We start from the raw sequence: 57671 nt of genomic DNA on the forward strand, positions 1-57671 counted from the left end.
TGTCATATCAAGATATGACAAATCTTTTTATATCATACTTTTTCTTTTTTGGTCATTTTTGCAAATTTGTTTATAATTATTGCAATAGCCCCATCACCTGTTACATTTGTTGCAGTACCAAAACTATCTTGCGCAAAATGAAGTGCTATCATAAGAGCTTGTTTTTGAGCACCAAATCCAAGCATTGTTTCTAATAATCCTAATGCAGCAACTACTCCTCCTCCTGGTATTCCTGGAGCTGCAACCATAGTTACACCGAGCATAAGTATAAATGGGAACATTGTAGCAAAGGTAGGAGTAGTTCCATTCATTAACATTACACCCATAGAAGCAAGCACTAGAGTAATAGTATCTCCTGCAAGATGAATTGTAGCACCAAGAGGAATTACAAAGTCAATTATATCTTCATCTAAATCATTCTTCTTTGCAGATTGTATAGTTACAGGTATAGTAGCCGCTGATGATTGAGTTCCTAAAGCTGTAAAATACGCTGGTAACATATTCTTTATACTCTTTACAGGGCTTTTTCCAGTATAGAAAAAAGCTATAGAATATTGAACAATAATATATATAATTTGAAGTGTTATTAATAATATAAATACTGATGAAAAAGTTTTTATTGTATTAAATATTTCACCAGTAGCTGTTATTTTAGAAAATATACTTGCTATATATGGTGGAATAAGAGGGATTAATACATAGTTTATTACGCCTTGAATAATAGATTGAAAATCTTGCATAACTTCTAATAATTTTTGTCTTTTAATATAAGCCATCCCAAGACCTAATACAAAAGCTGTTACAAGTGCAGTCATAACTCCCATCATGGGATCTATCGTTATTTCAAAATATGGAGATACATTTACTTCACTAGTTGATGCCAAATCACCACTTGTTATTACATTTGGAAGTATTGCAGAACCTATAAAAAATGCCATTACACCTGCTACAACGGCTGATACATATGCAAATAAAGCTGTTATACCAAGTAATTTCCCTGCTCCTCTACCAAGTTCAGCAATACCTGGAGCTACAAATCCAATTATTACTAAAGGAATAATAAAGTTTAAAAAATTACTAAATATGTTTCCAAAAGTACTAAGAAATCTAACTACAATAAAGTTTCCTAATTGCTTTGAAATAAGACCAATAATAATACCTAAAATGATTCCTATGATTAGTTTAGGCAGCAATCCAATTTTTTTCATCTTTTCACTTCCTTTTCTATATTTTTTGAAAATTCTTATAAACATTATAATTTATTTTCCAGTTATATGCAAGAAATTTTTAAAATAATATTGATTGGGTATACTCTATTGTAACTGAAAATTAATATTTTTTTATTTAAAAGAGGTGAAAATAATGGAAAGAAAATTTATGTTAAAGATAAAATTAATTGCTGTCATATTAATATTTATTCTATCTCCAAATTTTATGTTTGCTGAAAAATTTAATTCATATCCAAATATTAAAAACAATTTAATTACAATGCCTAAATATTTTCATAATAAGTCAATACTTTATAAAAATAATGATTTTAATATGAAATATAAAATTAGTGATGGAAAAATATATCCTATAGGAGTTTTAGGAGTTAATACTGATAATTATAATAAAAATAATTTAAATGAATATAAAATTTATTCTTACGATGACTTTTATTGGCTATCTAGAATAATACATGCTGAATCTAAAGGTGAATCTTATGATGGGAAAGTAGCTGTAGGGAGCGTTGTTATGAATAGAGTAAATTCAAATAAATTTCCTGACACTATTAAAGAAGTAATATTTGAACAAAATAAAAACACATCACAATTCACTCCAGTTTCAACTGGTTCTATTATTAATACTCCATCAGAAGATAGTATGAAAGCAGCTCTAGATGCTTTAGAAGGTAAAAAACCAGTAGGTAATTCATTATTTTTTCTAAATCCAGATACTGCAAATTCAAATTGGATAATTAATAATAGAGAATTCATATTAGAAATTGATAATCATATGTTCTACAAATAATTAAAATACTGCACAAATTCATGTGCAGCATTTTAATCTATGTTGTTTTTCTGTGTAAATCTATATTTTCTTTATTAAAAATTCTAACTGAATCTTTAACTTTTGTTTCAAGTGCTAATTTAGCATAATTATCAACTTCTCGTCTATCTTTAGGACCATGTGTGATAGATGCTGCTCCTCCTATACATCCACCTTTGCAAGCCATACCTTCAATAAATGTTTTATCCGTTTTTTTAAATTTTGCTAATTTTAAAGCTTTATCACATTCTTCTATGCCATCACAGCTAATAGGATTAAATCTAACTTCTAAATTTTCCTCTTCAATGATATGCTCTATAGATTCAGCTAAACCACCTGTACGAGCAAATATTCTTCCATAGAAAGATGCATTATTAAGTAATCCTTTTTCACATTCTTCCAATTTGATATTTGCTGCATCAAGCATTGCGGTAAGTTCTTCAAAAGTTATTACATAGTCTGTACTTCCTACTACATCTGCTCTTTTCATCTCCATCTTTTTAGCAGTACATGGACCAATGAATACTATTTTTGCTTTATCATCTATTTTTTTTATTAGTCTAGATACAGCTATCATTGGAGATACAGTACTCGATACTTTATCTTTTAATTCAGGATAATTTATATCTATATAAGATACAAAAGCTGGGCAACAAGAGCTTGTCATTACTCCATTATTATCTATGGTTTTTAAATATTCATCTGTTTCATGTAATGATACAATATCAGCACCTAAGGCTACTTCTACCACATCATGAAATCCAATTTTTTTGATTCCTGTAATAACTTGTGATATATCTACATAGGTGAATTGACTAGATATGGCAGGTGCTATTATTGCATATACATGTAAATTTTCATCTGTTCTTGACTGTTTCAATAATTCTAATGTTTCTACAATATATGATTTATCCATTATAGCACCAAAAGGACATTGATATACACATGCTCCACATTGTATACACTTTTCATTATCTATAACTGCTTTTTTATTTGAATTTATAGATAATGCATTTGCATTACAAGCTCTTCTGCATGGCCTCATTACATCAGAAATAGCATTATATGGACAAGCAGATTTACATTTCCCACATTCTATACATTTATTTTGGTCTATATATGCTCTATGATTTATAAAATGTATTGCACCTTTTGGACATACACCAGTACATCTATGTGCTAGGCAACCTCTACATGCTTCAGTCACCACAAATCTATCTATTGGACATTCATCACAAGCTTCATCTAATACTTCTATTATATTATCATTTTCTTTATTTCCCCCTAGAGCTAACTTTACCCTCTCAACTGTTATTGCTCTTTCCTTGTGTATACAACACCTTGTTCTTGGTTCAGGACCAGGATCAATAACATTAGGAATTCCATTTATTTTATCATTTAACTCTCCAGAAAGAGTAAGCTTTGATACCTCTCTTAATACTTCATATTTTATTTCTTGAACATAGTTTTCAAACTTTCGCATTTTTTTCACCCCATATTTAAACATGATTTATAATAACTTTTTTGCCTAATTTTTTCATTAACATTATTAATTCATCTACAACTTTTAATTTTATACTCAGATCAATTGGTAAATTAGGATTTTGATGAGCAGGGTTTATTGCTTTTCCTACCCATAAGTTTAAATGCGTGCAATTATTTATTAAATTATTTGCTAACATTGAAGCTCCATCTTTATTATTAAATAACCTATTTTGATTTACATTGGTATTTGGATCTATGAAGTTTCTTATTTTTTCTACAGTTTTACTTAATGTAAGAACACCTTCAGTAGCTAAATCTATTCCTTTTATTTCTGCAATTGGAGGTACATCTATTGACATAGTATCAAGCTTAACATTTAAGTCAGATTTTATTTCTCTAGCAACAATCTTAGATGCAGTTCCTCCGCATACAATTTTTTTACCTTTTGATTGCATGAATTTTATAACGGTATTTGAATCATCATATTTATTTTCAGGAGGCCCTGTAAATAAAGAAATATATTCTGGTTCTTTAACCTTTATAGCAATAGCAGTAGTGTCATCTCCTGGACGATTAGCATATAAATTATCACATACACATATAAGTTCTTTGCTTATGCTTTTAGCAGTTTTTTTAATTTTAGACATACTTTGAATATAATCAGCTACATTCTCCCATTGCCATCCTAAATTTAAAGTTTTACCTACACCAGCATGTATCACTCCATCTGATACAATTGTAAGTAAATCATCTTTTTCTAATTTGAATTTACTTTCTTTAATTACTTTATTATCTATAATAATATCTCTTTTAGAATTATGGATAATTTTTTTATTTTTAACAAAAAAATACGGAGGATTATCATACTCTGCAATATATACAAACCCATCCTCTGTAATTTTAACTATAGTAAAAGTAGAATATGCAAGTTTTCTAACACTACATACTGGTAAAGTATTACTTATTGTTTTAATTGTTTCTATAAGACTTGATCCTTCTTTAAGCATAGTCACAGCTATTTTACTTGTTAATGTTGATAGTATATTTGCCTTTACTCCACTTCCTAACCCATCTGATAAAACTATTATTATATTTTTTTCGTCTTTTACTATCTCTACTTTATCACCACATAATTCTTCATCTTTTTTATTTAAATTATCGTATGCTACATCAATGAAGTAACTCATTAAAGCTCCCCCATTTCTCCATTAGATATATTTTTTAACTTAGTGAGAATAACTTTAGTTTCAGCTGTAGTTTCTCCTAATAAACTAGCTATTTCTTGGGCCACTCTCATTTGTTTTTCTATTACAGATTGAGCTGCATCAATTGTTTGCTCTTTTACCCTGTTTAATTCTTTTTTATTTGATTCTTCGTTTGTTGCATCTACCATTATAGACAAGACAACATTTTGTTTTTCTAAATAAAGTATATTTTGAAGCACGACTTTATTGTATTTATCATAATATACCTTTTGTCTATATATATTTTTTTTATCCATTTTCACCCTATAAAATATTTCATCATCTAATAATTTTGATATTGGCTTGAATTTTATTTCATTACTTTCAACACCAAAAAAATTTTCAGCAGATGGATTGAACTCAATTATATTTAGTTCACTATCCATTAAAATTATTGCATTAGGGCTATTTTCAAATATAATATTTTTTAAACTCTCAGCTTTGCTTCTCATATAAGGAAGGCACATATTTTTTTCTGCCATACCTTCTATTATTGCAATAGCTTTTTTCCTGCAACTGTCATATCCACAAGCACCACAATTCAACTCATCTAATTTTGTATATTTGCCCATTTCATTTAATACTTTTGTTATTTTCTCTTCTGATACTTTTCCTTTAAAATATGATCTATCATACATGTTTTTAATAAAATCTTTTATTTCATAGTCATTTTTTATATTTATTTCTGTATTTTCTTCTATTGATGAATTTTTATCTGAAATATATTTTGATACACGTAGTTTTTTCTTATAAAAGTCATTTTGTTCCTTTGGCATAGCAGCCCCACCTATACAACTCCCTGTACAAACATGTGCTTCAACTACTACATTTTCTAAAGTATTGTTTTGTAATGATTCAAACACTTGCATACATTCTTCAATTCCATCAACTGTTATAAGACTATATTTTTCTTTAAATTCATCTTGTAATAAGTTACCTATTACTCCACCTTTTAATGGATATTTTAAACTATTAATATCTGAAGTGTTATCAAATTCTTTTGGAGTTAAATTATTTAAATATATTTTTTCCTCTTCAAACCATTCTAATATTTCTTCAAAATTTAATACGGCATCTATAACACCTTTATGTTGGAAATTATCTGATTCTATTTTTTTGGCAGTACATGGTCCAATAAAAACTACAAAAGAATCCATACCATATTTTTTCTTTATTAACTTACCATGAGCAAGCATAGGAGATACTACAGGAATAGTATAATCAATAAGATTTGGAAAGTATTTTTCAATTAAATAACATGAGGATGGGCAACTAGTTGTTATTATATTTTTAAGATTATTCTCTTTTATAAAATCTCTATATAATTCAGTCACAACTTGAGCTCCTATTGCTGTTTCTTCAATGTTATTAAAACCTAATAATTCAAGTCCTCTTATAATTTTCAAGGGATTATCTACATTAAAAGCAGCACTAAAAGATGGGGCAATACTTACTACAACTTTTCTATTAGCATTTAATACTCTTTTAACATTTTTAATATCACTTTTTACCTTCCTTGCATCTTGAGGACATATTCTCATACATTGGCCACAACCTATACATCTTTCTTCTATAATTGTAGCCTGTTCATTTTTTATTTGTATAGCTTTAACTGGACAATATCTCAAGCATTTATAACAATTTTTACAATTTGCTTTAGAGAAATTAAGAAAATTCATTTTTATTTCCTCCCTAAAACATTTCTCTCAAAATATTCTTCTATATTTTTATCATCCACTGAAATAACTGGACCATTATCTATCCTAGTAGAAACTGCTTTTGTACATTCACCTAAACAAAAAGCTGCTTTTACAATAATTTCATCTTTTAAATTTTTTTCATCAACTAATTTTTGTAATCCATTAACTATGTTATAAGCTCCCTTTAGATGACATGCACTTCCAATACAAACCTCTATAGTTTTCATATAATCCACCCCTTAAAATATTTTAAAGCTATATAATGCTTCTTTATATTCTATGATTAAAGTATAGTTTATTGTGATTTTTTTGTCAATATGAATTATAAGTATTCTTGTTAAGGTTTTGTAATTTATTTAACAATCATTTCCGCCTTCGGATTTTTAACAAATAAAGTTAATTTATGATATAATAAGGCTATAATTCCAAATATTTTTACAAATTATATTAGAAAGGATTTTTAAAGTGAAGAAAAATATTAAAATATTTTATTTATTACCAATTATATTTTTATTAATAATCTTTACAGTTTTCTCGTTTAATAAAGGCTTATTGAATAATAATAAAAAAACAAATTCAGCTTTATCATCTAATAACTATTCCAACAAAAGAAATCTTAGTGTAATTAATCAAATGGGGCATAAAGCTACACTAAATGATTTTGATAATATCACTTTATATCATAATCAAAAAGATTTTGATACAGAAAAAGAATCTATCATTAATTGGATAAAAAAAGGTGAAGATGAATCCTACAGTATATTAGGAGAAACTAAGAATTATCCACTAGATATTATAATATTTAGTTCTAAAAAAGAGTTTGATAATTCTATAAAACAACATTTAAATTTACCAATAATGGGTTCTGGCATGTATTATGAACAAGCAATATACATAAATTTAGAAGATATTACACCTGCAGTATTTATACATGAATATATTCACTTTAAAACACATTCATTTTGCAACCAAAATGATGTGGACTTTTTAAGTTTACCTACATGGTTTATAGAGGGGATATCAGACTATAGTGTTAGGACACACGGCAGACATTATAATGGTGCATCATTAGATGAAATAATGGATTTTAAAGATATGGATAAGTTTTCAGGTAAAGTTGATAATAAGTTTTATTTGCAGAGTTATTATGCTGTAGAAAAGATAATTGAAATATCAGGTGAAAAAGCTATACAAGATATTCTTATAAAAACAAAAGAGTTAGAATTTTATGATGCCTTTGAAAATGTTGTAGGCATGAGTATTGAACAATTTGAAACTGAACTTAGAAAACAAATAAAAGACTATGAAAATAGTAAAGTTAATAGTAATGATTTGAATGATGAAATTAGTAACCTTGAAAAGTATGTTGAAAAATATCCTAATGATACTAAATCAATTAAAAAGTTAGCATATTTATATTATAGAAATAATGATTTTAAAAAAGCTGAAAATCATTATAAATCTTATTTCGATAAAGTACCTAATGATGAAATAGCAATACATCAATTAGCTTTAGTTTATGAAAAACAATTAAAAATTAATGAAGCTATTACTTTGAGAGAATTACAACAATCCCAAGATAAAAGTTTTGTTAACTTAGATATACTTCTAATAGATTATTTATTTGTAAACCCCCAGAAAGCTGTTGAAACTAGTGAATTATTACTTGAACTTTCACAAAAAGAAAATTACCAGGTTGAATATTACAAGAAAAAAAACAAAGTAATAAATGAGTATTATAAGAATATTGAAAATGAAAAAATACTGAAAGCTTATTATGAATTATTAAATAGTGGAATATTTATAATCAAACACGATGAAGAGCTAATTTCATCATTAATATACAAAAATATAAAAGGACATAAAAGTTCAGATGAACTATATAATAAAATAATAGAAAAAATACATGAAATACAAAATAAATATAAATTTTAAACTATAAATAAATGAAAAGGAAAGAATACTATAGGTTAATATAGTATTCTTTTCTTTTTATCTCTCTATTAATATTATCAGTTAATCTATTATAACAAAAATTTTACTATAATGAACCCTATGCCATTAAATAAAATATATCCGTACCAAATATATTCCACAAAAGATGTGCCTTCAATTACTCTACTTTGATTATCTGTTTTTTTGTCCTCTTTTGTAGCAACTGATTCTCCCATTTTCTTTCCATACATTCTATCTATGTAAGAGCTAGAATTAACTGTTGTTCTACCTACTAATCCCCCATCTCCTAAACTTAATTTTTTTCCATCTTTTAGATAAGGCATAAGCATAAATATAGATAGAATAGCCCATAAAATAAATGTAAACTGTATATCATTCTTACCTATTATTATAAAGTATAATATTTCAGCAATGCCAAATATAATTACTCTTCTATATTTTTTCATAGTAATCCCCCCTTATAGTTTTAAACTCATATTATATAATAATAGTTGAATATTTAGAATATTTTGTTGTGTTATATTATACCATATACTAGCAAATATAACTATAATAATATTAGATTATTACACTACATTAACTCTTAAGTTTATCTTTTATTATAATCTTATCTAGTAACATATCTAGTAACACTTTTCTACTTATCATTAACCTATTATTCTCCTGAATCACAATACTTTATTTCCCCATATTCTCTCATGAAATTCAATTTAACTTCAATAAAATATATCAAGTCATTAAAATATTGATATAAAATAGCTCTATTTTCAAACTCTTTTCTCGTTCTAGGCAGTTGACTATTCTTATAATAATCCTTTAGTTTATCTGCTTGTTTTAAGAGATCCTCCCCTGTATTACATTCATCTAACTCTTTAGCTAGCCTTTCAGTAAAATCACTTAATGGTTTTGCCTTTTCAACAGTTATAAAATCTTCCTTAATATGGTTTTGCATATTTAACAGGATCTGATACTGTTGTCTTCTCATATTAAAGTATTTTATAAAATAACTATTATCTTTTAATATGAAGTCATTATTAAAATTAATAGCATAATCCATACCTTCTGTTAAAGTTTCATCTAGACTTTCCAAACTATTCTCTTGTAATTCTATTGAACATTGATTTAATAATTCTAATTTCATATTATATAGTACAGTCCTTATTAGACTTTCTACTTCAAATTGTTTGTTTCTTATTTCCTTTTCCCTATTAGGCATATGAATGTTCATAGCCCATGCTACTAAAATTCCAATTAGTAATATTCCGATTTCATTGGTCATGATATCCCAACTCAATGTATTAATATCGTAAATATGGGTTACCAAAACTGTACTAACTGCCATTCCCTCTGTACTTTTTAAAATAGTTAGTATAGGTATAAATATCATTAAAAACACACCTAACACAAACAGATTATGTCCACCTACTCTAAATAGAATAGTAGCTAAGACTATTGCTATTAATGATGTCATAAGTCTTTTAATCCCTACAATATAGGTCTGAGTTCTTGTATCCAAAATACTAAGCATACATATTACTCCTGCTGTTGCAGCATATTTTAAACCAATAATATTTGCTATAAAAATAGATAATATAACACCTATGGCTATCTTTGCTGCTTTATATAATAAGTTTTTCATATATATTCATCCTTTCTTTAACGTATATATATTATCCATTTATTTTTATTTAAATCAAAAGTTTCAAATGTTTATAAATTCATTCTGATACCATAATTCTATACCAATTTCCCATAGCAATTTTAAATTTTTCTTGTTCTTTTGTATTAGTTTCTATATTAAACTTAGCTTTTGATTTCACTATCCTTAATATGTCTTCAGATTTGGTATTTCTAGGAGCTATAACCATAATATTGTCTGGAGGCTCTATACCTATATTCTATTTCAAAGCCTTAACCTCCTTTTTACTCCTACTTATATTATACTTTATATTTATAATTAATTAACCCTCTGCTTTTTGCAGAGGGCAATTTTTAGGCTCATCTTCTATAAGAGCATCTATAGTATCTTCATCCATAGCTTAATTCTTGTATTCTTCTATTAATCTTTTTCTTTCTAAGTCAAATTAGTCTTTCATTCCTCCAATAAACTTGTATTATTAAAAATCTCCTGTCCATATATTGCCATAATATTCTATGCTATAGTTTTTATTTACTATATCTATGTTTTCATCTTTTATTAAATGTTCAGTATAGTTCTCCCAACTAGTTATAGGATATATCACTTTTTGTTCATTTGTAAGGTTTGAATTTGACCTTATTTCATTTATAAATTGTTTTTCCATTTTATTTATAGTAATTAGTTCTGATAATTTATCTAATCTGCTTTTTTCATATTCATCATAGGACTCATATCCATAATCCTTTACTACTTCATCTTCATAGGCTGAAAATTCCGGTATGAGTTTATCCTTATCTTCTCCTATAAACTTTTCACTGGTTTCGTTTGCTTTTTTTATCATGTTTAATGCTTCTTCTTCTGAAGTTTTTTCATATCCCTTTGTAATTGCTGTCTTATATAATATTTTATCTCTTAATACTATATTGAAAGCTTCATTTTTTGTAATATCATAGTCAAATTGTCTTTCATGATATCTAATGAATTGTTTCTGATATTCTGTTAAATCTTTTTCTTCAACATTAAAAGAGTTTAAATAAAAGTCTCTAATATCTTTTTCTTGTATAGAATTCAAATCATTTAATTTTTTTCTCATCAAATCTGTTATTTTTCTTGATATTATCTCTTCTTCAATATCTTTTTCTGTAATGGTGTATCCATCAAAAGTTGCTATTATGCCTTCTTGAGAGTTCTCTGTTGAACAGCCAGTTAATATTAAAACAATTATAGCTATTAATAAAATTTTTTTCATTCTTAAAACTCCCTTTTATATACTTCTTATTTTCTTAGAACTCTTACTTATAATAGGGTTCCCAGTAACTAATACTAAAATCTACTGTTATTAAAACTAAAATAATGATATTAATAATAATTAAAATACTTTTTTAAAATTTATTAGCATAAACATTGGTTGAATATTCAGAATGCTTTACTGTGTTATATTATACCATATATTACCAAACATGTCTATAATAATATTAGATTATTACACTATGTGACTGAATATTTGATCGAGGATCTTATAAAAAATTTATGGAATCTTCTATTATAACTATTTATATGTATTCCAGGAATTAGTAAAAAGAATAGTAGTTTATTCAATACATTCATTAATTCAACCAGTTAATTTATTTTTAAATAATCTCTCCATACTTGCTAATTTAAAAATAATATAAGCATTTTCATCTTTAATTTCTGTTATTATATTTTAATAATGTAAAACTTATTTGACATATATCTATAATAATGTTAAGGTAAATATGTAAAAAACCTTTTACGTTTTAAAACTATTAAGGAGGTTTTCTTATATGAGAAAAATGGATGAAATGGAAATGCAGATTAGCTTAATATCTATAAAATGGGCGTGGTTCTATACAGTTATATTTTTATTTGTTTGGTCAATTGTTAACTTTATAAATACTAGGGAAACTAGTATTCCATTTATACTACTTATAAGCCAAAATCTTATTTTTTTAGGACTTCAAACTTATTTGAAATGGAAGCTTGGCAAAGATGAAGAATAATATAAAAAAACTAAGAAAAGAACTTAAATTTAGACAAGAAGATGTAGCAAAATCCGTAGGTGTAACAAGACAAACAATTAATGCTATTGAAAATAATAAATATGACCCATCATTAGAATTAGCAATAAAACTTGCTAGATTGCTTAATACTACAGTAGAAGAATTATTTATATTTGAAAAATAATTCCAAATTATAAAACTCAATAAAATTCAACTAAATTTCAGAAAGGAGATTTCTTATGACAGAAACTGAAAAAGCCTATATTGCAGGGATAATTGATGGAGAAGGAAGTATTATGCTTACAAGATTTCATAGTAACCAATACCATTCTCCTTGTGTATCTGTTGATTCTACAGATACAGAGTTGCTAGATTGGATAAAAACTGTAACTAAAATGGGAAAAATAATATCAAAGAAAAATTATAATAAAGAAAAACATAAAGATTCATTTACTTATAGAGTAATTTACAACGATGCTCTAGTTCTACTTAAAGAGATTGAACCTTATTTAGTTATAGATAGAAAAAAAATCCAGAGCAAAATTAATATTAGAAAAATACAAGAAGATTACTCCTAGAAATGGAAAATACAATGATGAATTGAGAAAAAGAAAAGAACAATTTTATAAAGAATTCATGGCATTATAAAAGCCTTGATTTCAATTGAAATCAAGGCTTTATGTTATGGTGGAGGCGGTGGGACGTTTTATCCTATAGTTTCCTAAAGGCACTGACTATATCTTGAAGTTTAATTTTATAAACCTCTCTGGCGTATTATAGAAGCTATTATTTGATTGTTTCCAATCACTACTTCTATCCTAGTGCTACATATCTAATTGACTTAGTAGCCTATAAGTCGATACAGGGCTGTTAGATTTCTCTACATACCCCTCGGTATTAGCTTAGATCGTCCTTAGCCTTCACCGATAAAGCCAGATTTTCACTGCTAAATCACTTTAGCAGGCGACTCTTTCTGAATCGAACCCACGTCCGAAGGTACTTCATATGGAGTTTCTCCCGAAACAGTTGCTTCTTTAATTTCATCCATCAAATCGCCAAGCAACAGGCTAAATGATGAACTATCTCTAATTATACTAACTTAAGGTCAGAGAATCCCTTAAGCAGGGCCCCGCTTATAATGACACTTAATCTCTAATAGGCGGGACTATTAGAGTAAGTGAGCTACCTTTATTAGGCAGCTAATGCGTAATTTTCGTCTGCGTTTAATTTAAGTTGCCACTTTTTAGGTTGTTTGGCGACAACCTCCGGCTACTCCATACTCCGTACCCCCGTCGAAGCCAGGTCGCCCCCATATATTAATAATTCTTTGGACTCATATATTTTTCCATTCTTCTCTTAGCATCTTTTTTAGCTATATCATGTCTTTTATCATATAACTTTTTACCTTTAGCTATTGCTATTTCAAGTTTCACTAAACCATTTTTAAAGTAAACACTTAAAGGTATAAGTGAATAGCCTTGTTGAGAAGTATATCCAATAAGTTTGCGAATTTCTCCTTTATGCAAAAGAAGTTTTCTTTTTCTTAATGGATCTTTATTATAAATATTTCCTTGTTCATATGGGCTTATATGCATACCGTTAATATAAGCTTCTCCATTATCAATAGAAGCATAGCTTTCTTTTATGTTTACTTTACCTTTACGTATTGATTTTACTTCTGTACCAGATAAAGCAATACCTGCTTCATACACTTCTTCAATAAAATATTCATGTCTTGCTTTTCTATTTTTTGATACAATTTTAATGCTTTCTTTTGCCATATAATCACCCACTGAACTTTATTGTCCATTTAATATAATACCATCAATACGCTATTTTGTCAAATCTACACAACATTCTTATCTTTATCTAGAATGGAAAGTACAGTATAAATTTTATTTGTTAATGTATTTATATCCATACTTTCTTCAACATCTACATACTTTACATCATTATTATTTACCCAAGTTTCAATTATCTGTGCTTCATCTATTTGTTCTTGAAGTAATATTTCTTGATATGATTTTTGTTTATTGATTAAAGGATATAAAAACTCTCTTATATCTCCATACACATTTTCATTTATACTTGATATGCTAAATGTATGGAGTATTCTTCCACCTCTTATAAAATATATTTTCTTATTAGTTTTTATATCTCTTTCTACTATAATTATTTCTCTTTGAGATAAAGCTTTTGAAATTATTTTTTGGTTGTATATTAAAGTTCTAAACTTAGATAATTTGTCTCTATAATTAGCTGCTTTCTCAAAATTTAGATTCTTAGAATAGTAGTTCATTTTTTCTTCTAAGTCTTTTAATAAATATTTTCCATCTCCATTTAAAATATTTATTATTTTATTTATCATATGTTCATACTCAACTTTTATATCACTTTCTCTACTGTAAGGACATAGACATTTGCCCAAATGATAATATAGGCAAGGTTTCTTTTTTTTATTGTTTCCACATTTCCTAATAGGAAACAATTCATTTATATATTCTACTACTCCATATACTAAGTTTTTTCTATTATATGGTCCAAAATATAATGCATTATCATCTTTTATTTTATAGCATGTTTTAATAATTGGAAACTCTTCATTAGTTATTTTTATATAGGGATAAGATTTAAAATCTTTAAGTAAACTATTATATTTAGGCTTATGTTTTTTTATCATTTTACTTTCAAGTATCAATGCTTCAAGCTCTGTATCAGTTACAATATAATCTAAATCATATATATTGAATTTTAAATTCTCAATTTTCCTAGAATCATTTTTAGATTTATAAAAATACTGTTTTATTCTTTTTTTAAGACATTTTGATTTTCCTATATATATTATATTTTTATATTTATCTTTAAAAATATAAACCCCAGGTAGTTCTGGAAGCTTTTTTAAATTTATACTCATACCATACACCCTTTAAAATTTATAATACTATTATATCAGATACATGATATATTTCCCCCTTTATTTGTATGTTTATTCTTTTTCTTCAACTAATAAAAAGTCTATTTCCCTCTTTGCAATATTAGTATTCACTACTCTTATTTTTACAATATCTCCTATTCTATAAGTTTTCTTTGTTCTTTCTTCAACTAAAGAATAATTCTTTTCATCATAATGATAGTATCCATCAGTAAGTGTACTTACATGAACTAAACCTTCTATAGTATTATCTAATTCTACAAATAAACCAAATGAAGTAACTCCTGATATAACTCCTTCATATTCTTCACCAATTCTCTTAGACATGTACTCTACCATCTTAAGTTCATCTGTTTCTCTTTCTGCTTCATCAGCTATTCTTTCTGTAGAAGAACAATGTTCTGCTATCTTTGGTAATTTCTTTTCTAATTTTGTTTTTTTCTTTTCATCTATTTCATTATTTATAAACCATTTAATTATTCTATGAATAGTTAAATCTGGATATCTTCTTATAGGTGAAGTAAAGTGGGTATAATACTTAGCAGCTAATCCAAAGTGAGTTTTTCTTTCATTAGAATACTCAGCTTTTTTTAGAGATCTAAGCATAATAGTATTAATAACTGTTTCTTCTTTTTTCCCTTCTATCTTTTCAAGTAACTCTTGTAATTGTTTTGGATGAATATCTTCATCATTACCTTTGAGCTTATATCCAAAATTATATATAAACTTTTTAAAGTCTTCTATTCTGTCTTCATCAGGATCCTCATGTATTCTATATAAGAAAGGAGTTTGAGTCCAATACATATATTCTGCTATAGTTTCATTTGCTGCCAGCATAAATTCTTCTATTATTCTATTAGAAATCCTTCTTTCATATTTCTTGATTTCTACTGGATCTCCTTCTGTATCTAAAATTATTTTAGCTTCATCAAAGTCAAAATCTATACTTCCTCTTTGTTCTCTTTTTCTCCTTAGAATCTTACTTAATTCTTCCATTAGTTTAAATTCATCTATAAATTCATTATATTTTTCTATTAATTCTTTATCATTATTTTCTAATATATCTGATACATCTTTATAATTTAATCTTGCTTTACTATTTATAACTGTTTCTTTTATATTCTGGTCTTTTATTTTGCCATTTTTATCTATAGTCATAAATACACTTAATGTTAAACGATCAACTTTTGGATTTAAACTACACATGCCATTAGAGAGTTTTCTAGGTAACATAGGTATAACTCTATCTACTAAATATACACTAGTACCTCTTTTATATGCTTCTTTATCTATTGTTGAATTTTCATGAACATAATGTGTTACATCAGCTATATGAACCCCTAAAATATACTCTCCATTTTCTAATTTTTCAACAGATATTCCATCATCTAAATCTTTTGCATCTATTCCATCTATTGTAAATATCTTTTTATCTCTTAAATCTAGTCTTCTACTTATTTCTCTTTCTGGAATTGTTTCTGAAATATTTTCTGCATCTAACATAACTTCTTCAGGGAATGTTTCTGATAAATTATATTTTCTTTCAATAGACAATATGTCTGTACCTACATCATTAACATTTCCTAGAACTTCAATTACCTTTCCTTCTGGATTTCTTCTTTTCTCTGGCCATTTAGTTATTTCTACTACTACTTTATCATCATCTTTTGCACCTTGAAACTCTGACTTAGGTATAAATACATCTACACTTATTTTCTCATCATCTGGAACTACAAATCCAAAGTTTTTGCTTTTTTGAAAGATACCTACTATATTTTTATTTCCTCTTTCAACTATTCTTATTACTTCACCTTCTGGTCTTTTGTCTTCATCTCCCTTTTTATAAAGTCTTACTAAAACTCTATCATTATGTAATGCTCCATTTAAATTGTTAGGAGATAAAAATACATCTCTACTTTCAATATCATCTGGTATTAAAAATCCAAACCCTCTAGAATTTCCTTGTATTTTTCCAAATCTAAGTCCTAATTTTTCAGGAACTCCATATGTTTCTTCTCGTGTTTTAACAATAGAACACTCTTTTTCCATTTCATCTAATATACTATAAAATTCTTTTAGTTGATTTTTTTCAATATCAAATATATTTGCTAGTTCTTCCTTCTTTACAGGCTTATATGCTTGTTCTTTCATAAATCTCAATATTTTATTTTTTATGTTCATAATTTTACCTCCATTATACTGTGTTTACTTATATATTTACCCTTATCATTAATTTTTATTTATAATTATGTAAATTAAGCTATTAAATAGAAAAAGACAATCAATATTGATTGTCTTTTCTTATTTAAACTTTTATATGAATAATGGTGCGAATACTAATGCAACAATAGTCATTAACTTTATAAGAATATTGATTGAAGGTCCTGATGTATCTTTGAATGGATCTCCTACTGTATCTCCTACAACTGCTGCTTTATGAGCTTCACTACCTTTTCCACCATGATTTCCTTCTTCAATATATTTCTTAGCATTATCCCATGCTCCACCTGCATTAGCCATAAATATAGCCATAAGAACTCCTGTTGCTAATGCTCCTGCAAGTAAACCACCTAATGCTTCAACTCCTAATACAAGACCTGTTACTAAAGGTGCAAGTACTGCTAAAAGTCCTGGTATAATCATTTCTTTAAGTGCTGCTGTTGTACTTATATCAACACACTTTTTATATTCAGGTTTCGCTTTACCTTCCATAAGTCCAGGTATAGTTTTAAATTGTCTTCTAACTTCTTCTATCATACTGAATGCAGCTTTTCCTACTGCTTTCATAGTTATAGCTGAGAATAAGAAAGGAAGCATACCTCCTATTAAAAGACCTACTATAACTGTTGGTTCAGTAAGATTAATTGAATCTAAGTTTACTGCTTTTGTATAAGATGCAAATAATGCAAGAGATGTAAGTGCTGCTGAACCTATTGCAAATCCTTTACCTATTGCAGCCGTAGTATTTCCTACAGAGTCTAATTTATCTGTAATATCACGAACACCACTTGGTAGTTCACACATTTCAGCAATACCACCAGCGTTATCTGCTATTGGACCATATGCATCTACTGCTACAGTCATTCCTGCAGTAGAAAGCATTCCAACTGCCGCAAGAGCAATTCCATATAAACCTGCTACATTGTATGCAATTAAAATTCCTCCAGATATAACAAGTATTGGTAATGCTGTAGATTGCATACCTACAGATAATCCACTTATAATATTTGTTGATGATCCAGTTTCTGACTCATCTGCAATTCTTTTAACTGGATTGTACTCTGTTGATGTATAATATTCAGTTATTTTAGCTACTATAATACCAACTAATAAACCTGTTACTATAGCAAAGAATGGATCTAATGTTTCAAGTAATGAATTACTTAAGAAAAATGCAACAATTACTGTTAAAACTCCACTCACTAAAGTACCCATATTAAGTGATTTTTGTGGATCTGAATTTTCTCCTGCTCTTACAAAGAATGTTCCTATTATAGAAGCAATTATTCCTGTTGCAGCTAATAATAATGGGAACATAGCTGCATTCATTGCCATATCAAAATTATCCGCATATGCTACAAGTCCAAGAGTTATAGCTGATATAATTGAACCAACATATGATTCAAATAAGTCAGCACCCATACCAGCAACGTCACCTACATTATCCCCTACGTTGTCAGCTATAACTGCAGGGTTTCTAGGGTCATCTTCTGGTATTCCAGCTTCTACTTTACCAACAAGGTCAGCTCCAACATCTGCTGCCTTTGTATATATTCCTCCACCTACACGTCCAAATAAAGCTATAGATGAAGCTCCTAGACCAAAGCCAGTTATGTAACTAGCTGCTTTTTGTGCTTCTGCTAGACCTTCTGCATCTTTAGAAAAGAAATAATATAATGAGCCAATACCAAGTAGACCTAAACCTACCACACTCATCCCCATTACTGCTCCGCCAGAAAATGCTACTGATAAAGCTTTATTCATTCCTTTTTCTTTTGCTGCATTTGCTGTTCTTACATTAGCCTTTGTAGCTACTTTCATACCAAAAAATCCTGCTAATGCTGAAAAAACTGCTCCAACTATGAAAGACATAGCTGTAGGCCAGTCGATACCAATTCCTAAAACAACAAAAAGAATTACAACAAAAATTACTAAATATTTATATTCACGAGATAAAAAAGCCATAGCTCCTTCATGAATATGTGAAGAAATTTCTTTCATTCTGTCATTGCCCACGTCTACTTTATTTATTATATTTGATTTATAAAAAGCAAATATAAGGGCTAGTACACCAACTATTGGTGCTAAAAAAATAAGATTCAATTTAATATCCTCCTTTGTACTTTAACTTTTCCTTATTATTTATTGTACTGCTGTTAATGCAAGTGCTGCTAAAATAAATATTACAGCAGAAACTGTAGTTAATTTGCTAAGAATAGCTTCATAACTTCTTCCTTGTTTTTTTCCCCAGATACTTTCTGCGCCACCGGCAATACTTCCTGATAAGCCTGCACTCTTACCAGATTGCAGTAAGATACTCGCAATTAGTACTAAACTTGCTATGATTAATAATACAGTAAAAATAATTGCTGCTGTACTCATAAACCCACCTCCTATTATACGATTAACAAACCTATTTTAACATAGCTTTGCCATAAAAGCAATCAAATAATCATTATAAACACATAAATGATAAGGATAATTTTATCCTTATCATTTATGAAACTTTTTCATATTGTTTTTAGCATTTTTTTATTTTAAATTATAGAATGCATCTATTCCATCATACTTTGAAGTACCAGATAAATATTCTTCAAGTCTTAATAATTGATTGTATTTTGAAACTCTATCAGATCTTGAAGGTGCACCTGTTTTAATTTGACCAGCATTAGTAGCAACCACTAAATCAGCTATTGTATTATCTGATGTTTCTCCTGATCTATGAGAAATAACAGCAGTGTATCCTGCTCTTTTTGCCATTTCTATAGCATCTAAAGTCTCAGTTATAGTACCTATTTGGTTTAATTTAATAAGAATAGAATTAGCTGCATTTTCTTTTATCCCTTTAGACAGTCTATTAGTGTTAGTTACAAATAAGTCATCACCTACTATTTGTATCTTCTTACCTAATCTTTCTGTCATCAGTTTCCATCCATCCCAATCTTCTTCATCTAATCCATCTTCAATTGAAATTATAGGATATTTTTCTATTAGATTACTGTAAAAGTCTATCATTTCTTCAGAAGTCAATGTCTTTCCTTCTGCTGCTAATGTGTATACTTTCTTTTCTTTATCATATATTTCAGTTGCTGCCACATCAAGAGCTAATCTCACTTCATCATAAGGCTTATATCCTGCTTTTTCTATAGCTTCTACTATTGTTGATAAAGCTTCTTCGTTTGATGATAAGTTTGGAGCAAATCCACCTTCATCACCTACTGCAGTATTAAGACCTTTTGATTTTAGTACTGCTTTAAGACTATGGAATATTTCTGCTCCCATTCTAAGTCCTTCTTTGAATGATTTAGCACCTACTGGCATTACCATAAATTCTTGAATATCAACATTATTATCAGCGTGTTCTCCACCATTTAAAATATTCATCATAGGAACTGGTAATGTTTTTCCATTTACACCACCTAAGTATTGGAATAATTCAAGTCCTAATGAATCTGCTGCAGCTCTTGCTACTGCCATTGATACACCTAGAATTGCATTAGCACCTAATTTCCCCTTATTATCTGTTCCATCTAAATCGATCATTGTCATGTCTACTCCAACTTGATCTGTTATATCAAATCCTATAAGTTCTGGAGCAATTAATTCATTTACATTTTCAACAGCTTTTGTAACACCTTTTCCTAAGTATCTGTCTTTATCTCCATCTCTTAATTCTACTGCTTCAAATGCACCAGTAGATGCTCCAGATGGAACTGCTGCTCTTCCATATGCTCCACTTTCAGTTGCTACCTCAACTTCAACTGTTGGATTACCTCTTGAATCTAATATTTCTCTTGCATTAATATCTACTATCATATCCATATTGTATTTCCTCCCTAAATTTGTTATTTATTTTAAGATCAAAGATTCACCTGTCATTTCATTAGGCTTATCTAAACTTAACATATCTAATATTGTAGGTGATATATCTGCTAATATTCCATCTTCTCTTAATTTTACATCGCCTTCACCAAATATTATACATGGCACTTTATTTGTAGTATGTGCTGTTAATACTGCTCCAGTTTCTTCATCTCTCATTTGCTCTGCATTCCCATGATCTGCAGTTATAAGAACACTTGCTCCTAACTTCTCTAATTCATTCACTACTTCTCCTAAATATTTATCAACGGTTTCAACTGCTTTTACTGCTGCATCAATATCACCAGTATGGCCTACCATGTCAGGATTTGCAAAGTTTAATACCATAAGACTATAATCATTTTTATTTAAATTTTCAATAGCTTTATCTTTTACTTGTTCTGCACTCATTTCAGGTTGAAGGTCATATGTTGATACCTTTGGAGAAGGAATTAAAACTCTATCTTCATCAATATTCGGTTGCTCTACTCCTCCATTAAAGAAAAATGTAACATGTGCATATTTCTCAGTCTCTGCTATTCTAAGTTGTTTTTTTCCTAAGCTACTTATATATTCGCCTAATGTATTTTTATATTGTTGTGGCTTAAAAGCAACTTTTACATTTTCTATTGTTTTGTCATATTGAGTCATAGTTATATATTCAGTATCTACTTTTTCTTCTCTATTAAAACCTTCAAATTCTTGATCAACAAATGCTCTAGTTAATTGTCTTGCTCTATCAGGTCTAAAATTAAAGAAAATAATTGAATCTCCATCTTCTACTGTAACAACTGGCTTATCATTTTCTTTTATGACAGTAGGAACTACAAATTCATCTGTAACATCTTCATCATATGAGTTTTGTATTGCAGATTCTGCATTATTTGCTTCTAATCCTTTACCTAAAACAATTGCATTATATGCCTTCTCTGTTCTATCCCATCTTTTATCTCTATCCATTGCATAATAACGTCCTGAAATTGTAGCAATTTTACCTACTCCAATTTCCTTAATCTTTTCTTCTAATTCTTTTATATCTGATAATCCACTTTTAGGTGGTACATCTCTACCATCTAAAAATGCATGAATATAAACACCTTTAAAGTTTTTCTTTGCTGCTAACTCTAATAGAGCATATAAATGAGAACTATGACTATGAACTCCACCATGAGAAAATAAACCAAACAAATGAAGATTTCTATTATTTTCTTTAGCATGATCTATAGCTTCATTAAATTCTTCTTTATCAAAAAAATCTCCATCTTTAATAGATTTATTTATTCTTGTAAATTCTTGATAAATAATTCTTCCTGCTCCTATATTCAAATGACCTACTTCTGAATTCCCCATCTGTCCTTCAGGTAGACCTACTGATTCACCACTAGCTATTAATTCTGTATATGGATTAGATTTTTTCAATTTATCAAAATTAGGGGTGTTTGCTAGAAAAGTTGCATTTCCTTCATATTTATTACCAAGTCCCCAACCATCTAATATAACTATTGCTGCTAATTTTTCTTTCATTGTTGTCCTCCTTTAAAACCTTACAAGTTCAGTGAAGTCATCTTTTTTAAGACTTGCTCCTCCTACTAATGCTCCATCAATATCAGGTTGATTCATAATTTCAGTGACATTTTGAGGTTTAACACTACCACCATATTGAATCCTTACAGTTTCTGATATTTCCTCATCATATTTTTCCTTAATTATATCTCTTATAAAAGCTATCATCTCATTTGCATCTTCACTAGAAGCAGTTTTACCTGTACCTATTGCCCAAATAGGCTCATAAGCTAAAACTATATCTGACATTTCTTTTTCACTTATTCCATCTAATGCTTTAGTTATTTGAACTTTAACTTTTTCTTCTGCAGTATTATTTTCTCTTTCTTCTAATGTCTCACCAACACATACAATAGGTTTTATATCATGAGCTAAACTTGTTTTCACTTTTTTATTTACTGTTTCATCTGTGTCTCCAAAGTATTGTCTTCTTTCTGAATGACCTATGATAGCATAATCTATACCAATTTCTTTTAACATCAAAGGTGATATTTCACCTGTATAAGCACCATTTTCTTCCCAATGAATATTTTGTGAGCCTAATTTTACATTACTACCTTTAAGCTCTTTTTTAATACTTTCAAGTGATACAAATGGTACACATACCACAACTTCCACATCAGTATTATCTCCAAGATGTTTAATTTGTTTTACAAAATCAACACCTTCAGATATTGTTTTGTTCATTTTCCAGTTTCCAGCAATTATTGGTTTTCTCACTTTATATTCCCCCTATTTATCTTCTATAGCTTCAATTCCTGGTAATTTTTTCCCTTCAAAAAGTTCAAGTGATGCTCCACCACCAGTAGAGATATGAGTCATTTTATCATTTAATCCTGTTTTTTCTACAGCTGCTGCACTATCTCCACCACCTATTATAGTTGTAGCATCAGATTCAGCCATGGCTTCTGCTATTCTATTAGTTCCCTTTGCAAAATTCTCCATTTCAAATACGCCCATTGGACCATTCCATATTACAGTTTTAGAATTTTTTATTTCCTCAGAAAATAAATCTCTAGTTTTTTCTCCTATATCAAGTCCCATCATATCTTTTGGTATGCTATCAATATTTACAGTTTTATATTCTGAGTCATTTTTAAATTCTTTTGTTATAACTATATCTACAGGCAATAAAAGTTTTACATTTTTTTGTTCTGCTTTTTCCATTAATTCTTTTGCTAAATTCACTTTATCTTTCTCTAATAAAGATGTACCTACTTCATGTCCTTGTGCATTTAAAAACGTATAAGACATTCCTCCACCTATTATTAAAGAATCTACTTTATCTAATAAATTTTCTATTACTCCAATTTTATCAGTTACTTTTGCTCCTCCAAGTATTGCAAGAAAAGGTCTTTCTGGATTTGAAATTGCACCAGCCATAACATCTAATTCACGTTTTACTAAGTATCCAATTGCAGAAGGTAAGTGTTTTGAAACTCCTACATTTGATGCATGAGCTCTATGTGCTGTTCCAAAAGCATCATTTACAAAAATATCGCCTAATGATGCTAAGCTTTTAGCAAATTCTTCTTCATTTTTCTTTTCTTCTTTTCTGAATCTAGTATTTTGAAGTAATACTACATCTCCAATTTCCATTTCACTTACTGCTTTTTTTGCACTTTCCCCTACAACTTCATCATCTTCTGCAAATATAACTTCTCTTCCTAATAAATCTGCAAGTCTTTTTGCAACTGGTTCTAAACTAAATTCCTTCTTAGGTTCACCTTTTGGTCTACCTAAGTGAGACATAAGTACAACTTTTCCATCATTTTCTAATATATACTCAATAGTAGGAAGCGCACTTTTTATCCTTCTATCATCTGTTATATTTCTATTTTCGTCCATTGGAACATTAAAGTCACATCTAACTAATACTCTTTTACCTCTTATATCTAAATCTTCTATTGTCTTCTTATTTTGCATCAAATTCACTCCTTTAATATTCATTAATGCTTACTAGTGAAACCGGTTATATAGAATCTATATAACCGGTTGTTATTTTTATTAAAGTCCTTTTTCTGCTATAAGTTTAGCTAAGTCTACTACTCTTGAAGAATAACCCCACTCATTATCATACCAAGATACAACTTTAACTAAATTATCTCCTACTGTCATAGTAGATAATCCATCTATAATTGATGAGTTAGGATCTTTTCTATAATCCATAGATACTAATGGTTCATCAGAGTAAGCTAATATTCCTTTTAATTCTCCTTCTGCTGCTTCTTTTAATGCTTTGTTTACTTCTTCAGCTGTTGCACTATTTTCTAATTCAAATACTATATCAACTACTGAAACAGTTGGTGTTGGTACTCTCATTGCCATACCATTAACTATACCTTTAAGTTCAGGAATAACTAATCCTACAGCTTTTGCTGCTCCTGTTGTTGTTGGAATTATACTTTCTGCTGCTGCTCTTGCTCTTCTTAAGTCTTTATGCGTTCCATCTAGTATTCTTTGGTCATTAGTATATGCATGAACTGTTGTCATAAGTCCACTTTTAATACCAAATTTATCTAATATAACTTTTGAGAAAGGTGCTAAACAGTTTGTAGTACAAGATGCATTTGAAATAATGTTATGATTATCTTTGTCATAATCTTTTTCATTTACACCCATTACTATAGTAATATCTTCGTCTTTTGCTGGAGCAGAAATTAATACTTTTTTAGCTCCTGCTTTAATATGCTTTTCTGCGCCTTCTCTATCTCTGAATACTCCTGTTGATTCAATTACTAAATCTACTCCAAGTTCTTTCCATGGTAATTTTTCAGGATCTCTTTCATTTAATTTCTTTATTTTTTTACCATCAATTACTATATAGTCATCTTCTGCTTTCACTTCTCCTTCAAATTTTCCAAAAAGTGAATCATATTTAAACAAATGTGCTAAATCTTCAACCTTACCTGAGTTATTAACTGCAACAAATTCTAATTCCTCAACATTATTTTCTAATGCTGCCCTCAATACATTTCTTCCTATTCTACCAAAACCATTAATTGCTACTTTCATAGTCATTAATAATTCCTCCTCTTATTTTTTTATATTTTATATTTAAATTTAATTATTTAACTTTTTTAAGTATTGCTCTCGCTGCACCTTCGTCAACTATTAAAGTTAAGTCATTTCTTAAGGCTGTAATTGCAAGTATTGCTTCTGCTTTTTTTGCTCCTGCTGCAATTCCTATTACATTTTTGATTCTTTTGAAATCTTTTAAATTAAGACCTACAGTGTTTGATTCTCTCACTATATTTCCGAAAGTATCAAAATAATATCCAAATGCCTCTGATACAGCTTTGTTTGTTTTAAGTGAATCTATGATATCTTCAGATAAATTTCTTCTTTCAGCCATAGTATCTGCTCTACCAATTCCAAATACTAATATATCTATTTTTTTTATAGAATCTATCAAAGATTTTATTTCATCAAATTTCATAAGAGTATCTAATGCTTCTTTTCCAATATTGTCTGGTATATGTAATAATTTATAACTACCATTCAACTTTTCTGCTATTTTAGCTGCAATATTATTAGATTGAGTTTTTAGATCCTTACCAATTCCACCTCTTGCTGGTAAAACTAATATATCTTTTAGATTATGAACATTAGGCATATTATTTGCAACTTCTGCCATAGTAGTTCCACCAGTGATTCCTAATATATTATTATCATTTATTGTATTTAATATGTGTTTTGAAGCTTCTTTTCCAATATCAGATAATATATATTGATCATTATCAAAATCGCCTGGCACTACATAAATATTTTTTAAATCCAATATTTTTTTCAATTTCTCTTCTAGAATTGATAAATCTCTCAATTCATAAATGAATTCTTTTAAATCATCTATTATATTTATGCCTACTTCTGTAACATTCATACCCATAGATTTAACTTCTAATAATCCTTGCTTTTTTAGAATGTCAACTTCTGTTCTAATTGCCCTTTCTCCTATTCCTAATGAATTAGCTAAGGTTCTTCTTCCAATAGGAGAGTTATAATAAACAGTTCTTAGTATATTATACCTCTTATTGAGCAATTCTATCATTTCAGGCATAATTTTTTTTTGCAGATTAATTATATCTTTCATAGTTTACACTCCTAAATTGATTATCTGGGACTCAACGTGTCCCGTATGTTGTTATTGGTCCCACATTGCGTAAAAAAATATTGCCTTCAACTTCATTATAATTTAAAAGTCAAAAAAATTCAAGGAAAAAAAGAAAGATATAGAAAATTTATATTTTCTAGTATCTTCTTCTTTTTGATGATGATGGAATATTTAGCTCATCTCTATATTTAGCTACAGTTCGTCTAGAGATATTTATTTCTTTTTGTTTAAGTGTATCAGCTATTTTTTGATCACTTAAAGGTTTTTTAGAATTTTCATTCTCTACTAATTCTTTTATTATTGATTTAACACCTGTAGAAGCTACATTCCCATCACTTGCTTTTATGCCACTAGAAAAAAAATATTTTAATTCAAATAGTCCTCTAGGAGTTTGAATATACTTGCCATTCGTTGCTCTACTTACTGTAGATTCATGCATTTCTATATCATCTGCTATCTCTCTTAAAGTTAAAGGTTTTAAAAATTTCTGTCCCTTTTTGAAAAAATCTTTTTGATATTTCACAATAGAAGTAACTACTTTAAATATGGTCATTCTTCTCTGTTCTATGCTTTTAATAAGCCACATAGCAGAATTTAATTTATGATTAATGAACTTAGAAGCATCATTATTTTCTTTGTTATTTAACATATTTTTATAAAAATCATTTATAATTAATCTTGGTGCTGTGGTATCATTTACTCTTATTATATATTCTCCATCAACTTCCTCTAATACTACATCTGGTTTAACATATTTTATATCATCATCATCACTTGGAAATCCTCGACCAGGTTTAGGTTCAAGAGTTTTAATTATATCACAAAGATACTGAACTCTTTTTATACTTATACCAATTGTTTTTGATATTTTTCCTAACCTGTTTGCCCCTACATCTTCCAAATGATTATTTATTATAGATATAATGTCAGGATCATCTAATTTTTTATTTTTTAATTGAATTTTTAAACATTCTTTTATATCTCTTGCCCCTACACCTATTGGTTCAAATGTTTGAATAAGATATAAAATATCTTCTATCTTTTTTGTACTTATATTTAGATATGATGAAATATCTTCTAAAGAAGTGCTAATATAACCATTACTATCTATATTTTCAATTAAAATTGATGCAATTAATTTATCTATACCTTCTGAAAAAGTTAAATCTAATTGCAAAGATAAATGTTCTTTTAAAGACTCCTCTTTCGTTATAAAGTTTTCATAATTATATTCATCTTTATTTCTATTGACTTTTTTATAACTAATATCATCATATTGATTTGAATATTCTTTCCAGTCAATATCCTCTTTTTGATCTATAGAAACGTCTTCTTGAGTTTCTTTATTATCTTTTTTTAATTCTCTTTCTATTAAAGGATTAGATTCCATTTGAGTTTCTAAATATTCATTGAGCTCATAGCTATTAAATTGTAATAGCTTAATAGCCTGTCTTAACTCTGGAGTCATAACTAGTTTTTGAGTCTGTTGTAATGATAAATCAAATCCCATCCTCATATATTTCACCCCAACCTTTTTTATCTATAGTATAAATATATGTTTATATATTTACATTATACCAAAAATAAACGATTACTTAAAGTTAAACATATTAAAGCTAATAAAGATTAATAAAAAAAGCGATCATATGATCGCTTTTATCTTTCACCTTTTTGATAAGGTTCACCATTTGCAGCTGGAGCTGTTGCTCTACCTACAAATCCTGTAAGAATCATTAATGTTAATAAATAAGGAAGCATTGCTAATAATTGTGAAGAAACATTTATTACAGCTGAACCGCCTAAATAAACGGTCAGTCCTTGAGCTGCTCCAAATAATAAACATGCCCACATAGCACCTTGTGGCTTCCATTTACCAAATATTACTGCAGCAAGTGCTATAAACCCTTGACCAGATATTAATGTAGGTCTAAAGTTAGAAACAACTGCAATACTCATAGCAGCTCCTCCAAATCCTGCAAATACACCTGATAATATTACAGATAGATATCTTATCTTAGTTACACTAACTCCTAGTGTATCTGCTGCCGCCGGATGTTCTCCAACAGCTCTTATCCTTAACCCTAATTTTGTCTTATATAGTGTAAACCAAACTATAAAAACTAATATAAAAGCCATATAAACAGTAGCGTATTGATTAAATACTAAGTCTAAAAAGGAATTTGATTCAAACACTCCATTTAATGGTCTTGGCATCTTAGCAGAAAAATCTATTGATTTAGTCATTGTAGAGTTATTAAATAACAATCTACTCATAAATAATGCAATACCAGGACCTAAAAAGTTAATTGCAATACCTGATACCACTTGCTCTGCATGGAATGTAACTGAAGCTATTGCATGAAGTAAACCAAATACTCCAGCAGCTAGTCCTGCAAGAATAAAAGCAAGCCATGGATTTCCCGAGAAATATCCTACTGCTGCTCCTGTAAATGCACCTACTGCCATCATTCCTTCAAGACCTATATTAACCACTCCAGAGTTTTCTGACATGACTCCACCTAAAGCTGTAAATAAAAGTGGTGCTGCATACATAAGTGAAGTTCCTATTATAAATCCTAAATCACCTAGCATTTTTTTCACCTCGTTTCCTATTCTTTATTTCCATTACCATCTTAAATATTTTTGGTATAGCTATAAAGAACACTATAGTTCCTATCATTATGTCAATTACTTCAGATGGTGCTCCTAACGGTGGTTGTATTTTAGGTCCACCATATTTAAGTGCTCCAAATAATAATCCTGAAAAAATATTCCCTATTGCCATATTTCCTGCTATAAGAGATACAGCTATTCCATCAAAGCCATAGCCTTCCATAAGTGGCAATACTATTACACTTTTAGTTACACCCATTACTTGTATAGCTCCAGCTAATCCTGCAATAGCCCCAGCAATTACCATTGATGTAACGATACTTTTTTTAACTTTAATTCCACCGTATTCTGCTGCAAATTTATTATATCCTACAGCACGAAGTTCATATCCTAATGTTGTCTTATTTAAAACATACCATACCATTATAGCTAAAATTATAGCAAAAATAATTCCAGCATTTGCAGGAGCTGATAAAAAATCTTTTAAATAAGGGTGTCCACTTAACCATTCTCTTCCTGCATCACTATATTTCCAATTTTCAACAAATGTAATACTTGCACTATCCAATATCTCTTTTGATGTCTCACTTTCTGGTCTTCTAAAGAAAGGTTTCATTATAATATAATTATTTAAATATAGTGCAATCCAGTTAAGCATTATTGTTGCTATAACCTCATGTACTCCAAATTTTGCCTTTAAAAATCCTGCAATACCACCCCATAATCCAGCAGCTAATGCTGCTCCTATCAAAATTACAATTACATGTAAAACTAAAGGCAACTCTAAAAAATGTCCTATTAATCCTGCTACAAGTGAACCTATTATAAATTGTCCTTCTGCTCCTATATTAAACAATCCTGTTCTAAATGCAAATGTTACAGAAAGTCCTGTAATTATTAGAGGTGTGGAATATATGATGGCATAAGAAATATATTTTGTTCTACTAAATATACCTTCTATTATTATTCTATAAGCATACAATGGGTTAAATCCAGCAATTAAAAGTACTACTGCTCCTATTAAAAATCCTACTAAAATAGATAAAAGCGTAAATGTTAATCCACTTGAAAACAATCTTTCTTTAACAGAGTATTTATTATCTTTTTTTATGTTTTTATCCTTATCTGCCATCTGTTCCACCTCCTGCCATCATAAGACCTAATTTGTTTTCATCTGCATCTTTAGCATCAATTACTCCAACTATTTTACCTTCGTATATTACTGCTATTCTATCTGATACATTTAATACTTCATCCAATTCTAAAGAAACCAATAATACTGCTTTTCCATTATCTCTTTGATTTACTAATGATTTATGCACATATTCTATGGCTCCTACATCTAGACCTCTTGTAGGTTGTGCTGCTATTAATACATCAGGATTATTCGTAACTTCCCTTGCGATAATTACTTTTTGTTGATTTCCTCCTGATAAAGATTTCGCTTTTATTTTTTCATTTTCAGGTCTTACATCAAATTTTTTAATTAAATCTTTTGCAAATTTTTCTATATTTTCATAACTAAGAACTCCATTTTTTGAAAATGGTTTCTTGTTATAATTTTCTAAAACCATATTTTCTGCCATAGTAAAATCTAATACTAATCCTCTTTTTTGCCTATCTTCTGGTATTATTGCAATTTTATTATCAAATATCTCCTTAGGAGATTTATTTGTTACATCCTTTCCATTTATAAATATCTTTCCTGACTCTACTTTTCTTAGACCATTTAAAGCTTCAATTAATTCAGATTGTCCATTCCCGTCTATTCCTGCAAGACCTAGAATTTCTCCAGTACGCAATTCAAGTGATAATCCATCTACAGCATTTATATCTCTATTGTCTTTTACCACTAAGTCTTCTATTTTTAAAGTAACATCTCCAGGCTCTCTATCTTCTTTATCTACGTTGAAATTAACTTCTCTACCTACCATTTTAGATGCTAGATCATCTTGAGATGTTTTAGACACTTCTACAGTATCAATATGTTTCCCTCTTCTTATTATAGTACAATAATCTGCTATCATTTTTATTTCTTTTAATTTATGTGTAATTATGATTATAGTTTTTCCTTGTTCTGTTAACCCTCTTATTATTTCCATTAAATCAACAATTTCTTGAGGTGTTAATACTGCCGTTGGTTCATCCAATATAAGTATTTCTGCTCCTCTATATAAAGCCTTTAATATCTCAACTCTTTGTTGCATTCCTACAGATATATCTTCTATTTTAGCATCTGGATCTACATACAGACCATATTTATCTGACAATTCCTTTACATCTTTTCTTGCTTTTTCCATATCTAAGCTGATCCCTTTTAAGGTTTCCATTCCTAGAATGATATTTTCAGTAACTGTAAATGGTTGAACAAGCATAAAATGTTGATGAACCATACCTATTCCTTTTCCAATTGCAACATTAGGGTCAGATATATCTATCTTTTCTTCTCTTATATATATATCACCTGAAGTTTGCTTATAAAGCCCATATAATATATTCATAAGAGTAGTTTTCCCTGCACCATTTTCTCCAAGTAGAGCATGAACTTCACCTTTATGAACAGTAAGATTTATATTATCATTTGCTGTGAAATTTCCAAATTTCTTAGTTATATTTTTCATCTCTACAACTTTATGATTAAAATCAATGTTGCTCAATATTTTTCCTCCTATTCTAAAATACCTAAAAGCTCAGGCACTTGCCCGAGCTAATAGTATTTATTTGTTTAGAATTTATTTACTTGATTCCCATTCTTCATATGTGTCATCATCATATGGTACTTCAACTTCTCCATCAATGATTTTTTGTTTAACATCTTCAACTTCATTTAATATATCTTCTGGAACATTTTTATCTGATGTAGGAGCAATTCCAACTCCACCATCTTCTAAACTATATCTGATAGTTTCTCCTCCAGGGAAATTATCACTTTCAAGAGACTCTGCTATATTAATAACAGCTTGATCTATACGCTTCATAGCTGAAGTAAGAACATTATCTGGTGCTAAATCGTTTTGGTCTCTATCTACACCTATTGCCCATTTATCTTGTTCTTTAGCTGCTTCTATAACTCCATCACCTACTCCACCTGCTGCATGGAATACTATGTCAGCATCATCTTGATACATTGAATTAGCTATAGCTTTTCCTTTAGCTGCATCAGTAAATGACTCAGCATATTGAACTAATACTTCTGCATCTGGATTAGCATATTCCACACCAGCTTTAAATCCATTTTCAAATCTAGATATAACAGCACCTTCTATACCTCCAACAAAACCTACTTTGTTAGATTCAGTCATTTTTCCGGCTATATATCCAACTAAAAATGAACTTTGCTCATCTTGGAATAATACTCCAACAACATTTTCTGGAGTATCTTCATATGCAGAGTCAACTATTGCATATTTTTGATCTGGATTTTTTTCAGCTGCTTCTGCTATTGCATCTGCCATTTTATATCCTATACCCCAAATAAGGTCATTTCCTTCATCTAGTAGAGTTTCAAGGTTTGGACCATAATCAGAATCTTTGCTTGATTCTTTATATGATACTGTAATACCCATTTCTTCTTCTACTTGTTGGTGACCTTCCCAAGCAGATTGGTTAAATGATGCATCACTAATACCACCTACATCAGTTACCATTGCCATTTTAAGATCACTTTCTGTTCCTTCAGAACCACTGTCAGTTCCTTCGTTATTGTCATCATCAGTACCTGGTGTACTACAACCAACTACTACTGTGAAGACTAATGTAAATACTAGCATTAAAGATAAAATTTTCTTTAACATAAATACCCTCCTCATTTTACTTGATGTTTATATAGAACTTTAGTCCCAAATTTATAAGTTCGACACAAGTTCCATATCTCCTCTTTTATTAAGAGAATTTAACAAATTTGTGAAATGCTTTTCCTATTTAATTATAGCATAATATAAAAAAAACCCCAAGAAAAATTTGGGGTTTAACAAGGATCTGATTCTTCTGTAGCATAACCTGCTTTTTTGAGAATTTCTATAGCATTAGAAAGCTTAGATTCATTTACCATTACAATAGGTCCAGTACAACCCATTCCACTTTCTGCATAAATACTATTTTTCCATAACTCTTGTACAGCATCTTCAAGTTCCATAATATCTATACCTGAAATTGACCCTGTAACTACTTCTTTTTCAGGTTGAGTTATTTCTTCTGAATCATCACTTTTTTTCTTTTCTTTAGTTAAGCCCTTTAATATATCTTCAAATTTAGCTTTTTTCGCATCTTTATATTCTTTTTGAGATACATCTAATACATTTCCCTTTGCAAGTTGTGCTGCATATTTAATAGCATTGGATACAACTGGTACTCCTGAAGCTCTTGAAAGTATAAGAATATTTCTCTTATATCCTTCTCCTATTCCAGGTCCATATCCATAACCTAAAGCTTCATAGCTTCCTCCTGTATTAAAAGAAGAGAATATCTTCATAAGAAGATTTCCAGTTAAACTATCTGCTATCATAACATCTGGAGTACCAGTAAGTAAATCATTTCCTCTCATTACTGCTCCGCCATCTGATCTCATACTCTCTGCAAAATTAATATTATATCCATTAGAATTTAATTCTTTTAATGCTCTTTCAACTTGTCTTGCTCCATCTACATTTAATATTCCAATAGTAGGACTTTCTACTCCCATAGATTTAGCAGTTATAATACCATTTAGGCCATTTTTAACCATAGCTTCTACTCTATGAGGTGAAGAAGTACCTGTTGTGGTAGCTATATACATTTCTTTGCCCATGCCTGGAGTTACAACTCTACCTACTGTAGACACTCCTATTGGGAAATTATAATGCATAGTTACAGCACCTTGTATAATTCCTTCATCTAATAATCTTTCCATTTCTTTATGTTGTTCTTCTTCTGTTTCAGCCTTTACTACTTTTAATTTAGTATCTACTTCAGGTCCTATTAATATAACTTCAAAAGAAGAATTTTCAGATGCAAGTTCTGCACCTTTTAAAATATTTTCTATACCATGTTCACTTCCCATTAAAGTTATTCCTATGCTAACCTTATCAGAAAAGTCACCTGTTTCAATTGCATTTGCAATATCATCAAATACTTTCCCTATCATTTTTTTTACATTTTCTTCACTCATTTTTTCACCCCCTACTATTTTAATAGGTGTGCTGCAAAATCTTTCATAGCTTCTGCTACCATGCCTCTTATTTGTTCTTCAGATACTGAAGATTTCTCATCAACTGTACCACTATTCTTTTCTATTACAACAGATACACCATCAAAAAGATTTGTCATTCTACCTAAGAATAAACTTCCTTTTCCTACTATCATAGCTTTGTTCATATTTCCATCTAACATTTCATCTCTTGCAAATCCAACATAAGGTACTCCTGATGGAATATGTCCTTGAGTTGGAGCCCAACCTGGTATACCATGATCGTTTACAAAGTTCATTAAATCTTTCTTTTCTAATTCTTTTCTCTTAACACCTAACGCCGCTATCATTTTGTAATTTGAAGTTGGTACATCTCCTGCACCTGCTGGTTTTGTAATATCAGGATTTTGCATTTCTACAGAATATTTATCTATATCTGTAATTTTTAAATCACCTTTGTCTAAAGGATTCGTAATTAATGAAGTTATAACTGCTTGTGGAGAAGAACCTGTTCCTACTGTATGTCTTCCTACTAAGTCTGTTCTAATAATAGGGTTAACTCCATCATTTTTACTTATAAGTATTGCAAATCCACCTAAGACATCTTCTAATATAGGCATATCCTTTTTAACATGATCTTTACCATTCATACCAAGCTTTGCAGTAGCTCCACCCGCTACAATTACAACATTATCATATACACCTGATTGAACAAGTGCTGCAGCCTCTATTAAAGCATGTGTTGGTGCTGCACAGAATCCTCTTGTGTCTGAACCTGTAGCATTTACACATCCTGCTACTTCTGCAATTGCTTTTGCAAAGTTTCCTCCACCTCTTTGATTCATGTCACCACATGCTTCTTCAGAACATTCTACAACATAATCTATATCTTCAGGATTGATTTCATTTTTATTTAACAAGTTTAACATTGATAGTACTCCTGATGCTTTTACTACCAAGTTCTCAAGTATTACATGTGCATTTAAGTTCGTATCTATATCATGAGCTCTTTTAACACAACCTATAATCTCACCATTATTGTATAAAGCTTCAGCATGATTTTCATTTATTTCTTTTTCTATTGTAGCTTTTTCTTCACCAGCTTTTAATTTGTTAATTAGTTCATCTGTTATAAGAGGATGTTTAACTAATTTTCCTCTTACATCATCTGTAAAAGAGTTTTCAAGCAAAACAAGATCAAATACGTCAACTATTTTCATTAGACCTAAAAATTCATCTTGCGGCATTATTTCTCCAAATTTTCCATATCTATCTGCATTGTCAACTTTTTTGTCAAACCAAGGTAATTTATAACCTCTTAATTCTTCTGGAGTCATGTTTCCTATATAAGTTTGATTTGCTGGATAACTTACAACTTCATCGTAGCTCCTTAAGTGACTTGGAACCTTTTTTAAATAATCTGAATCTGGATTAACATGTCTTTCTGTAGTTTGAGTAGTACCATTATGCATTATCATATCTGGTGTATGAACTAATACATAACCTGTACCTTTTATTACTGAAAATGACATATTATATTCACCTCCATAAATTTTATTGATTTTTAAAAAGGGTGATATTTCTATCACCCTAATTTTTATTCAAATACTTTTTGTCCATCTACTTCAGTTTCTAAAGCTTTTAATGATCTTTCAACTAAATCTCTTCTAAGTGCTTTCTCATCATTGCTTTCTAAACTTGGGTTTCCAAGTGGATGAGGTATTGCAACTGCAGGAACAATTCTGTTTGCTCCAACTGTTAATGAAATAGGAACTACTGTACATATATGAACTACTGGTAGTCCTGCTCTTTCAATTTCTTTTACCATTGTTGCACCGCAACGTGTACAGGTGCCTCAGGTAGAAGTTAATATAACTGCATCTACACCATCAGCTAGAAGTTCTTTTGAAAATTCTTCTGCAAAGGCTTTAGCACTTGCAACTGCTGTACCATTCCCTGTAGTTGTATAGAAATATCTATGAAGTTCTCCGATTTTTCCTTCTTTTTCTAAATCTCTCAATACATCTACTGGAAGTACTCTATCTGAATCTTCATTAGCATAAACAGGATCATACCCACCATGTGCAGTTTCATATGTTTCAGATGTTAAATCTTGCACACCATCTATATCATATTTACCGTACTTTGATGCACTTGATGATTCTATATGATCAGGATTTCCTTTTGGTACTATACCTCCAGAAGTAACTAATGCTATTTTAGCCTTAGTAATATCCTTAACTGCTGGATTTGGATCTACTCTATCAAAACTTGGCATAGGATATTCTGTTTCAAATTCTTTATTATTTAACTTCTTGATGAGCATATCTACAGCTCTTTTTGATCCTCTCTCATCAGCGAAATAATTTTTCCTAATACCTCTTGGCATATAACCTTCTTCTTTTGGAGAACCTACTTCTTCTCCTTTAGCAAGTTTTAAAGCTAAAGGTGCCATTGTCTTGATTGCTTTTCTCATACCTGCTGCACTATTTTTAGTTTTTACTATATATACATCCTTCTTAAACATATCTGCACCAGGGTTCTCTTCATACATTCCAGTTAATACAGGAATATTTAAGTTTTCTTTTACAGCAGCAGTTATAGTACCACATGCTACTCCATATCTACCTGCATTAAAAGCAGGACCTGCAACGAATAAATCTGGATCATACTTCTTTACCATATCTAAAACTTCAGATTTTGCTTCCTCTAAATTTTCATTGAAATATGAGTCACCACATATTATAGTAGCTACTATTTCAGCTTCATCACCTAATTTTTTAGCAAGTTCCATACCAGGACCTACTACTTCTTCTCTTACTTCTGGTTTATAATCTGCTTTTTCTTCACCACCAATACCAGCAAAAAACTGGTTAATGTAATGAACTACTTTTAATTTACTCATTATTTCCCCCCTCTCGAATTTTTCGGGTGTATTTATTAGTCATCAAATTTACAAAATTCTTCTCTTATATCTTTCATTTCTTCAATTATTTCATCTACTTCAAGAACCATTTCCATCATACCTATTTGGTCTTCATATACTTCTTCATCTACTTCATTTTTGAATTGTGGTTCTACAGCATGATAAACTCTAAGTCCTAACTGGACTCCTGCTAATGGACCAGCAAATGTAGGGTCTCCAGCTGTTACAGTTTCTGCAGCTAATCCTGCAGCTTCTGCTTCAGCAGCACCTAAAACTACGATTACATTTTCTGCACCGTGTTTTTCAGTAATATCTTTAACCCTCTTTTGATTTTCTAAGTCCATTGCTCCTGCGGCAGTTCAGACAAAACACTCAGTTGATGAGAACACAACTTCCGCTTCTGTTGATTTTAGGCATTCTTCCATAGCAGGACCAGGAATTCCATCTCTGTCCCCTATGATAACAACTTTTTTGCCATCATATAAGCTCATCTTTAACATCCTTTCTATTTGTGAATTATATTTTTTATATTAATATCCTTTACTAGTTAACTTGTTAAATCCTAATTCATTAGTAGCACCAGTTATTGCTTGTATTTCTACAAATATACTACCATCTTCTTTAAGACTTCCATCAAATCCACCAGCAATAGTATCTACTACATTAACATGACCTATAACTTTATCCATTGGTGGTAATTCAATAGTTTCATTTGCATTTCCACCTGTTACAACAGCATCAGCTTTAGGATCTGCATCAGCAAGAGATTGACTTGCTCCGTCACGACCTGCATACTCATCTGTTATTATTACAGTGTCAATATTTTTATCTTCAATCTTCTTACAGTTCATAATTAAGTCTGTATCTGGATTACCAAAACCTTCTTGAGAAATAATTACTCCATCTAATCCTAGATATTCTGCTAATTTAGCTGACCAATCAGATGATCTTTCTTTATCTGCAAGATAAACATTCTCATTTGTTATAATCATTCCAACAAAATTTATTTCTTTTCCATGTTTTTCAAACAAATCATGAATTACTGGATTATTTAAGTGGTGATAAGTTGTATTTTTGTCACAAGCAGAAACACAATTCCCACTAATTATTGCTCCATCCATTATCTCTGTTGGATAAATCATTGTAGAAAGAGTTTGCTTTGCATCTACACCGTATACATATGTATCATGCATTAAACCTTGACTTTGAAGCATTTGTACATATGCAACTTTTGGAAGGTCAGGATACTTCTCTACACTTTTTAAAAGTGGTAAAGTTTCATACTCATTAACCTCATCTGGTTCAACATCTTTACCAGCTTCTCCTAAGTATTTAGAAGCTTTAAGTCCTACCATTCTAAGTGCTTTTTCGTGCTCATGTTGTTTTAGATCTTCTTTAACATCAATAGAAATAACAACATTATTTAACTTAGAAAAAGGTGTATACTCAGCTCCAGGTCCTTTCATGTCTATAATACCTTCTTGAAAAGCAACTATTTTACCAGTTGTTACTACTGCTGCTCCCTTTAAGACATGAGTTCTTCCTGAACCCACTGTACCTACCTTTGATAATACTCCTGGATAAATTCCTCCAGAACCTTCTACCTTAACTCTAGGTTCAATTACATCCTTTACGGGTGTAATTCTAATGCTTTCACCTGGTCTAGCCATCTCTATGTTAATATCAGTAATGTTCTCATCCTCTAATAATAGATTCTTAAGTTCATCCTCATTTACATAAAGTACGCCATTATCAACCTTTGTTTCTTCTCCAAATTGAACATCCTTAATATGGATATTACCTAATTCCAGGCGCATACATTTCACCTCCTCTTTTTGTTTGGCTAAGACTATTTAATAGTCTTAGAAAATTTATATATATTTTTTTATCATTTCTTCAATTTTTTGTGGCTTAGCATCTTCCTTAGTAAGCTCATCTTTCTTTTCTCCATCTTTATAAATAGTCACTGTAGGAAGACCTAATACTTTTTGTTTTATAGCAAGTCTTCTAGCTGAAGACGTATCAAGTTTTACAAACTTGATTTTATCAGCATATTTTTCTTCTAATTCTTCAATATGTGGCATAAGTGCCTTACAAGGTTCACAACTCTTACCCCAAAAGTCTACTAATACATAACCGTCTGCTTCCAAAACCTCTTCTTCAAATGTTTTTTTATCTACCTCTAACATTTTTACACCCTCCTTTTAAATAGGTCTTTATTAAATAATGAGAAATATTATTCCTCAAAATTTTCTCCAATATACTTTTCAGCTTGAATTGCTGCAATTGCACCATCTGATGTAGCAGTTACTACTTGTCTAAGAGATTTTTGTCTTATATCTCCAGCTACAAAAACTCCATCAATATTTGTATGCATATTTTCATCACCTAATAGGTAACCTCTGTCATCCATATCAATTACATTTTTAAATAAATCACTTTGAGGAAGATATCCTACTAATACAAATATTCCAAATGTACCATCATCTTCATTTGCAACTACTTCAGTTTCTTCACCTGTCTTTCTATTTCTAAGTATCATTGATTCAACAATACCATCACCTTTTATCTCTTTTACTTCAGTATCCCAAATAAAATCTATTTTGTCATTTTTAAATGCTTTTTCTTGAATTGATTTTGCAGCTCTAAGTTCATCTCTTCTATGAACTATAGTTACTTTTCTAGCAAATTTAGATATAAATAGTGATTCTTCAACTGCTGTATCTCCTCCACCAATCACATATACATCAAAGTCCTCAAAAAATGCTGCGTCACATGTAGCACAATAAGAAACACCTTTACCAGTAAACTCTTTCTCTCCTGGTGCTCCTAAAAGTCTCGGTTTAGCTCCTGCTGCTATTATTACAGCTCTAGCTTGATATTCATCTTTACTTCCTTTAACTACTTTTATTTCTTTTTCTAAATCTATTTCTGTAATTTCATCAATTTTTCTTTCCACATCAAAGCTATCTACTTGTTCTACCATTCTAGCAACTAATTTAGGTCCTGTAGGATCTTCAATAGAACCTGGATAGTTTTCTAACTCTTCAGTAGTTACAATTTGTCCTCCAGCCTTTTCTTTTTCTAATATTAAAGTATCAAGTTTTGCTCTTCCTGCATATAATCCTGCAGAAAGACCAGCTGGTCCTGCACCAATTATAATTACATCGTAAATTTTATTCATTGTTCCAACTCCTTTTATAATATAGTCCTCATTGTAAATTATACCTTAACACAAGGATTTTTAAACAATTTTTATTATTTCTTAATACAATTACCTATTAATGATAAATCTACAACCTTAAAATCTTCTAAAGAATTTTCATCATACTTTCTATTTCCAATTTTATTTATAAATTTATCTGCTGTAACTATAGAGTCTTCTATCACCATTAATGACTCTATATCTAATGTATTAGTTTCTTTAGATATTATAACTGACTTATATGGTGTCTCATTAGGCTTGATACTACCTGATAACGGATGTGTTAATAACTTATGTCCTAAATGTATTTTATCTCGTACATATTCTAAGACTTCTATATATGATATTTTCAAATAATCTACTTTGAACTTTTCATTATATCTTTTATGTACTAAGGGATTATTAGTTATTATATACTCTGTCATTTTTTCACTCCTCAACCTTAGGAAAAGGTTTTTTAAAAAAGTATTAAAAAAGAGCATAAGCACTCAAGGTGCCTATGCTCTGTTCTTGACCTGAGAGATTCTTCCTTAAATAAGGAGTTGCTCCTTCGGTGCTTTCGCTTTTCAGAGTGCCATCCAAAAACGGTCCTTTTGCCTGAAAGTTTCACTACAGTTTGGCTTTCTGTAGCTTACCCCTTCGGCGCCAATATCTGATCTCTTCCGCAATTTTCATTTGGCAAATATTCAATTCTTTAATTCAATTACATTATAATATATTGTTATAGATAATACAATACTTTTTATAAGTTTTTTTATGTTTTTGTTAAAAAATTATCTACCTGATTTTTATTAACTCGTAATTTAAGCTACCTAGTCCTATTTGTTCACAATAATTTAATATTTTTTTACCATCTACATTATGTATTGATTTAAATTTATCATCACCATTAATGTGATTATGAGAAAGCTTACTATCTCTATTCCCTATAGCTTTATCTATAAGATCAATACTTGCTTTATCAATTGCAACTGGATCAAATGATGCAAGTATTCCTATATCATTTACTATAGGTACATCATTCCACGGTACACAATCACATAATGGAGTTACATTCATAATAAAGTTAAAATAAGCCACCTTTTCTTTTTTGTTTTTTACAGCCCCATATGCATATTCAGCCATTTTTTCTAAAAAAACATCAGAGTCAGTCTCCCACTTAACTTCTATAGCCCTTGTAGGACAAACTGTAGTACACTCTCCACATCCAATACAAATGTCATGTTGAATGTTCGCCTTCTCCTCTATATCTATAGCATCTACTGGACAATTTCTAGAGCATATACCACAAGATATACATCTATCTTTTGATACAGATGGTTTTGCATCTGAATGTTGAATTTGTTTACCACTTGCAGAAGCACATCCCATAGCTAAATTCTTTATAGTTCCTCCAAATCCTGCCATCCCATGTCCTTTTACATGACTTAATACAATCATAGAATTTGCATTATAAATATCTCCCGCAATTTTTGCTGTTTTACAATTTTTCTGTTTTATTTCTACATCAATAGAATTTTTACTATACAATCCATCAGCTATTATAATTGGTGCATTTACTACTGAATATGCAAATCCATTTTCAATGGCAGTTTTTATATGTACTACACTATTTGTTCTACTACCAGTATAAAGAGTGTTTGTATCAGTTAAAAATGGACTTGCTCCATATTCTTTTACTTTATCTACAATTTGCCTTGCAAATGTTGGATGTAAATAAGCATGTCTTCCTTTTTCCCCAAAATGAACTTTAATTGCTGTAATATCTTGTTTATTTAATATTTCTTTTATTCCTGCTTTATCAAACAATCTCTTTAACTTATTATGAATATTATCTTGTTCTTTATCTGCCTTAAAATCCACAAAGTAAACTTTACTTTCCATAAATTTAACCCCCATTAAAATTTATTATTTCTTTTATTCTATTATATTATAAAAAAAGAACCTATACTAGGCTCTTTTATCATTGTTTTACTTCTTTATTTTCTATTGCATCAATTATTGATAAAGCTACATTAGAAGAATGATCTGAAATTCTTTCTAAATTACTTATTGTATCTAAGAATACAATTCCCGATGTAGGATTACAAGTAAAATCATTTAATCTTTTTATATGGTTTGCTCTGTAATTTTGTTCCATTTTATCAATTACAGATTCATATTCTATAACTCTTCTTGCCATTTTTTCATCAGCAGTTTTAAATGCTGTTAAGGATAATGCGAATGCATCTTCTACATTTTCAAACATCTTATGAAGCTCATCTAATGCACTATCAGACAATTTAACTTTATTATCTATTCGATATTGAGCAAGTTCTGCAATATTATCTGCATGATCACCAACTCTTTCTAAGTCATTTACAGTGTTTAAAAGTGTAGTCAATGTTCCATGTTGTTCATATGTTAATGATGCTCTAGTAAGTTCAGCTAAATATTCTGTGATATCTCTTTCTAATTGATTTATTCTTTTCTCTTCTTCAAAAACTTTTCTAGTTAATTTTTCATCATTATTATAAAATGCTTTTTTTGCAGTGTTTAAGTTCTCTTTTACTATTTTACCCATTCTTAAAACTTCTCTAGATGCCATTCCTACAGCAATTGAAGGTGTCTCTATTATTCTAGAGTCTAAATATTTTAATCCAACTACTTCTGTATCTTCACCACGAACTAATTTTTTAGCTGCCATTACAATAAATCCTGCAAATGGTAATTGAATTAAAACATTTGTAATATTAAATATTGTATGCGCATTAGCTATTCTTCTTTGTGGATCATCTGAGATATTTGTTACTATATATTCAATTGGTATATGAAGTACAATCATAAATAATAATGTTCCTATTATATTAAATAATAAATGCATAATTGCTGCTCTTTTAGCTGTCTTGCTAGCTCCTATACTTGATAGTAAAGCTGTTGTACATGTTCCTATATTTTCACCATAAAGTATTGGTAAAGCCATTTCTAAAGTTATCAAATCTTGACTTGCAAGTGCAAGTAAAAGCCCCATAGAAGCACTACTACTTTGCACTGCTACTGTTAAACCAAACCCTGCTAATAAACCTAATATAGGGTTTTCTAAATTACTTAATATGTCTACAAATACTTGAGACTCTTGAAGTGGAGATAATGCTTCTTTCATAAAATCCATACCTATGAAAAGTATAGAAAATCCTATTAAAACCTCTGCTATTTCCTTATATTTTTTCGTAGATGTAAATAACCATATTGCCACCCCAATTGTTATTACAAGAGGAGCTATATCTGTAAGTTTAAATGCTATAAGTTGTGCAGTAAATGTTGTACCAATATTTGCACCCATTATAATTCCTATTGCTTGACTTAAATTCATGATTCCTGCATTTACAAATCCTACAACCATTACTGTCGTTGCACTACTACTTTGTATAAGTATTGTCACTAAAGCTCCTACAAAAACTCCAATAAAACGATTTTTAGTAAGTATACTTATAAGACTTTTCATTTTATCTCCGGCAACTTTTTGAAGTCCCATTCCCATCATATTCATACCATATAAAAATAAGGCGAGTCCTCCTAATACACCGATAAGAATCTTCATTCGCAATCCTCCTAATCAATTAAATATTTTACGCACAAGTACTATAATACAATAAAATATATGGAGTTATGTTAAATCCATGTTAAATCTGAATGTGAAATTTAAATCATATTTGGAAAGTTTATTTGTCTTAATGCCTCGTATACGATTATATTTACTGAATTAGATAAATTAAGTGATCTTGCATTTTCATTTTTAAGCATAGGAATTCTCATAGTTTTTTCCTTGTTTTCATTTAATATTTCTTCAGGAATACCTTTAGTTTCTTTACCAAAAATAAGATAACATTCATTACTAAAGCTCATATCAGTATAAGAATTGCTAGATTTAGTTGTAGCATAAAAAAACTTATTTGAATTATTTTTTTGCTTAAACTCTTCAAAACTATCATAATAATATATATCTAATAAATCCCAATAATCAAGACCTGCTCTTTTAAGGTATTTATTTTCTAAAGAAAACCCAAGTGGTCTTATTAAATGTAATTTTGAACCTGTAGCTGCACATGTTCTTGCTATATTTCCTGTATTCTGTGGTATTTCTGGTTCTAATAAAACTATATTGATACTCATAATTAATCTCCTTTATTTTATAATACTAATTTTTCTATTATTTTTGCTACTCCATCATTATCATTGGTATCTGTTACATGTGTTGCATATTCTTTTACAATGTCTATTCCATTTTCCATTGCAACAGATGTTCCCGCATATTCTAACATAGATAAATCATTTTCATTATCTCCAATTGCAATAACTTCTTCTCTAGATATATCATATAAATTACAAAGTTGTTTTAAAGCTTTACCTTTTGATACACCCTTATACATTATATCCAAACTTCCATGCCATGAGCTAACTACTTCTATCTCCTTATTTTCTGATAATTCTATTCTTGCATTTTGTATCCTTTCCATATCATTATCCATAACAACAATTTTATATACTTTAATATCTTCTTTTTCTACAAAACTTAAAGGATTTTCTACTATTTGTATATTAATTTTATTTTCTTCATCTTGTTTTTTATTCCATTCATAATATTTCAAAGAATTATACTCTAAATCTTTAGTATAAAAATTCTCATTATCATAAAAGTGATAGTAAAGATTATTTTTTTCTAAAGTCTCTATAATATTTTTAAGATCCTTATTTTTTATAGGATTTTCAAGTATTATATTATCTCTATGATATTCACTTACATATGCACCATTACAAGCTATTATTGGTGTGACTACTTTTATTAATTTTGCAAAGTAAATAGCTGAAGAAAATATCCTACCTGTTGATACTACCACTTGTACACCTTTTTTTGTCGCTTCCATTATAGCTTCTTTATTTCTTTCAGAAACTTTTTCTTCATTATTTAATAATGTTCCATCCATATCAATTGCTATTAATTTATAATTCAAATTTTTCTACTCCTTTATTATTTATTATATAAAAATCTTTTTCTTAAAAAGAATTTAATGTATTTAAATTTTCCTTTTTCTCTTTTAATTTCTTGCTCTAAAAATTTTATAGTTTGTTTAATCTTATCTTCTTTTTCATTTGATAATTCTTTATTTCCATATACAGTAATAATATAAGTATTAAAAAAGTCGTTTAATTTTTCATTTACTCTTTCATTTATATTTATTCTGCTTTTAAATTCTTTTTCAGTTTCACCGCTTACTTTAGAATACCCTAAATAGTCTAAAGTATTTAATATATATTCATAATAAAATTTCATCTTTTGAATAGAATTATAATTTTTCATTTTTTGAGCATGAAATTTTTTATTAATGATAAAATGTAAAATTATAGCTATTATGAATACAATAATAATAAAAGCTATCCATAATATAGATTTTAAAACTAAACTTTTAGAATTATCATTACTAGTTAAGTTCACATTTCCGCTATTTTGATCTAATTGTTCTTCTTCAAGTATTTCCTGTAACATATCATCTCTATTTATTGAATTTGGATCAATTTCATTGTCTGATTCTTCATCTGTTTCTTCTTCTTCAATTGTTTCCTCTAGATTAGGTGCTTCATATGCTGGTGTTGCTTCAAATATCATCCACCCATATCCACTTATATATGCTTCTACCCATGCATGAGCATTTTTACTATAGACTTCATATATACCTTCTTCATTTTTATCTCCAGTTATAAATCCTTCCACATACCTAGTAGGAATATCTAATGTTCTTCCCATTACAGCTAGAGTTGATGCAAAATAAGTACAATATCCTTCTGTTTTTTCAAATATAAAATTGTCTACAAAATCTTCATATTTATCATTCCCTGGGGTAAGTGAATATCCATAATTTTCTCTAAGATAATCTTGTAAAGCTAACATTCTATCATAATCATTAATTTTACCTTTTGTTATCTCTAAAGCCAACTCTTTTGTTCTATTTGTTACTGTATTAGGAAGTTTTAAATACTTATAATCTTTATTGTAAGTTTCATTTATCATAGACTTATTCAAAAAAGGTATTCTTGATTCTACACTATACCCTTTTTCGTTTAATATAACTTTATTTGTATATACTTCATATTCATTACTTACATAAAATTCTTCTTCATAATCTATCTGTATGGGTACGTAACTAGTAAAAATAGTGGATGTTGTAAGATTTACATAATTAACTTTATATTCTAAAAAAGAACTATTATCTAAATTTACATCATTTAATTCTATATTTTCTCCTTTAGTATACTTTTCAGTAAAATCCTCTGAACTTCTCCAATAAGAACCTGTATATTCATCTTTTACTATCCCCTTTAAATATAAAGGTCTATCTGATTCTACTTCCATAACTAAAGTATTATCAATTTCAATATTTCCACCAAGTCTTTTTTCTTGATTTTGATAAGGTGTAAAGGTTAAATCAAATTCTAAACTTTCCCCATAACCTTCAGACTTCTTCAAGTCATTTCTCCACTCTGTTACTTCTGGAAATTTTGATTGAACTTTATTATCCATCCACCTCCATTTTATTGGAGAATAATCCTTAGGGAGTATAAATGCAATTAAAACTATTATAACAGAAATAAAACAGGAATATAAAAAAAGATACTTTCTTCTATAATTACTAATATCCTTGTTTTCACTTTCCCATATTCCATTTTTAATTTTAAATCTATTAATGATGTAATATGCTAAAATTGTAATAATAAATATATAATAAGTAGTAAAAGCACTATCTTGATACCAAAACCATCTATATAAAAAGAAAATAGTTGCCATTATTATAATAGGATACATTCTCTTAAATTTAAAAACTGTAATATATATTAAGGAAGTTACTACTAAGCTTAAAGACATAATAAAAATATTAAAATAACGTTTAATGAATTCACTATCATTTTTTATATATTCACTTGTCCATAAAAAGAAATCATTAATGTTCTCAATCAATGAATTGAAATTAGAATTATAATATATATTTAATATAATTAAAAATGAAATAATTCCACCTAATAATATAGCTAATACTATAGGTTTTTTATCAAAAATTAAACCTAATATTAGAGTTATTAATGTGGTTATGAATACAATTGAAATTGAATTTAAATCCATTTCCCCTGTTAAAGCATCTAATGTTACTTTTATTATGGTCAAATTAATTATAAAAGTAAAAATTAATTTATACAAGTAGTTTAATTTTTTATCCAAATTATTCACCTAAAATCTTTTCTATATTTTCACCATTAAAAAGTTTATATACTACTACTTTTAGTGTTCTCAAATTAGAAATTTTTTCTTCATCAATTTTTGAATATATGTCTTTTATTATAAATACTGTAATATTTATACCTTTTTTTCTTATATTAAAAATTGTTTCAATCATATTTTCATCTATATCTACAGTAACTATTATAACAGTTGTTCCAATAGATGTAGTATTTATTTCTTCAGAAATAATATTTGAAATTCTTCTATTGTTTTTAGGAAATATACTTATTATAGAATTTAAATAATGATTAAAAAGAGATACATTATTTAATTTTAAATTTATTTTTTCATTTGAATATGTTATAAATTCAGTTTCAATTCCCTTTGTTAATGTAAAATATATAATACTTGATGTAAGTTCTACTAATCTTTCTTCTAAAAATTTATCATCATGAGAGAATTTATCTATTTGAAAATCTAGAAATAATTTAATATTTAGGTTAGATGAAGTATTATAATTTTTAACAAAAAACTCTCCCTTTCTTGCACTAGTTTTCCAATGAATTCTCTTTATACTATCTCCTGAATTATATTCTCTTAAATTTTTAATATTAGAATAGTCTTCATTATGTTTTTCATTTGTCTTATCAGATCCAAAAAATTCCTTACCTAATAAATTTATATCTTTTATATTATAAATCTTTGGGAACACTGTTATTTTTAATGGATCTTTAATTGTTATATTAGCTTTTGATATTTCAAATACATCTTCTAAAGTAATATTTAAACTTCCTAAATCATAAACACCTCTATGATTTGCTTTAAATTTCTTTTTAAATTTAATATAATCAAAAGATTTTATGAAATAAACTCTTGTATTATCTTTTTGTTCAATTAAATTTTTATGTAAATTTTGATCTAATTGAACATATGGAATTGGAAATAATCCCCCATTATATATTTTATATTCTATTTCTATAGTTTCCCCTCTTATAAATTTATCTTTATTTGTCCAAAAAACTCCTTCTAAATTCTTCTTGTTTTTATAAATAGAAAAGTTGGAATATATTAATATGATCATAACGAGAAACAAAAGTAAATAAGGAAACTTTCCTCCTACAAATATGGCAAATATAAAAAGAATTAATAATAATATATAAATCAATATTTTTCTTCTCATTTTAACCTCTTTATATATTTAATTTATAAAATATACTATTTAAAACTGACTCTGTACTTATATTATTAAACCTAGATTCTGGTTTTAAAATTATTCTATGAGAAAACACAGGTAAATATAGCTTTTTAATATCATCTGGCAAAACAAAATCTCTACCATTTATATAAGCAAAAGCCTTAGCTGCCTTATATATTAACAATGAGCCTCTTGGACTTATACCAAGTTTTATTTCACTATGATTTCTAGTATTATTTACTAATTTTATAATCATATCTTCTATTTCTTCAGATACAAATATATCTATTACTTCTCTTTGCATTCTTGCTATATCATTAAGTGTTAATACAGGTGATAAATCTTCTAAAGGAGTTGTGTTAGCATAATTTCTAAGTATTCTTTTCTCACTCTCACTATCAGGGTATCCTAAACTCATTTTCATCATAAATCTATCTAATTGAGCTTCTGGAAGAGGAAAAGTACCTTCATATTCAATAGGATTTTCAGTTGCAAGTACCATAAATGGATATTCTAAAAAATAAGTCTTACCTTCCACAGTAACTTGTCTTTCTTGCATGGCTTCAAGTAAACTTGATTGTGTTTTAGGTGAAGTTCTATTTATTTCATCTGCTAATAATATATTTGAAAATACAGGACCTTTTTTAAATTCAAATTCTGTAGTCTTAGGGTTAAATATAGATACTCCAGTAATATCAGAAGGTAATAAATCAGGTGTGAATTGTATTCTACCAAAACTACTATTTAATGATTTTGCAAGGCCATGTACTAAATTAGTTTTACCTACACCAGGAACATCTTCTAAAAGCACATGTCCATTTGAGAGTAAACAAGTTATTATATACATTATTTCTTCTCGTTTTCCAAAAATAACTTTATCTATATTCTCTATCAGTTTCTCTATTTGTTTATTCATATTACCCCTCTTTTTTTAATTATTTGTAATAATCTTATAATTATTATATCATTAGTTTCAAAAATTAAAAACTCTTGATGAATCAAGAGTTTTTAATTTTTAATTATTATATTATAAGTTTTATAATAACAACTATAAATATCACTACTATCATAAAACTTATTAAATTTTGTTTTTTTCTCCATATTTTATTCCTTTTCATAAATACCTCCTAAAATAGTATAATATTAAATACTATTCTAGAATAAGTATATTTATGAAATTATCCTTCTTTTTGAATTACATTTTTATAATATAAACAATGATTAGTTAAAGGACACTCATTACATTTTGGACTTCTTGCCTTACAAATTCTTCTTCCATGAAAAATTAACCAATGATGTGCGTCTGACCATAAATCTTTATCTATATTTTTCATAAGCTGCTTTTCAGTTTCATCAACATTTTTAGCATTAACTATTCCTATTCTATTAGATACTCTAAAAACATGAGTGTCCACAGCTATAGCATCCTTACCAAAGGCATTACTTATTACTACATTAGCAGTTTTTCTACCTACCCCTGGTAGCTTTATAAGCTCCTCTCTAGTCTGAGGGACTTCTCCTTCATAATCTTCTAAAAGAATTTTACAAGTATTTAATATATTTTTACTCTTATTTCTAAAAAAACCTATACTTCTTATTTTTTCTCCAAGTTCTTCTGTAGTTAAAGATAAAAAATCTTTAGGAGTTTCGTATTCCTTAAATAAATCTTTTGTTATTGAATTAACTCTTTTATCTGTAGACTGAGCCGATAAAATAGTAGCTATTAAAAGCTCAAATGGATTATTAAAGTTAAGTTCTGATTTTGCATCAGGATATAAATCTCTAAGTATTTCTAGTACTTGCTTTCTTTCTAATTTATTTAACTTTTTTCTCATGTTTACCTCCACTTAAAGTATTTCTATAAAATGATTAGTTATTTCTATTCTACTATCTCGTTCTATAAAATTTAATACATTTGATATAGTACTATTTGCATGACTTACATCATTTGTTACAATAGAAAAACCAATTGTAGATATTTGCCATTTATCATTATTATCCACTTCTGAAATAGACACATTGAATCTAGATTTAATTCTACCAATTATACTTTTTATTACATGTCTTTTTTCCTTGAGAGAATTAGTACTGTATATAAGTAATTCTACACTACATACCCCTACTATCATATATGTCACCTCAATTAAAACTTAGATTATGATATAAATTTCTTGGATAATACAAAAGAGCACTTAAAGTGCCCTTTATATTTATATAATACCCATCTCTTTTCCTACTTTTTCAAAAGCATTAACTGCTCTATCTAATTGTTCTTTAGTATGTCCAGCAGTAACCATACATCTTACTCTCCCTGTTCCTTTTGGTACAGTAGGGAATACAATTGCTGAAACAAATACTCCTTCTTCTTTAAGTTTTTTACTAAATTCCATTGACTCCGCTTCATTTCCTATTATAACAGGAGTTATAGGAGTTTCACTTTTTCCTGTATTAAATCCTAATTTTCCTAACTTTTCTTTAAAGTATTTTGCATTATCCCATAATTTATCTGTATATTCTTCTGTTTCCATTAATATTTTAACTGCTTCTATTATTGCCCCTACAGCTGCTGGAGGAAGAGATGTTGAAAATAATATTGGTCTACCTCTGTGATTTAACCATTCTTGAGCAGATTTACTTGTAGCAACATATCCACCTATTACACCTATAGCTTTTGAAAGTGTACCTATAGTAAAGTCAACTCTTCCATGAAGATTAAAGTGGTCCACAGTACCTCTTCCACTTTTACCTAATACTCCTGAACCATGTGCATCATCTACATAAGTCATTGCATTATATTTTTCAGCTAATTCAACTATTTCTGGTAATTTAGCTATATCACCATCCATACTAAATACTCCATCAGTAATTATAAGTACGTTATTATAATCATCTCTTTTTTCTTTTAAAACTCTTTCTAAATCTTCCATATCTGAATGTTTAAATATTGCTTTATCAGCTTTACTTAATTTAACACCATCTATTATACTAGCATGATTTAATTCATCAGATATTATAAGATCTCCTTTTTCTGTAACTGCTTGTATTGTACCTGCATTACAGTTAAATCCTGATTGAAATACCATAACCGCTTCTTCTTTTTTAAATTTAGCTAATATTTCTTCTAATTCTTCATGTATATCCATATTTCCTATAATTGTTCTAACAGCTCCAGCTCCAACACCATATTTTTCAACTGCCTCTATTGCAGCTTTTTTTAGTCTTGGATGATTTGCAAACCCTAAATAATTATTTGAAGATAAATTTATAACTTTTTGTCCATTTAGTACTACTTCTGCCTCATTAGCACCTTCTAATATTGGTAACTTCCTATAAACTCCTTCATCTTTCAATCCTTCTATTTTCTTTTCTAAAAATCCTGTGTTAGACATTTACATTCCTCCTTAATTTATATATAAATATATTCAATAAATATTTTCTAATTCCTCTATATTAAATGTTAAATTTTCTTATAAAAATCATCATTTTTGTCTAGTTTTTAAAATATCTATTTCTTTTTTATATCCTTGCAATTCATTTGGAGTCTCTAAAAAGAATGGTAAATCTTTTAATTTAGGATGATTTATGATATTTATTATTGCATCTAAACCTATAGTTCCTTCACCAATTTTTTCATGTCTATCTTTATTACTTCCAAATTCCATTTTACTATCATTTAAATGAATTGCTTTTAATCTTTCAAGTCCAATTATATCATCAAATTCTTTTAATACTCCATCAAGATCATTAACAATATCATAACCAGCACTGAAAATGTGACAAGTATCAATACACACACCTATTTTATCAGAGTATTTTACTTTATCAATTATAGATTTTAACTCTTCGAAGTTTCTGCCAATTTCAGTTCCTTTACCACTCATGGCCTCTAATAATATAGTAGTTTTTTCATCTCCATTTAAAACTTCATTTAATAACTTTGCTATTCTATCTATTCCATATTCAGAACCCTTTCCAGTATGACTTCCAGGATGGAAATTATATAAGCAATTGCCTATAACATCTAATCTTTTAAGATCATCTTCCATTGCATACTTTGCAAAATCCCATATTTTATCCTTATATGAAGCTGGATTCATTGTATATGGAGCATGTGCTAAGAGTACTCCAAAACCATTGTCCTCTCTAATAGTATTCAGCTTTTTAATATCATCTAAATCTAAATCTTTGGCTTTTCCGCCTCGTGGATTTCTTGTAAAAAATTGAAATGTATTAGCATTTATTTCAACTGCATCTTTAGCTGCATTACTAAATCCTTTTGCAATTGATAAATGACTTCCTATTATCAAATTATCATCTCCTTACTATATAATAACATCAAAAATAAAGATAACTATCATAACTACTGCTATAGTACTATTAAGTACTACTCCTAAAAGATAACCAATAAATCCTGCAAAACCTATTCTAAATGAATCATTTATACTTTTTCTAACAAATAATTCTCCTATCATTGTTCCAACAAATTGACCTATTATTAACCCTATAAAATTAAGTGATAAAAACCCTATTATTCCACCTATTATAGCACCTATTATACCATATCTCGATCCACCGACTTTTTTTGTTGTAATTAAAGAAGTTATATTATCAAGAATAATTGTAATTATAGCAAGTATCAAAAGTATTACAACACTAATTACAGATAGATTTTCAAAACTAGTTATTATTCCATATATTAATGCAACAAAAAATATGAGTCCAGTTCCAGGTATTGCGGGAAGAAATGTCCCTATGAGTCCAATAAACATCAATATCATTGATATAATTATTAGAATTATATCCATATATAACCTCCTTAAAAAAATAGTAGTTAGTATTACTTACTTGTATACATATACCCATAAATTATATTATAAATAAATATAAATATTAAATCTATATTATAAATATTATATACTTATTTATAATTTTTTATTTTATGATATAATTTTATTATCAATATTTAGAAATGGAGAGTTAAGAAAATGATGAAGGTTGATAGAAACCCTTTAAAAAGATTTGATTATTTTTTACTTTTTATTATATTAATACTTACAATATATGGATTTTTTTCTATATATATTGCGACTGGAACTATTATAGCATTAAAAAGTCAAATAGCTGCATTTTTCATAGGAATAATTGCTATTATAATATTATCACTTATTGATTATGATATATTTGGTAAACTTTATATTCCTATATATGTATTATCTAATGCTTTGCTTTTAGCTGTAGTAGTATTTGGTACAGGAGCAGAAGAGTGGGGTGCAGATAGCTGGCTAGTTATTGGAGGTTTTAGTTTCCAACCTTCTGAGATTGTAAAATTAGGAGTAATCATATCTCTTGCAAAGTTCATTGAAAAAAATGAAAAAGATATAAATAATATATTTACACTTATAAAAGTTTTAACTTTTGCTTTTATACCAATTTTATTAGTAGTAGAAAATGACTTTGGTACAGGACTTGTATTTATGTTCTTTACAGCTGTAATGTTGTTTATAGCAGGTTTAAATTATAGATATATTATCTATGCTGCTATAGCAGGAGTTATTAGTTTACCTATATTGTGGTTTGGTTTTTTAGGTGAATTTCAAAAAAATAGGGTGTTAGTATTTTTTGATCCTTCACTAGACCCAATGGGAGCTGGATATCAAATTACTCAATCTAAAACTGCAATAGGTTCTGGTAAACTTATTGGTAGGTTTATAACTACTGATGGTAATTTAAATGAAAAAATTAACTGGATTCAAGATAGTGGTTTTTCAGGTTTAAGCTGGTTACCTGAAAAACATACAGATTTTATTTTTGCTGTTATAGGAGAGTCTTTTGGACTAGTTGGTGGACTATTGTTAATCTTTTTATTCTTATTATTATTATATAGACTAATATTAATAGCAAAAAAAGCAAAAAATTCTTTTGGTTCCCTTACTGTAATTGGTATATCAGCTATGATAACTTTTCATATAATAGAAAATATAGGTATGACGCTAGGACTTATGCCTATAACTGGAATACCCCTTCCCTTTATTAGCTATGGAGGTACTTTTCTACTTACAAATATGATTGCAATGGGTATTGTATTTAGTATAGCAATGAGAAAAAGTCAAATAAACTTTTAAATATTAAAGCAAAATGTGTACACATTTTGCTTTAATATTTTTTATTATTGCTTTATATAATGTCTCATTTTCATCTGATAATTTTTCTGGTAATATTTCAAATAATTTTACCAAATCATCAGTACTCCATCTAGGTCTAGGTTCAAAAATAGCTATCTTCGCAATAAATATTAAAAATTTTTTTCTACTATCTTGTTCTAAAACTTTATAATGACCAATGGGCTTTATATATTCTGCTATAGCTCCACATTCTTCAAATATTTCTCTTATTGAAGATTGTATTATATTTTCATTCTCATTACTCTTAGATTTAGGAAATTCCCAACTTTGATTTATAGAATCAAAATACATTACTAATTTTTCTTCAAATATAGGTACTATAACTGAATTTTCATATTTTAAAAAATCAATATTTTCATCAAAATCAAATTCCAATTCTAGAAAGTTAATATTTTTACCATATACTTTATTTTTCATAACATCACCATACTATAATCTTTTATTATATAATACTTAAGATCATAGTACTTTGACATAATTATTTAAAAAATACTTAAATTAAGCTCTGTTGATAATTCATATAATAACTTGTACCCACCAATAGAATTACCTTTATCATCTAAAGACGGGCCATATGTTCCTATACCCATTCGATGTGGAACAGCTCCCATAATTCCTCCACCTACCCCACTCTTTGCAGGAATACCTACACGAATAGCAAATTCTCCTGATCCATTATACATTCCACAAGTTACCATAAAAGTTTTAACAATTCTAGTTATATGTTCTGATACAATTTGTTCTCCAGTCCCTGGAATGATTCCTTTATTTGCTAAAAATAGTCCAATTTTTGCTAAATCTACACAATCAACTTTTATAGAGCATTGTTTAAAATACACATCTAATATATCTTCAATATCTCCTTCTATTATTCCAACATCTTTCATAAAATAAGCCATAGCTCTATTTCTATCTCCAGTACTTTTTTCAGAAAGATACACATCTTCATCTATATCTAAATTGTTATTTCCTGATATTTTTCTCATGAAATTTAGTAATCTAGAAAATTTTTCATCTTTATCTTTACCTTTTAATAAGGAGGATACAACTATTGCCCCAGCATTTATCATAGGATTTAATGGTCTGGATGGCATTATAGTTTCAAGTTTTATAATAGAATTAAATGCATCTCCAGTAGGTTCCATACCTACTTTATCAAATACAACTTCTTTTCCATTATCCATTAAAGCTAACATCAATGAAATAGTTTTTGAAATACTCTGTATGGTAAATTTTTTATTATAATTACCTGCTTTATAAATATTCCCTTCCATATCAGCTATACAAATCCCTAAGTCTGTAGGATTTGCTTTTCCAAGTGAGGGTATATAAGTAGCAACTTCACCTTCTTTAGTTATATATCTGCTTTTATTTATTATGTTATTTAATTTATTTTCCATAAAATCTTCCTATTCTTCCTCTCTATAAGCACTTCCACCGATGAATTCTTTTAATATTGATGTAGAAGGAATTATATCATCATTTCTTATAATTTTAAAGTACATTAAAAATTTTAATAATCTTTTTGCTTCTGCAAAATATATACTTGATCTATCAATTTTTTGTAAAAGTGGTTCTGCATATTTTCTCAGTACTGCAAGTTCATAAACAAGTGCAGAATTAAACATTACATCAGCCTGCTCTTGATATGGAAATATATTTCTTTCTTCTCCTCTTCTTACTGATTTCCATAATTCTAGAGTCCCTTCAGCAGTTCTTCCTCTATACATACTATCTCTTACTATTCTTCTAATTAGTCTATTGTCCGTAGTATGAATTCTATTATGATTATCAATATTTAATTGAGTTAATGCGCTTATATATATTTTATACTTATACATATGTGGTATCTTATTTGTAAGCTTTTCATTTAATCCATGTATACCTTCTATAATTATTGGTTGATCTTTCTCTATACTAAAACCTTTTATCTTTATTGCACGCTTGCCTTCTACAAAATCAAATTTTGGTATATCAACTTTTTTCCCATCTAATAAATTTATTAGATCACTATTAAATTTTTTTATATCAACTGCCTCTATAGACTCAAAATCATAATTTCCTTCTTCATCTAATGGAGTATCTTCTCTATTAACAAAATAATCGTCAATAGAAAGTGATATTGGTCTTTTCCCATTTATTCTTAATTGAGTATATAACTTTTGAGCAAATGTAGTTTTTCCTGAAGAAGAAGGACCAGCAATAAGAATTATTTTTATCTTTTTATCATCACATATTTTATCTGCTATATTTGCAATCTTTTTTTCATGAAATGCTTCAGATATTCTTACTATCTCAGGGATTTCTTTATTCATAATTTTTTCATTTAAAGAAGCTACATTTTCAAGTTCTAAAATCTTTACCCATCTTT

53 protein-coding genes, 1 other RNA gene, 1 pseudogene and 1 riboswitch (1 of these 56 cut by a window edge) are annotated in these 57671 nt (G+C 28.6%); of the genes and pseudogenes, 6 read left to right on the forward strand and 49 right to left on the reverse strand.

Annotation, left to right across the window (positions count from 1 at the left end):
• Positions 1–32: 32 nt before the first annotated feature.
• On the reverse strand, positions 33–1208 hold the full coding sequence (locus E0D94_RS10400) for a dicarboxylate/amino acid:cation symporter (protein ID WP_130807499.1): 1176 nt from the start codon (positions 1206–1208) through the stop codon (positions 33–35).
• A 154-nt stretch (positions 1209–1362) separates the two neighbouring features.
• Here E0D94_RS10400 and E0D94_RS10405 point away from each other — a divergent pair, with 154 nt between their 5' ends.
• Positions 1363–2013, forward strand: coding sequence for a cell wall hydrolase (locus E0D94_RS10405; RefSeq protein ID WP_130807500.1), 651 nt, complete (start codon positions 1363–1365; stop codon positions 2011–2013).
• Between the two features lie 37 nt (positions 2014–2050).
• Here the strand turns inward: E0D94_RS10405 and E0D94_RS10410 are convergent, their stop codons facing one another.
• The 4 genes from E0D94_RS10410 to E0D94_RS10425 are packed head-to-tail and all read right to left on the reverse strand — an operon-like array spanning position 2051 to position 6687.
• Positions 2051–3514 (reverse strand): 4Fe-4S dicluster domain-containing protein, encoded by a 1464-nt coding sequence (locus E0D94_RS10410; RefSeq protein WP_130807501.1) that lies wholly within the window; start codon positions 3512–3514, stop codon positions 2051–2053.
• A 16-nt stretch (positions 3515–3530) separates the two neighbouring features.
• Positions 3531–4703 carry a SpoIIE family protein phosphatase gene (locus tag E0D94_RS10415; RefSeq protein WP_130807502.1) on the reverse strand — a complete coding sequence of 391 codons (1173 nt, stop codon included), beginning with the start codon at positions 4701–4703 and terminating at the stop codon, positions 3531–3533.
• On the reverse strand, positions 4703–6439 hold the full coding sequence (locus E0D94_RS10420; protein ID WP_130807503.1) for a [Fe-Fe] hydrogenase large subunit C-terminal domain-containing protein: 1737 nt from the start codon (positions 6437–6439) through the stop codon (positions 4703–4705). Before E0D94_RS10420 ends, E0D94_RS10415 begins: the two co-directional genes overlap by 1 nt.
• A 2-nt stretch (positions 6440–6441) precedes the next feature.
• Positions 6442–6687 (reverse strand): (2Fe-2S) ferredoxin domain-containing protein, encoded by a 246-nt coding sequence (locus tag E0D94_RS10425; RefSeq protein ID WP_130807504.1) that lies wholly within the window; start codon positions 6685–6687, stop codon positions 6442–6444.
• A gap of 325 nt (positions 6688–7012) precedes the next feature.
• Between E0D94_RS10425 and E0D94_RS10430 the strand changes: the two genes are divergently transcribed.
• Positions 7013–8395: a tetratricopeptide repeat protein gene (locus tag E0D94_RS10430; RefSeq protein ID WP_165442942.1), complete on the forward strand. Its 1383-nt coding sequence runs from the start codon at positions 7013–7015 to the stop codon at positions 8393–8395.
• 89 nt (positions 8396–8484) lie between these two features.
• Here E0D94_RS10430 and E0D94_RS10435 read toward each other — a convergent pair whose 3' ends face one another.
• The 4 genes from E0D94_RS10435 to E0D94_RS10445 form a co-directional block, all read right to left on the reverse strand.
• Entirely contained in the window at positions 8485–8862 is a 378-nt protein-coding gene (locus E0D94_RS10435; protein ID WP_130807506.1) for a hypothetical protein, read from the reverse strand.
• Positions 8863–9071: 209 nt separating this feature from the next.
• The gene (locus E0D94_RS10440; RefSeq protein WP_130807507.1) at positions 9072–10055 is read right to left on the reverse strand and encodes an aromatic acid exporter family protein; all 984 of its coding nucleotides are present in this window, start codon (positions 10053–10055) and stop codon (positions 9072–9074) included.
• 79 nt (positions 10056–10134) lie between these two features.
• Complete coding sequence (locus tag E0D94_RS14875) at positions 10135–10284, reverse strand: hypothetical protein (protein WP_160195876.1); 150 nt, start codon at positions 10282–10284, stop codon at positions 10135–10137.
• A gap of 249 nt (positions 10285–10533) precedes the next feature.
• Positions 10534–11304 carry a lipoprotein gene (locus E0D94_RS10445; RefSeq protein WP_130807508.1) on the reverse strand — a complete coding sequence of 257 codons (771 nt, stop codon included), beginning with the start codon at positions 11302–11304 and terminating at the stop codon, positions 10534–10536.
• A 556-nt stretch (positions 11305–11860) separates the two neighbouring features.
• On the opposite strand from E0D94_RS10445, the gene E0D94_RS10450 reads away from it, so the two are divergent.
• The 3 genes and pseudogenes from E0D94_RS10450 (at position 11861) to E0D94_RS10460 (ending at position 12724) form a co-directional block, all read left to right on the forward strand.
• Positions 11861–12076 carry a hypothetical protein gene (locus tag E0D94_RS10450; protein ID WP_130807509.1) on the forward strand — a complete coding sequence of 72 codons (216 nt, stop codon included), beginning with the start codon at positions 11861–11863 and terminating at the stop codon, positions 12074–12076.
• Positions 12066–12260 (forward strand): helix-turn-helix transcriptional regulator, encoded by a 195-nt coding sequence (locus E0D94_RS10455; RefSeq protein ID WP_130807510.1) that lies wholly within the window; start codon positions 12066–12068, stop codon positions 12258–12260. The genes E0D94_RS10450 and E0D94_RS10455 overlap by 11 nt, the downstream gene beginning before the upstream one ends.
• Positions 12261–12315: 55 nt before the next feature.
• Positions 12316–12724 (forward strand): annotated as a pseudogene (locus E0D94_RS10460) (LAGLIDADG family homing endonuclease).
• Positions 12725–13050: 326 nt separating this feature from the next.
• Here the strand turns inward: E0D94_RS10460 and ssrA are convergent.
• From ssrA to E0D94_RS10645, 37 genes are all read right to left on the reverse strand, one after another.
• Positions 13051–13379: a transfer-messenger RNA gene (gene ssrA / locus E0D94_RS10465) on the reverse strand.
• A gap of 13 nt (positions 13380–13392) precedes the next feature.
• Entirely contained in the window at positions 13393–13857 is a 465-nt protein-coding gene (smpB, locus tag E0D94_RS10470) for an SsrA-binding protein SmpB (protein ID WP_130807511.1), read from the reverse strand.
• 65 nt (positions 13858–13922) lie between these two features.
• Entirely contained in the window at positions 13923–14990 is a 1068-nt protein-coding gene (locus E0D94_RS10475; RefSeq protein ID WP_130807512.1) for a UvrB/UvrC motif-containing protein, read from the reverse strand.
• 72 nt (positions 14991–15062) lie between these two features.
• Positions 15063–17189 carry a ribonuclease R gene (gene rnr / locus E0D94_RS10480; RefSeq protein ID WP_130807513.1) on the reverse strand — a complete coding sequence of 709 codons (2127 nt, stop codon included), beginning with the start codon at positions 17187–17189 and terminating at the stop codon, positions 15063–15065.
• A 132-nt stretch (positions 17190–17321) separates the two neighbouring features.
• A complete protein-coding gene (locus tag E0D94_RS10485) occupies positions 17322–19331 on the reverse strand; it encodes a sodium-translocating pyrophosphatase (protein ID WP_130807514.1) in 2010 nt (669 codons plus the stop codon).
• A 39-nt stretch (positions 19332–19370) separates the two neighbouring features.
• Positions 19371–19610 (reverse strand): preprotein translocase subunit SecG, encoded by a 240-nt coding sequence (secG, locus tag E0D94_RS10490; RefSeq protein WP_130807515.1) that lies wholly within the window; start codon positions 19608–19610, stop codon positions 19371–19373.
• Between the two features lie 150 nt (positions 19611–19760).
• On the reverse strand, positions 19761–21050 hold the full coding sequence (gene eno, locus E0D94_RS10495; RefSeq protein WP_130807516.1) for a phosphopyruvate hydratase: 1290 nt from the start codon (positions 21048–21050) through the stop codon (positions 19761–19763).
• Positions 21051–21077: 27 nt separating this feature from the next.
• A complete protein-coding gene (gpmI, locus tag E0D94_RS10500; protein WP_130807517.1) occupies positions 21078–22613 on the reverse strand; it encodes a 2,3-bisphosphoglycerate-independent phosphoglycerate mutase in 1536 nt (511 codons plus the stop codon).
• A gap of 12 nt (positions 22614–22625) precedes the next feature.
• A complete protein-coding gene (gene tpiA, locus E0D94_RS10505) occupies positions 22626–23372 on the reverse strand; it encodes a triose-phosphate isomerase (RefSeq protein WP_130807518.1) in 747 nt (248 codons plus the stop codon).
• Positions 23373–23384: 12 nt separating this feature from the next.
• A complete protein-coding gene (locus E0D94_RS10510; protein ID WP_341274573.1) occupies positions 23385–24581 on the reverse strand; it encodes a phosphoglycerate kinase in 1197 nt (398 codons plus the stop codon).
• Between the two features lie 78 nt (positions 24582–24659).
• A complete protein-coding gene (gap, locus tag E0D94_RS10515; RefSeq protein WP_130807520.1) occupies positions 24660–25673 on the reverse strand; it encodes a type I glyceraldehyde-3-phosphate dehydrogenase in 1014 nt (337 codons plus the stop codon).
• Between the two features lie 46 nt (positions 25674–25719).
• On the reverse strand, positions 25720–26745 hold the full coding sequence (locus E0D94_RS10520) for a sugar-binding transcriptional regulator (protein WP_130807521.1): 1026 nt from the start codon (positions 26743–26745) through the stop codon (positions 25720–25722).
• 157 nt (positions 26746–26902) lie between these two features.
• Positions 26903–28282 carry an RNA polymerase factor sigma-54 gene (gene rpoN, locus E0D94_RS10525; protein ID WP_130807522.1) on the reverse strand — a complete coding sequence of 460 codons (1380 nt, stop codon included), beginning with the start codon at positions 28280–28282 and terminating at the stop codon, positions 26903–26905.
• A gap of 140 nt (positions 28283–28422) precedes the next feature.
• Entirely contained in the window at positions 28423–29358 is a 936-nt protein-coding gene (locus E0D94_RS10530) for an ABC transporter permease (RefSeq protein ID WP_130807523.1), read from the reverse strand.
• Positions 29348–30511 carry an ABC transporter permease gene (locus E0D94_RS10535; protein ID WP_130807524.1) on the reverse strand — a complete coding sequence of 388 codons (1164 nt, stop codon included), beginning with the start codon at positions 30509–30511 and terminating at the stop codon, positions 29348–29350. The genes E0D94_RS10530 and E0D94_RS10535 overlap by 11 nt, the downstream gene beginning before the upstream one ends.
• Positions 30501–32000, reverse strand: coding sequence for an ABC transporter ATP-binding protein (locus tag E0D94_RS10540; RefSeq protein ID WP_130808223.1), 1500 nt, complete (start codon positions 31998–32000; stop codon positions 30501–30503). The genes E0D94_RS10535 and E0D94_RS10540 overlap by 11 nt, the downstream gene beginning before the upstream one ends.
• Before the next feature lie 111 nt (positions 32001–32111).
• Positions 32112–33173 (reverse strand): BMP family lipoprotein, encoded by a 1062-nt coding sequence (locus E0D94_RS10545; protein ID WP_130807525.1) that lies wholly within the window; start codon positions 33171–33173, stop codon positions 32112–32114.
• A 173-nt stretch (positions 33174–33346) separates the two neighbouring features.
• Positions 33347–34525 carry a glycine/sarcosine/betaine reductase complex component C subunit alpha gene (gene grdD / locus E0D94_RS10550; protein ID WP_130807526.1) on the reverse strand — a complete coding sequence of 393 codons (1179 nt, stop codon included), beginning with the start codon at positions 34523–34525 and terminating at the stop codon, positions 33347–33349.
• 14 nt (positions 34526–34539) lie between these two features.
• A complete protein-coding gene (gene grdC / locus E0D94_RS10555) occupies positions 34540–36075 on the reverse strand; it encodes a glycine/sarcosine/betaine reductase complex component C subunit beta (protein ID WP_130807527.1) in 1536 nt (511 codons plus the stop codon).
• A gap of 65 nt (positions 36076–36140) precedes the next feature.
• Positions 36141–37448 carry a glycine reductase complex selenoprotein B gene (gene grdB / locus E0D94_RS10560; protein ID WP_130807528.1) on the reverse strand — a complete coding sequence of 436 codons (1308 nt, stop codon included), beginning with the start codon at positions 37446–37448 and terminating at the stop codon, positions 36141–36143.
• Between the two features lie 35 nt (positions 37449–37483).
• A complete protein-coding gene (gene grdA, locus E0D94_RS10565) occupies positions 37484–37960 on the reverse strand; it encodes a glycine/sarcosine/betaine reductase complex selenoprotein A (protein ID WP_130807529.1) in 477 nt (158 codons plus the stop codon).
• Between the two features lie 39 nt (positions 37961–37999).
• Positions 38000–39286: a glycine/sarcosine/betaine reductase component B subunit gene (locus tag E0D94_RS10570; RefSeq protein ID WP_130807530.1), complete on the reverse strand. Its 1287-nt coding sequence runs from the start codon at positions 39284–39286 to the stop codon at positions 38000–38002.
• A gap of 54 nt (positions 39287–39340) precedes the next feature.
• Positions 39341–39658 carry a thioredoxin TrxA gene (trxA, locus tag E0D94_RS10575; RefSeq protein ID WP_130807531.1) on the reverse strand — a complete coding sequence of 106 codons (318 nt, stop codon included), beginning with the start codon at positions 39656–39658 and terminating at the stop codon, positions 39341–39343.
• Between the two features lie 47 nt (positions 39659–39705).
• A complete protein-coding gene (gene trxB, locus E0D94_RS10580; protein ID WP_130807532.1) occupies positions 39706–40653 on the reverse strand; it encodes a thioredoxin-disulfide reductase in 948 nt (315 codons plus the stop codon).
• Between the two features lie 74 nt (positions 40654–40727).
• A complete protein-coding gene (locus E0D94_RS10585; protein ID WP_130807533.1) occupies positions 40728–41099 on the reverse strand; it encodes a GrdX family protein in 372 nt (123 codons plus the stop codon).
• Between the two features lie 150 nt (positions 41100–41249).
• Positions 41250–41349, reverse strand: a riboswitch (glycine riboswitch).
• Positions 41350–41451: 102 nt separating this feature from the next.
• A complete protein-coding gene (locus tag E0D94_RS10590) occupies positions 41452–42558 on the reverse strand; it encodes a DUF362 domain-containing protein (RefSeq protein ID WP_130807534.1) in 1107 nt (368 codons plus the stop codon).
• 79 nt (positions 42559–42637) lie between these two features.
• A complete protein-coding gene (locus E0D94_RS10595; RefSeq protein WP_207289754.1) occupies positions 42638–44254 on the reverse strand; it encodes a Na/Pi cotransporter family protein in 1617 nt (538 codons plus the stop codon).
• A gap of 101 nt (positions 44255–44355) precedes the next feature.
• Positions 44356–44826, reverse strand: coding sequence for a tRNA (uridine(34)/cytosine(34)/5-carboxymethylaminomethyluridine(34)-2'-O)-methyltransferase TrmL (trmL, locus tag E0D94_RS10600; protein WP_130807536.1), 471 nt, complete (start codon positions 44824–44826; stop codon positions 44356–44358).
• A gap of 17 nt (positions 44827–44843) precedes the next feature.
• Entirely contained in the window at positions 44844–45665 is an 822-nt protein-coding gene (locus E0D94_RS10605) for a Cof-type HAD-IIB family hydrolase (RefSeq protein ID WP_130807537.1), read from the reverse strand.
• Positions 45666–45682: 17 nt separating this feature from the next.
• Complete coding sequence (locus E0D94_RS10610) at positions 45683–47923, reverse strand: transglutaminase TgpA family protein (RefSeq protein WP_130807538.1); 2241 nt, start codon at positions 47921–47923, stop codon at positions 45683–45685.
• A 1-nt stretch (position 47924) separates the two neighbouring features.
• Positions 47925–49103, reverse strand: a complete 1179-nt coding sequence (locus E0D94_RS10615) for a DUF58 domain-containing protein (RefSeq protein ID WP_130807539.1) — start codon at positions 49101–49103, stop codon at positions 47925–47927.
• A 10-nt stretch (positions 49104–49113) separates the two neighbouring features.
• Positions 49114–50034 carry an AAA family ATPase gene (locus E0D94_RS10620; RefSeq protein WP_130807540.1) on the reverse strand — a complete coding sequence of 307 codons (921 nt, stop codon included), beginning with the start codon at positions 50032–50034 and terminating at the stop codon, positions 49114–49116.
• Between the two features lie 262 nt (positions 50035–50296).
• Positions 50297–50953 (reverse strand): endonuclease III, encoded by a 657-nt coding sequence (gene nth / locus E0D94_RS10625; protein WP_130807541.1) that lies wholly within the window; start codon positions 50951–50953, stop codon positions 50297–50299.
• Positions 50954–50965: 12 nt separating this feature from the next.
• The gene (locus tag E0D94_RS10630; RefSeq protein WP_130807542.1) at positions 50966–51247 is read right to left on the reverse strand and encodes a DUF503 domain-containing protein; all 282 of its coding nucleotides are present in this window, start codon (positions 51245–51247) and stop codon (positions 50966–50968) included.
• A gap of 81 nt (positions 51248–51328) precedes the next feature.
• Positions 51329–52507, reverse strand: a complete 1179-nt coding sequence (locus tag E0D94_RS10635) for a glycine C-acetyltransferase (protein WP_130807543.1) — start codon at positions 52505–52507, stop codon at positions 51329–51331.
• 90 nt (positions 52508–52597) lie between these two features.
• The gene (locus E0D94_RS10640; protein ID WP_130807544.1) at positions 52598–53425 is read right to left on the reverse strand and encodes a deoxyribonuclease IV; all 828 of its coding nucleotides are present in this window, start codon (positions 53423–53425) and stop codon (positions 52598–52600) included.
• 15 nt (positions 53426–53440) lie between these two features.
• Complete coding sequence (locus E0D94_RS10645) at positions 53441–53923, reverse strand: DUF456 domain-containing protein (RefSeq protein ID WP_130807545.1); 483 nt, start codon at positions 53921–53923, stop codon at positions 53441–53443.
• 180 nt (positions 53924–54103) lie between these two features.
• Here E0D94_RS10645 and rodA point away from each other — a divergent pair, with 180 nt between their 5' ends.
• Positions 54104–55240, forward strand: a complete 1137-nt coding sequence (rodA, locus tag E0D94_RS10650; protein WP_130807546.1) for a rod shape-determining protein RodA — start codon at positions 54104–54106, stop codon at positions 55238–55240.
• 3 nt (positions 55241–55243) lie between these two features.
• Here the strand turns inward: rodA and E0D94_RS10655 are convergent, their stop codons facing one another.
• The 3 genes from E0D94_RS10655 to E0D94_RS10665 form a co-directional block, all read right to left on the reverse strand.
• The gene (locus tag E0D94_RS10655; RefSeq protein ID WP_130807547.1) at positions 55244–55717 is read right to left on the reverse strand and encodes an NUDIX hydrolase; all 474 of its coding nucleotides are present in this window, start codon (positions 55715–55717) and stop codon (positions 55244–55246) included.
• Between the two features lie 65 nt (positions 55718–55782).
• Complete coding sequence (gene glsA, locus E0D94_RS10660) at positions 55783–56700, reverse strand: glutaminase A (RefSeq protein WP_130807548.1); 918 nt, start codon at positions 56698–56700, stop codon at positions 55783–55785.
• Positions 56701–56709: 9 nt separating this feature from the next.
• On the reverse strand, positions 56710–57671 hold the 3' portion of the coding sequence (locus tag E0D94_RS10665) for a nucleoside kinase (RefSeq protein WP_165442943.1). 700 nt of this gene lie beyond the right edge of the window; only the last 962 of its 1662 coding nucleotides appear in the window; its start codon lies beyond the right edge, outside the window; the stop codon is at positions 56710–56712.

Origin of the sequence: Senegalia massiliensis (assembly GCF_900626135.1) — a bacterium.
Classification (GTDB): Bacteria; Bacillota; Clostridia; order Tissierellales; family SIT17; genus Anaeromonas; species Anaeromonas massiliensis.

Coding starts and splice junctions, on each gene's coding strand:
- E0D94_RS10425 (WP_130807504.1), bottom strand. CDS start 6,687: ATGAAAACTATAGAGGTTTGTATTGGAAGTGCATGTCATCTAAAGGGA.
- trxA (WP_130807531.1), bottom strand. CDS start 39,658: ATGTTAGAGGTAGATAAAAAAACATTTGAAGAAGAGGTTTTGGAAGCA.
- E0D94_RS10455 (WP_130807510.1), top strand. CDS start 12,066: ATGAAGAATAATATAAAAAAACTAAGAAAAGAACTTAAATTTAGACAA.
- E0D94_RS10630 (WP_130807542.1), bottom strand. CDS start 51,247: ATGATAGTAGGGGTATGTAGTGTAGAATTACTTATATACAGTACTAAT.
- E0D94_RS10590 (WP_130807534.1), bottom strand. CDS start 42,558: ATGGAAAGTAAAGTTTACTTTGTGGATTTTAAGGCAGATAAAGAACAA.
- E0D94_RS10615 (WP_130807539.1), bottom strand. CDS start 49,103: ATGAGAAGAAAAATATTGATTTATATATTATTATTAATTCTTTTTATA.
- E0D94_RS10530 (WP_130807523.1), bottom strand. CDS start 29,358: ATGCTAGGTGATTTAGGATTTATAATAGGAACTTCACTTATGTATGCA.
- rodA (WP_130807546.1), top strand. CDS start 54,104: ATGATGAAGGTTGATAGAAACCCTTTAAAAAGATTTGATTATTTTTTA.
- eno (WP_130807516.1), bottom strand. CDS start 21,050: ATGGATATGATAGTAGATATTAATGCAAGAGAAATATTAGATTCAAGA.
- rpoN (WP_130807522.1), bottom strand. CDS start 28,282: ATGAGGATGGGATTTGATTTATCATTACAACAGACTCAAAAACTAGTT.
- rnr (WP_130807513.1), bottom strand. CDS start 17,189: ATGAACATAAAAAATAAAATATTGAGATTTATGAAAGAACAAGCATAT.
- E0D94_RS10410 (WP_130807501.1), bottom strand. CDS start 3,514: ATGCGAAAGTTTGAAAACTATGTTCAAGAAATAAAATATGAAGTATTA.
- E0D94_RS10420 (WP_130807503.1), bottom strand. CDS start 6,439: ATGAATTTTCTTAATTTCTCTAAAGCAAATTGTAAAAATTGTTATAAA.
- E0D94_RS10445 (WP_130807508.1), bottom strand. CDS start 11,304: ATGAAAAAAATTTTATTAATAGCTATAATTGTTTTAATATTAACTGGC.
- gpmI (WP_130807517.1), bottom strand. CDS start 22,613: ATGAAAGAAAAATTAGCAGCAATAGTTATATTAGATGGTTGGGGACTT.
- E0D94_RS10645 (WP_130807545.1), bottom strand. CDS start 53,923: ATGGATATAATTCTAATAATTATATCAATGATATTGATGTTTATTGGA.
- E0D94_RS10570 (WP_130807530.1), bottom strand. CDS start 39,286: ATGCGCCTGGAATTAGGTAATATCCATATTAAGGATGTTCAATTTGGA.
- E0D94_RS10540 (WP_130808223.1), bottom strand. CDS start 32,000: ATGAAAAATATAACTAAGAAATTTGGAAATTTCACAGCAAATGATAAT.
- trmL (WP_130807536.1), bottom strand. CDS start 44,826: ATGAGTATCAATATAGTTTTATTAGAACCAGAAATACCACAGAATACA.
- E0D94_RS10400 (WP_130807499.1), bottom strand. CDS start 1,208: ATGAAAAAAATTGGATTGCTGCCTAAACTAATCATAGGAATCATTTTA.
- E0D94_RS10595 (WP_207289754.1), bottom strand. CDS start 44,254: ATGAAGATTCTTATCGGTGTATTAGGAGGACTCGCCTTATTTTTATAT.
- E0D94_RS10475 (WP_130807512.1), bottom strand. CDS start 14,990: ATGAGTATAAATTTAAAAAAGCTTCCAGAACTACCTGGGGTTTATATT.
- E0D94_RS10405 (WP_130807500.1), top strand. CDS start 1,363: ATGGAAAGAAAATTTATGTTAAAGATAAAATTAATTGCTGTCATATTA.
- E0D94_RS10450 (WP_130807509.1), top strand. CDS start 11,861: ATGAGAAAAATGGATGAAATGGAAATGCAGATTAGCTTAATATCTATA.
- grdD (WP_130807526.1), bottom strand. CDS start 34,525: ATGAGTGAAGAAAATGTAAAAAAAATGATAGGGAAAGTATTTGATGAT.
- E0D94_RS10435 (WP_130807506.1), bottom strand. CDS start 8,862: ATGAAAAAATATAGAAGAGTAATTATATTTGGCATTGCTGAAATATTA.
- secG (WP_130807515.1), bottom strand. CDS start 19,610: ATGAGTACAGCAGCAATTATTTTTACTGTATTATTAATCATAGCAAGT.
- trxB (WP_130807532.1), bottom strand. CDS start 40,653: ATGAATAAAATTTACGATGTAATTATAATTGGTGCAGGACCAGCTGGT.
- E0D94_RS10440 (WP_130807507.1), bottom strand. CDS start 10,055: ATGAAAAACTTATTATATAAAGCAGCAAAGATAGCCATAGGTGTTATA.
- E0D94_RS10655 (WP_130807547.1), bottom strand. CDS start 55,717: ATGAAAAATAAAGTATATGGTAAAAATATTAACTTTCTAGAATTGGAA.
- E0D94_RS10520 (WP_130807521.1), bottom strand. CDS start 26,745: ATGAAAGATATAATTAATCTGCAAAAAAAAATTATGCCTGAAATGATA.
- E0D94_RS10635 (WP_130807543.1), bottom strand. CDS start 52,507: ATGTCTAACACAGGATTTTTAGAAAAGAAAATAGAAGGATTGAAAGAT.
- grdC (WP_130807527.1), bottom strand. CDS start 36,075: ATGTCATTTTCAGTAATAAAAGGTACAGGTTATGTATTAGTTCATACA.
- smpB (WP_130807511.1), bottom strand. CDS start 13,857: ATGGCAAAAGAAAGCATTAAAATTGTATCAAAAAATAGAAAAGCAAGA.
- E0D94_RS14875 (WP_160195876.1), bottom strand. CDS start 10,284: ATGGTTATAGCTCCTAGAAATACCAAATCTGAAGACATATTAAGGATA.
- gap (WP_130807520.1), bottom strand. CDS start 25,673: ATGACTATGAAAGTAGCAATTAATGGTTTTGGTAGAATAGGAAGAAAT.
- nth (WP_130807541.1), bottom strand. CDS start 50,953: ATGAGAAAAAAGTTAAATAAATTAGAAAGAAAGCAAGTACTAGAAATA.
- glsA (WP_130807548.1), bottom strand. CDS start 56,700: ATGGAAAATAAATTAAATAACATAATAAATAAAAGCAGATATATAACT.
- E0D94_RS10535 (WP_130807524.1), bottom strand. CDS start 30,511: ATGGCAGATAAGGATAAAAACATAAAAAAAGATAATAAATACTCTGTT.
- E0D94_RS10585 (WP_130807533.1), bottom strand. CDS start 41,099: ATGACAGAGTATATAATAACTAATAATCCCTTAGTACATAAAAGATAT.
- E0D94_RS10620 (WP_130807540.1), bottom strand. CDS start 50,034: ATGAATAAACAAATAGAGAAACTGATAGAGAATATAGATAAAGTTATT.
- E0D94_RS10415 (WP_130807502.1), bottom strand. CDS start 4,703: ATGAGTTACTTCATTGATGTAGCATACGATAATTTAAATAAAAAAGAT.
- E0D94_RS10545 (WP_130807525.1), bottom strand. CDS start 33,173: ATGTTAAAGAAAATTTTATCTTTAATGCTAGTATTTACATTAGTCTTC.